Consider the following 48,371-nt stretch of genomic DNA (forward strand, 5'->3'; position numbering starts at 1 on the left):
AACTACGATAACTTTTTAGAAGCCAGCATGCTGGCTTCTTTTTTTATGCCATATTGACAAATCTCAGGTTACATATTTTTATCGGACAACAATGTATAAATATAAATACTTTCTTTTATTAATTTTTCTAATTCTTGTTTGGTATTTGTTTTAAAGATTAAAAACTCTTGTTTTAATATTCCATTAATTCTTTCAGCTAATGCATTTTGATAGCAATCGTACCCATCTGTCATAGAAGGGGTAATATTATTTTTATTTAATAGGAGTTGATAATATTCAGAACAGAACAATTGGTATTCTTGCTTTATTTATATATAAATATAAGGATAATAAAATCTCTTTAAAAACAAGGTGTTCTGTATTGAACTGTGGCTTAATTGTAGTACCATAAGCCTATTTAAAGAGATAATAAGTTTTATCGGACACTAATTGATCATAATACTATATTTTGTATATTTGTAATACAATAGTAGTAGTTATCTTATATAAAACCATTTAAATACCATTATAATGTTATTTATATCATTATCAAAAATACAAATTAAAATAGTTGAAAGCATCCGCGATCGACGATTACAAATGGAACTGACTCAAGAAGGTTTGTCGGTAAGAGCTGGAGTAGCGTTATCAACTTTGAGAAAATTTGAACAAAAGGGGGTAATTTCTTTAGATTCATTTTTAAAAATACTGTCGGTTGTCGGCGGATTAGAAGAAATAGTTGATGCTTTGAAACCTAAGGAGCAAGATTTTAAATCTATTGACGAAGTATTAAAAACGGAGCAAAAATCAACAAGAAAACGAGGAAGTAGAAAATGAAACTAGCTGTTAAAGAAATAAAAGTAGGATTGAATTTTGGTTTTGGAATTCAACCCGTTGGACGTTTAGCAATTCGTAATAGCATTATCTATTTTGAGTATGATGAAGCTTTTTTGCTTAACAATTTAGAAATTTCTCCCATAAAGCTTCCTTTGCAAGGTGGTGTTATACAACTGCCTAAAAGTCCTTTTGAAGGTCTAGCTGGAGTTTTCAACGATAGTTTACCCGATGGTTGGGGAAGGTTACTTTTTGATCGTTTACTTCGTTCAAAAGGTATTTCTGCCTCAGATATATCTCCCCTTGATCGTTTAGCGTATGTTGGATTAAATGGTTTGGGGGCTTTAGTTTTTGAACCTGATCAAAGCCTTATTACAAACGATGAAATAATTGATTTGGATGTTTTAGCTACACAAACCAAAGAGGTTTTGGAAGGTGAATCAGAAGAAGTGATTAGAGAATTATTAGCTTTAAATGGATCTTCTGCTGGAGCAAGACCAAAAGCATTGATTGGTGTTGATTCTGAAAGAAAAAGCATAATACATGGAACTGATCAGTTAAGCGATGATTTTGAACACTGGATGGTGAAATTTCCAAATTCGCAAGATGGAATTGATGCTGGCGCAATAGAATATATCTATGCATTAATGGCTTTGGATGCTGGAATTGAAATGCCAGCTATTCATTTGTTTACTTCTCAAAAAGGTAGTGGTTATTTTGGTGTAAAACGTTTTGATAGAAATGGCAACAAATCTTTACACATGCATACAGTTAGTGGTTTGATTCATAATAATTTTAGATTTCCATCTCTTGATTATGAAGATTTATTATCATTGACAGGTGTATTAACAAAAGATATTCGTGAAGTAGAAAAGATGTTTCGACTAGCAGTTTTTAATGTCATGGCACACAATCGAGACGATCACTCAAAAAATTTTACATTTCTGATGAATGAATTTGGCCAATGGAAATTATCACCTGCTTATGATCTTACTTTTTCTAGCGGTCCAGGAGGAGAACAAAGTACAATGGTTATGGGAGAAGGACGAAATATAAGTATCAAACATCTTACTAAATTAGGTTTAGAAGCGAAGTTATCAAAAGAATTTGTAGGAAATGTTATTGAACAAACTCGTTCTGCACTTGATAAATGGATGAGTTTGTCAAAAGATTTTGGAGTTAGTAAGTCTAACATAGGGCTAATTCAAAAGGCGATTTCACAATTATAAGCAATGATACAATTGTAAAGAAGTTATATAGGATTTACTGATGCTTTAAGAATATTTGTTCATAGCTACTGGGTTTAATAATGATTTATACGTTTAATAATCCTATTAATTTAGTAGACCCTGATGGAAGATGGCCTAAACTTCCGTCTTGGAAAGAAACTAAAGCAGGATTGAAACGAGATGCACAAGGTATGTATGTTAATTCAGGAATTAAACACGCTGTGGATTGGTTTCAAGGTAAACATAAGTATAAGAGTATACCAAAATATTCAATAGAAGTGGTAGAGCCTCAATTTAATGGCTACTTACCTGACAGAGGAACATCAATATTTACTTTAAGTAGAGGTACAGGTAATGCCGATATTTCCAAGCTACAAGATAATGTAATTGAAGCTTTTAAATATGATTTACCTGAAGGGTTACAGAATACTGGAGATGCACTCTCATATGCTAGATATGCTTTAACTGCTACAGGTATTGGAGCAGAAATAGGGATTCCAGCAGCAGCAGTTGGTAGTGCTATGTCGACTATAGGGAGGGGGATTGAAGCAGGTGTTAATATAAACGACAATAAAGTAGAAAAAGCTGGTCAAAGTGCAGTATTTATGGTTGCAGGAGAGTTACTTAACACTGGTTTAAACAAAGTAATACCTGGTCCTAAAAATGATTTAGGAAAAGAAATTATTAAACAAGGAGCTGGACTTAAATTGAAAATAATCGAGAATGAGGTTAAGAAAACAAATAATCAAACAAAAGAAAATAACTGATGGGATTAATTTATTCATTATTATGTATATTAGGAGGTAGCATTTATATAATTTATTTATTAAAAAGGAAAAAGCAAGATTCTAACTCTTGGGATATATCAATGAATTTACGAGGATTTGCTGGAGGAATAATAATTGTTATTATTGGCATTGTTTTGTTTTTTAAAAATATTTAATCCCCCCAGCTGGCGCGAGCATCCTGCTCGTGCTATAATAAATAAAAAATCCCAGCCGTAAGGGAGGGCACTGAAAAAGTCCTAATATAGTATCAGAGGCTGTCCAAAAAGGTCTTAAAAAAATAAACCCAGTCTAAATAGGCGGGGTTTTTGGGTTGTTTGTCCTCAAAGAAAGTATCTTTGAGGTGCAACCAAACAAATCCAAAGGGCAAATATAATGTTCAAAACTGAAAGTTTAAAATCTCCAATCTTTATTATTTGAGACAAACTTACTATCTTACATTAGGTTATGAAATATGTCGTTGCTCGATACATTTTAATACATAAAACTAAGAGCAATATAAGTAGTATTTTGATGTATTTTTGAGATTTGGAAGCAGTTGAAATTGAAACAAGAGTTTTAACCCAATACTACTTAGAGTTAAATTTTATTATATTGATAATCATTGTTGTTTGGTAAAAATATGTAACCTGAGATTTGTCAATATCTCATAAAAAAAGAAGCCAGCATGCTGGCTTCTTTTTTTATGAGATATTTTTATCGGACAACAATGAATAAATAATAAAAAAACAGGATGTTTTAAAAACAAGTTAACTTTTTTTGAATCCTCTTTTACATTTGATTTTTATAGTGATATAAATACAAATATTTATTGTATATTATTATTTTCAATATTAGTTATAGATGAATTTAATACCCAGTCTTCTACTTAATTCAATTAATTTATCAAAACAAACACAATGGCAGAATTTAATGTCATAAAATCAAGTAAAAAAAGATGAATAGTAGCTTTTTTAATAGTTATAATTTTATTCCTATGTTGTGGAAAAGAATTAACTAATGAAAATAACCCAGAACAAATAATACCAATATTCCTTTCTACATTAGTAATGGGATTTATTTTATATTTTGGAAAAGATAGTTATCAAGGAATAAGTATAGGTAAATGACTATGGGAATTATAGTACGTGATGAAGAAGATATCTATAAAGCTCATGACTATGAATTAAAAGTAATCTTTAAAGATTCTACTCTAACACTGAAAAGAACTAAGACTAGATATCTTACAGATACTATAGCTATAGTACACGCAAGATTACAGCTTAGTAATCAGTCTGCATTAATAAACAATGAAGAACCTCAAGTACGCAACAACTTATTTATATTCGTTACTCAGCGTATCAACGATAGTTGGTATTGTATAGCGGCACAAAATGCGGAAGTCCAAAACGGTCAAGAAACCTTCATCAAAAAAGAAGATGGTGCTTATGAAGCTGTTAATTACAGTTCATTTAAAAAGAAGTAAAAACAATACTTAAGAATGCCTTTCTTTAATTTCACTAATATACTCAGAAGGCAGTACACCAGTAACCTTTTTAAAATTAATAGTAAAACGTGAATGGGAAGAGAAACCACTCTTATCTGCTAGGTGACTGATCTTATATTTTCTATAATTAGAGTTCTTCTCTATGGATTTGACTATATACCCTATGCGTAACTCATTAATATAATTAGCAAAGTCCTTTTCTTTATTCTTATTGATATAATAAGACAAATATCTAGAGTTGACACCTAACCTAGCTGACAATGAACTCAATGACATCTCTTTGTTTAGAAACATCTTACTACTCTCAAATTCTTGAATACTTTTATCTAAATAGGTAATCATTTCTTTAGATAGATATTCACTTTCGATAGCTACTTTACTTTCTATTTTACTTATCAATTCATTGATTCTACATAAACATAATCTAGAAGTAGTTACATTATTACACAGAAGAGAAAAGTAATCCTTCATTAAATACAAAAAAGTATAAACCATAATGCTATAGAATAAACTATATCTCATAAGGTTATTAGATGAGTCCCACTTTATAAAATCAAAACGACTATACAGCACACTAAGTTTAGACTCAATATTATTATCCTGCATTATAGCATAGAAGTCACTTCTGATAAACAATAAGAAAGAAGGGTGTAAAAAAGAGGATAACAATATCGACAAGCACAATATTTCTATCAGTATCCATAGAATAATAATCAAAGTAAATAAGGTATTCATATTTTTAGTTTTAATCAGTAGAGCTACAACTATAAAAATTAAGCAACTCTACTATAATGGTGGTGGGGTACAATTTGATTGTGAGTATAAAAATAGAACCTGAATTACAGAATGTAAAAATATAGAGGTGGACAATGAGGTGGACAAAACACAAAAAAACAAATAATAACCTTAAAATCAATACAATAAAAAAGAGGATATCCCAATATAGGGCATCCTCTTTCTTATTTATAAAACTATCTCAATATTATTTACTACATATTATTTATCTATATTAATTTTTCCAATAGTACCAATACTTCCATCTGCTAGATCTTTAACTTCAAGACCTTTAGTTACTTTAGCAGTTGCCAAATCTAATGTATACACAAATGATTTAGACTCTGCTGTAACAGGTAAGTACACATCTGATCCATCTACAAATGGAGCTTGAGCTACTTTTATATTTTCAGCACTTGGCAATCCTTCAACCCATTTAAACTCCCCTGTTGTACCATCAAATATGGCTAGTTTATTATATGGCGTACTTAATGAATTCCAAGCAATAGCAATATCTGCATTCATATTTAATAAGAACTTATTGTTGGCAAGCGCATATACTTTATGAACTTTATGTCCTCCTGATAACGATTCAATATCATATTGATAGTTCTTATCAAACTCTAAAGTTTTAGTATTAAACCTTAAAACAGAAGAAGGAATTGGAGAAAAAGAAGGTTTATCTTTACCTAACATAGCATTAGGAGAGAACACATAAACAAATCCATCACTTCCAGATGCAATAGTCGATATACGACTAGAACGATAACGAGCTACTGCAAAACTCATTCTATCATCTTTCACTACTTTTTCTAACTGCACTCTTTTGTTTACGTCAGTTTCGTTCTCATTAAATTTAAATACAGCTAACCACACTCTACTGCGATAAGTAGAAGTATTATCTTCCTTATCATCTTTAGTGATTTTAAAAGGTTCAATAGCCATCACAAAACGGTTGTTTCCGATATTCTCAAGACCAGCAAAGTTAGCATACTCACCCTTCTCCGCTATATTCTCAACATTAATATAAGAGGTAAAGTTTATTCCACCTGTATTTCCATCTACAAAATTAAATGCTTGTGCACGCTCTCCAGAAGTTAACTTCACTCCACCTGTAGTAGCTATCATATATTTTCCAAAGTTGGTAATAAACTCTTCTCTTGTAGGAAGATCTACAGTAGTTTGTTTATTAAGATTACCATCAGGTCTTAATAACCAACTCTGCATACCTGAAGGGTCCCCTTGACGATATTCAAATACATAAGCACGATTACCTCCATATGTAAATATTGTAGTACCTAATGCTGCTAATCCATTTCCCTTAGCTGAAATATCTCCACTTTTAAGATCATTTGTAGTTAGTAATAAATTCGTTTTAGATGCACTAGCTCCAATGATATATTTCCACTCTACTTTATTCGTTCCTTTATCTTCACCTCCGTTGTCAGTTCCTTTATCATCACTAGAACAACTAGTCATAGTGAATGCTCCAAACAACATTGCTAATGCAAATGTTGAAAAAACTCTTTTTCTCATTGTAATTGTATTTATTATAGATTAGTAATTTTAATATGTATATCTTATTTTGAACATAAAGTTTCTCCCTGGTTTCTGGAAACTATAATTGTCATAAGCTAGCTTGTCAAATAAGTTATTTGCTTCTACTGTAAGATGTATTTTGTTGTTAAACAAGCTATATGAAGCACTGATATCATGTACTGCTTGTGAAGGTATCCAGATAGGATCTGCACCTATACCTTGAAAATCATAACTGTAATGATCTATATAGCGAAGGTTATATCCTAAGTTTAGATTATTATTCTTTTTACCTAAGTCTTTAATAATTACTCCTGCATCTGCAGAACCAAAGAAATAAGGTTCATTAGGAATTCTCTCATTATAGTAAGGATTCTCCACCCCATAATCCCCTATAGTATATCTCTGTTTACTTCTAATATTCTGAGACGTTAAACTTCCTCCTACATAAAATAGGTTATTATATGTATATCTCGCTTCTACATTAATACCATAACTCTCCACTCCACCTATATTAACACTACTTGCCTTACCTCCTGAATTATAAGGATTACTGCGGATATAATCTTTAGTATCTCTGTACACAAAACCTGCATCAACAAATACAGAATGTACTTCATTTACAATACCTGAGTAACTTAGGTTTAGATTAAAGTTCTTTCCTTGTTCTGGCTTTAATCCTGTGTTTCCCCATACTAAGTCACCATCTCCAAACAATTCTGAATCAGTAGGTAGTCTGAATGTATTCTCATAAGATGCTTTTACTTGGAACTTTTTCCACAGATAAGTCGCTGCTAATCCATATCCTGTCTTATCTACCTTAGTAGTTTCACTTTGATAAGTATGTTTTATGCTATAATGCTTACCAAATAGTGATATATTAAAGTTCTCCAGAATATTATAACGATAAGACAATGCCATTATATTTTTAAAGCTATTACGCTTGATTTCACTGTTCTTTTCAGATTGAGTTTCTTTTACTGCTAGAGGATCTTCAGTCTTTCTATTGAAATAATACATTACATCATTAAAACTAAAAGAGTGTTTATCATTTAATTTATAATTCACGTTAAATGTTGTAGATCCATTGTGATCATAAAACTTCATCATAGATGGACCTCCTCCAGATTCTCCCTGTTTTAACGTCTTAATACGTTCACCAGCCCAATTATACTTATACGATGATGTATCTGTATTTTGATTATACCCTCCGTTATAATTAGAGGTTATGCTTAAGTCTAGTCTTTGTAAGAATAGGTTCTTCTTACTGTACTCAAATGAAGGCATCATAGTTACTGAACGACGCTTCTTATCTCCAAAAACTTTATCCATTATAGTTCCAGTCTGTACACCACGTTTTCCCTCTCCATACGTAAATCCAAGCATCAAGCGATCTGCATACAATTTATCTACCACTCCTACTTTAGCAACAACAGTAGCTGATTGGAATCTATCATTAAAACGTTTAACCCACTGTTTCTCTTTAGAGTAGACACCAGTATTTAAGTCAACAATAGGTACGAGTACTTTATAATTATTATCTGAGTAATTTTGAAAAGCATTTAACTGAGCTACAATACCATTGTCAAATGATTTACTAACATTTAAGTGACTTTTATATGTATTGAATGAACCTGTAGTAAAAGAAGCGTCTAGTTTGGTCTCTTTTGATTTATTAGTAATTATATTGACAACACCTCCTAAGGCATCAGATCCAAATTCTACAGGTACTACTCCTTTATACACTTCGATACGGTCTACCATTGTTATAGGTAGATTATTAATTTTAAACTCACTACCAAAGCCTTCCATAGGCACACCATCTATAAAGAAACGGATGTGTTTACCACTGAATCCATTCATTGAGAAATTATAATCAGAACCTTCACCACCGTCCTTTCTAACTTTAACTCCTGATACTCTATCTAAAGCACCAGCTACATCAAGTGAGGTATTATATAATGGTTTGGCATCAATAGCAATAACATTGTACGCTGTCTCTCTAACTTTCTCAATTGGTTGTTTTACCTTTAAGACAACATTGTCTAAGAATGAATTATCTGTTTCTAGTACAAAATTGTGCACTGCAGTATCTCCTTCATTTAATTCGATTGAATATTCTTTTGCTTCGAAACTAATATGTTGAACTAGTAGTTTATACTTCCCAGCCTTATTTGTCTTAATCTTATATACTCCTTGCTCATTAGTTAACTCGCTGTGTTGAGTATTCAATAAACTTACTGTTGCGTAGTCAATAGGTTTGCCTTTTGCATCTTTTACCACTCCAGAAATAATGATTGGTTTTTCATGACCAAAGGCATTAAACATAAAGACGTTAAAAAACACAAAGAATAATAGTAATTGTTTTTTCATTGTTCAAAGAACTTAAGTTGTGTTATTATTTAATTATTTAGACCGATTATAAATACATTGCAAATATATTCAGTTAATAATCAAACAAACAAATAACTTAGAATCATTTTAAACAACGAGTAACATAAAGACAATATATGTCATAAGAATATCCTAATTATTACACAATAATACAATCCTAATACAACCATAACATCACTATAATTATCACTTTATATATTAAAACAAAAAAAGTCAGAACTACTCATAATTCTGACTTTATACCAAAAAAACTACACTTTATATACAATCTATCTAAATAACGATATTTAAAAAGAGCATTTAGTACTAAAAAAGTTTACTAATTCCTTATTAAACTAAAACATTCTAGACTATAAGTTAAGATAAGAGCAAAAAAAAAGAGCTATCACTAGCTCTCTCTTCTTCTATTTCTCAATCTTTCGTTCTTAACTTCTTTAGGTTTATTAACGCTATTATTTCGTTCTCTGTCAAAGTTTTTCTTAGGTCTTCTATCATCTCTAGATGTTTGACCACGTCTCCCATCTCGTCCACTATCTCTACCAAAAGTCATTCTACGACGAATACTTTGTTGGCTCTCTTCATTACTATTTAAACTAGCTTCTTCAGTCATAACAGATGGCTCTATTAAGCGATTAAGCTCGTCTAATTCAGCTTTAGTCAAATCTCTATATTTACCTACAGGTACATCTAGCGAAATATTAATAATACGGATACGTTTAAGTGCAACTACATCATAATCAAAATATTCACACATACGACGAATCTGCCTATTCAATCCTTGAGTCAAGAATATCCTAAATACAGTCTTACTAATTTGTTCTATTCTACACTTTTTAGTTACAGTATCTAAGATAGGTACTCCAGCTCCCATACGTTGAATAAAACGCTCAGTAATGGGTTTATTTACAGTAACGATGTATTCCTTCTCATGGTTATTCTTCTGGCGTAAAATCTTATTAACGATATCACCATCATTAGTCATAAGAATTAACCCTTCACTGTCTTTATCTAATCTACCTACAGGAAAAATACGAGTCGGGTAATTGATATAATCCACGATATTATCACGTACAGTTGTATTAGTAGTACATTCAATGCCTACTGGTTTATAGAAAGCTAGATATACATTCTCTTCTTCTTTATTTACGATTAACTCACCATTAACGCGTATTTCATCATCCTCAGTAACTTTAGTACCCATTTCTGGAACAGCACCATTCACAGTTACTCTTCCTTCATCTATTAATCTATCAGCTTCTCTACGTGAACAGTAACCTACTTCTGACAAATATTTATTTAAACGTGTTTGTGTTTTTTCCATAATACAAAATTAGCTAATTTATTAGCTACAAAACAATGCTTTACTTCTACTTCTCCTTAAAATAATTCAATACCTTTTGAAAGACAATTGGATCTTGCATAGAATGACCTAAATCATCTGTATAGAATACTTCTATTCCCTTTTCTTTAGCGATGTTATGAAATGTTATACATTCTTTTAATTCCACTATTACATCACTTCTATCATGTATAATCAAAACATCATTAGAAACTTTCTGTATAAATTGATTACTGACATAATCACTTAAACTCATATGAATTAATGATTCTAAAAACGCATTAAGGCTTTTTACTAAAGTAGTACGATAGCCTAACATTCCAACATAATTATCAATAACTACCTGAAAACGGTCTAAACATCCCATTAATACAACTTTCTCTATAAAAGGATAACTACGTTGAGCCAATTGATATAGTAAGGCAAAAGAACTTAAAGAATGTGATACTACATAATTAGGTTGATATGTAGATAAACAATAGTCAATTAAACGTGAATAATCTATTACACTTAAATTCTTTCCATCACTCAAGCCTAATCCCATAGAATCAACACAGATATATTGATACCCATCACCTAAGTAATCAATCATTTGTTCCCAACGATTAGCATTACTCTCCCAACCGTGAAACAACATTACAAGTGGAAGATCAGTACGCTCACTATTCCATTGATAACATTGTATTTCTAAATCATTAAAAACAAAACTACTGCGCTTAGACTGTGATAAAAAAAGAGGTACCTGATTCTTCTTTATTTTCCCAGTACGAGGTGTAGAAAAAAGTTTATATGCAATATCCCTCGCCTTCGTCAGTGAAAACAGCGACAACACATTAATTAATAAACCAATTCCTTTAATCATACTACATAAAAAAAGCCTCTCTGTGAGAGGCTTTTTGATATTATAATTTAGCTATGATAGCTTCAATTTTTTCTCTTTCTTCTTCTGCTAATGCACTATCAACTAAGATACGTCCACTGTGCTCATCCGTAATAATTTTCTTACGAGCAGCAATCTCTACCTGAGTTTGTGGTGGAATAGTGAAGTATGAACCTCCTGAAGCACCACGCTCAATAGAAACAACAGCTAAACCATTGCGAACACCATTTCTAATTCTAGTATAAGCTACTAATAAACGATCTTCGATATCTTGTTTAAACTCATCTGATTTTTCTAACAATATTTTCTCTTCACGTTCAGTTTCAGACATAATACTGTTTAATTCAGCTTCTTTATGTCCTAAGTGTTCTTTTCTTGAAGCTAACTTACTCTCAGTCTCAGCAATTGAAGTTTTCTTATGCTCGATACTTGCTTTCATCTCTTTGATTTGTTTCTCAGCAAGTTCGATTTCTAAGTTTTGGAATTCAATTTCTTTCTCTAAAGAGTTGTATTCTCTATTATTTTTAACTTCATTTTGTTGCTCAGTATATTTTGTGATAGCAACCTTGAATTCTTCAATAGAAGACTTCTTGTCTTTGATACCAGCTTCGATATTACTTAAGTCTATGTTTAATTTCTCTAAACGCTTGTTCAGTCCAGCAACCTCATCTTGTAGATCTTCAACTTCAAGAGGCAATTCCCCTCTCATATTTCTGATTTCGTCAATTCTTGAGTCAATCAATTGCAGGTCATAAAGTGCTCTTAACTTCTCTTCAACGGTTAATTCTTTTTTCTTTGTCATCATTATAAGTAGTTAACTGGATTCGTATTTACTGTTGATAAAATAACTGCAAAAGTAGTTATTTTTTTTGAAAGAAACTCAGTTATATAATTTTTTGTATACCTTTCACTTTCAAAATGTCCTATATCAGCTAAAACAATTTGATTTTCAGCCTGATAAAACTCGTGATATTTCAAGTCTGATGTAATATAAGCATCAGCTTTTTGAGCTAAAGCAGCACCTATTGCAAAACTCCCAGAACCTCCTAATACCGCTACACGCTTTATTTCTTTTCCTAACAAAGCACTGTGTCTAATCCCTCCAGTCCCTGTTTTTGCTTTCACCATTTGTAAAAAGTCTATCTCGTCCATTGCTTCCTCCAGTTCTCCTATCATTCCCATTCCTACATTCTGAAGTTTGTTTTCTAAGTTATAGATTTCATAAGCCTTCTCCTCATAATAATCTAGAGCAAACAAAGCTTTAAGTATCTTCCCTTGTAAGTGTTTCTCAAAAATTACCTCAACCTTAACCTCTTCTACTTCTTCATAATTTAAAGCTGTTCCTATTACAGGATTACTACTCTCATTTCCTCTAAAACTACCTGTTCCTTCTGAAGTAAAGCTACATAAGTCATAGTTACCTATCGCTCCTGCTCCGGCGTTAAACAAAGCTTGTCTCACATCATTCGCTTTATTCTTTGGTGCATAAGTAACTAACTTCTGAATATAACTCTCTTTTGGTATTAATATACGAGTATTAGTCAATCCTAAAGTATTACAGAAAATCTTATTCACTCCCTCTTGATGATTGTCTAATGCTGTATGTATAGCATAGATAGCTATATCATTTTTAATTGCTTTAATTACAGCTCGCTCTACATAATTCTTCCCCGTAATCCTTTTCATTCCAGAAAATATAATAGGATGAAAACACACCACCATATTACACTTCTTCTCTATTGCCTCATCTATTACAGCCTCTAAAGCATCGTGACACACTAAAATACCTGTAATATCTAAATCGTAATCTCCTACTAATAAACCAACATTATCAAATCCTTCTGCATAAGATAATGGTGTCATTTCTTCTAAAATAGGGATAACTTCTTTTAACTTCATTTCTAATAATTTTGAACAGTAATGTATATATTTTCTCAAAGATAAAAAAATTGGTAATTTCGTATTATGGATTTACTGCGAAAATTACTTTTCCCTTTTGCTATCTTATACGGTGGCATTACTTCAGTGCGAAACTACCTTTATTTTATAAATGTATTTAAACGTACTTCTTTTACTACACCTACTATAGTAGTAGGTAATCTTAGTGTAGGTGGCACAGGCAAGACTCCTATGGTAGAATATATCATACGCCTTCTTAAAGATCAATATAAAATAGCCACTCTTAGTAGAGGATACAAACGTAAAAGTGAAGGTTTCTTCTTAGCTGATGCTGATACAACAATGGAACAGATAGGTGACGAACCATTTCAATATCATCATAAATTTAACAATATAAGCGTTGCTGTAGATGCTAAGAGAGTGAATGGTATTGAGAACATTCTTAAACTTAGAAAAGATACTCAAGCTATAGTTTTAGATGACGCATACCAGCATCTAGCTGTCAAAGGAGGTTTTAATATATTACTGACTACCTATGATGAGCCTTATTATTCTGACTATATGCTCCCTACTGGTAACTTAAGAGAGAGCCGCAAAGGAGCCAAAAGAGCAGATATAATAATTGTAACTAAGTGCCCGAAAGACTTATCTACTGATAATCAAAGCACTATTGTTAAAAAATTAAATTTAAAACCGGGACAATTGTCTTTTTTTACGTATATTGAATTCAGTAAACTTGCATATACAAATTGCGATTCTATCTCAGTAGAAGAATTAAAAAAAGAAGAATATATATTGGTTGCTGGTATTGCTAAACCACAAAGTTTTTTTGATCACCTAAAAAGTGAGAAAACAACTTGTTTAACATTTCCTGACCATCATCATTTTTCAACTGCTGATATTGAATTAATTTTGAATAAGGCAAAAGAGAATAAGATCATTACAACAGAGAAAGATTATGTCCGCTTAAATGGACTAATTCCCTCGAACAAATTATATTATTTACCAATTCAAACCTCCTTCTTAAATAACAGTGAGGAGTTTGACAAAACAATTTTAGACTATGTGGGATCAAGTACAAGAAACGGTTAAGTATTTAATTGAGAAAACACAATTCAAACCTGAAATAGGTATTGTTTTAGGTTCAGGACTAGGAAACCTTACTGCTGATATTACTATCGAGCACGAAATTCCTTACTCAGACATTCCTAACTTCCCTGTATCAACAGTACAAGGACATAAAGGAGCCTTAATCTTCGGAACTATTGGTAATAAAAAGATCGTTGCAATGCAAGGTCGTTTCCATTACTACGAAGGATATGAAATGGCTAAAACAGTATTCCCTATTCGCGTAATGAAATACTTAGGAGTAGAAACTCTTATTGTATCTAACGCTTCAGGAGGTGTTAACCCTTCTTTTAAAGTAGGAGATATCATGATTATCACTGACCATATCAACGCATTCCCTGATCATCCTTTAAGAGGACATAATGATGAGCGTTTCGGACCTCGTTTCGTAAACATGAATGACGCTTACACTGGTTCTATAATCAAAAAAGCACAAGAAATAGCTAAAGCTAAAAACTTTGATATCAAACAAGGAGTTTACTACGGACTACAAGGTCCTACTTTCGAAACTCTTGCTGAGTATAAGATGGTACGTATCGTAGGAGCTGACTGTGTAGGTATGTCTACTGTACCAGAAGTAATCGTGGCTCGCCACATGGATATGAAAGTATTCGGTATCTCTGTTATCTCTGATATGGGTAACGAAGAAGGTATCGTAGAAGCTCACCACGAAGATGTACTTAAAGCTGTAGGTGCTGCAGAGCCTATCGCTCGTGAGCTTATTAATGAGTTAATTAAGACTATGTAATTAGTTTTTCTTATAATGTAATTTTTAGAGATACTTCAATAAAGAAGTATCTCTTTTTTTATGTCCTATACTACTATTAATCAAATAGCTTTGAGCATAAAAAAAGAGTCACTCTCGTGACTCTTCGTTTATTATATCGTAAATATAGATTAATCTATAATCTCCATTTTTCTCATAATGAATGTAGCATTCTTATTCTGACACACACCATCTCTTATCTTATAGTCAAAGTGTAAATCATCTTCTTTAATCTCTACTTCAAAACATTTATTGATCAGTATATCTGGGAATTTATTAGTAGTCTCACATACCTCTAAATCATGAGTAGCAATCACACCATACGTATTCTCTCTAATTAATTTATGTATCACTCCTATTGTTCCACTTTGTTTATCATCAGAGTTCGTTCCTCTTAATATCTCATCTAGTAATACAAAACAAGACTCTTCTCTGACCTGTTCTATAATCATTTTAAGCCTCTTTACCTCTGCGTAGAAGTAAGACTCACTATCTTCTAATGAATCCGTTAAACGCATCGAAACAAACAAAGGCAATGGAAAGAAACTAGCTTTAGTCGCACAGATAGGAGCTCCTATACCTGCTAATACGAGATTAACACCAATCGTACGTAAGAAAGTACTCTTACCCGACATATTAGATCCTGTAAGGATTACAAAACGTTGGTTGCTAAAGTCAATATCATTACACACCCTTTTCTTTTCATTCAGTAGAGGATGTCCCAAGTTTGTAAAACTCATATTTCCTTCTTCACTTATTACTGGAAAAGTATAATATCTATTGTTATAAGAGAAATTCGCCAATGAATTTAGCGCTTCTACTTCTCCAATAATCTCTATAGACTTAGGCACTAGATGTCCTTTTTCTTTCTTCCAATCTAGGAATTTGTACAAAGCATGTACGTGATATTGTATAAATCCATTGAATACTACCATCACAAAGATATTCGCTACTGTCTCTAATTGTTCGAATAGCCTAGATAATTCTTTTAGTTCCTTGCTTGCCTGAAACGAGTCTTTATTTAATTCACTGATATAAGACTTCATCTTTTCTGTTGCGAAACTCTCCTTCTCTATACGTTTTATAATAGCACTACAACTCTCTATAGTCTCATGTATTTTATCTGCTCCCCCTAACTCTCTCTGTATATACTTAATATGAGATAGTGTCATAATTAGGTTTATTGAGAATAATGAAGAAATTACATACCCCATCGCTTCGATATCTAATAAGAAATAAAGTACAATAGCAACACCTAATAGTATCGGAAGGATATAACTTAATAATCTAGTAAACTTACTAATAGTCAATACCTCTGTCTCACTCCACTTCTTTAAGCGCTGATAAGATTTATCATCTAGATTAGCCAGCTTACTATAAGCATTAATCTCATGTCTCCACTCTATCTTTTGTGATAATTCCTTTACAGCCTCTTGATTCTCTAATATTTCCTTAGCAGATAACTTTCCTTTTAATAGATCAGCTAATTTCTGTTTTCCTATAAATGTAGCTGTTCTATTCAGATATTGATAAAGTGATTTATAACCAAAAATATCTAAATCAAAAGCATAGGGATGTTCTGTAGTTTTAAATTCACTACCATCTTCAAATGGTCTCTCATCTTTCTCTAAAAAAGAAAGTTCATCTCTATTAACATCCTTAAGAGCTTGCACATAACGCATTCTCCATGAATAGCCTACATGTATTCTCAGTAATATCAAGAACGCGATTACTGCCCCTCCAACAATGTATAAATAAAAAGTATCAGCATTAGCTAAGGCCAAATAGAAAAAATATATAATAGCAAGGAAAACTAATAATCGTATCGCTCCTACTAATTTATACTTACTACGTATCGCATTATATTGAGTATTAAACAGTAACTGTCTTTTTTGATATATTTCCATTAGTTGTTAATTGTTTTGAGTATTCTCAAAAAGGTGATTCCAACAAATATACATTAATATAAATATCTTATTTCCCTATTTGAGTTATAATATTGAAAAGAGATTGTGAAAAATGGAGAGATTGTATTGACGTAAAAAAAGAATATCTATTATCAACACTACATTATTATCTTAGTACAATATTCTAAACCTAGCAGCATGCAAAATGACTTCGAATTAAACAGCTATCTATATATACCTAACTTTTTTACAGAAGAAGAACTAAAACAGATAGAACCTATATTAGAAAAGTTTCACCAACAATGGTTAAACGAATTTAACCAATACTTTAAAGAAGGACTTATTAATAGCCATAGCCTTACCAGTAGTACTTACTTAACGAAAGAAGAACGCTTTCAGTTATTTCAATTTATTACAGCCAAAAAGCTAATTGATATCGTTACTACAATCTTTCCTAATAAAGCTAAATTCTTAAACACTCAACTATTCTTTGATCCATATAATAAAGAACAAAAGAACTATTGGCATAGAGATATTCAATATACAGGTTTAAGCATAGAAGATCAGAAAGAAAGTATTAAAACTCAAAATGTAGTACACTTCAGAATTCCACTCAAAAAAGAAGAGGGAATAGAATTAATTCCAGGTACACATCGTCAATGGGATCTACCAATAGAAGAAGAAACAAGACTATCTATTAATGATAGAAAGCCAAGTGATGCACTTAAACGAGGAAAAACAATTAGCCTAAACAGAGGTGACTTATTACTATTCTCTGCTAATAGTATACATAGAGGGTTATACGGATATGAACGCTTCTCATTTGACATTATCTATTGTGATGATATACCAGAATTTAATGCCTTTATCGACCCCAAAAATCAACCTAATAAACAAGAGTTAACACTATTAGATAATAGAGTATTCTAATTAACCTACTCACTTAATTACACCTTTTTTGAAGATATAATTAAGTGAGTACATTTACGCTTTTACTCAGCAGTTACTTTATTCTCTACTTTCTTGTCTTTGCTAACCATTAATAGCCAGGTGCGAACACTAAACTGATCCCAACCTGTTTTACCTAAGTCACGACAACGTTTTGTCCCTTTTCCAAAAAGGAAAACATGTAGTCCACTAAATACTATAAGAAATAAGATAGCAAAGAAGACACCACTTAATCTTGAGAAGATAAACAAGACTAGAAACAATAGAACAAAGTAAGTAATTAAACTTACGATATATGCTCTTCTATTAATCGTTCCTTTATAAGATAATGCTTCTTTAATCACCACTTTACAATTTATTTTTAAGAGTCAAATTTAATCAAAATCTTCTGTACAAAAACAGAAAATTATTTCAACAATTATAAAATAGAAAAGGCTGTGAATTGATCACAGCCTTTTCTATTTTTATTTCGTAATAACTACTATTCCAAAAGCTCCTCCTCTGGAGCCATACATAACATCTGTCTGTTTCGACTTCTCATAGCGTATCTCTTTTACATCTTCAATCTTCAGTGTTGCTAAATCTTTTGACTTAATAAAAGTATTACCATCACCTCCAGCTTTCTTATCTACTAATAACACACTATAGTCTCCTGATTCTACTAGAGGCATTGCCCCTTTATGATAAAGCTTACATGTATTGATATACAAATCTTCTACATACTGCTGTAACGTCACTTTATTATTAGGATTTATATCCGAAATATTTTGAAATGCAGTTGGTAAACTATCTTTAACAACTGTATTTTTTTCTTGTGGATCTTGTGCAAAACTAATAGCACTAATACCTAGTGCTACTACTATATATCGTAATTTATTCATTGGTTGAGAGAGTGAAATTATAAACCTCTAATTTACTCCTTCTAATCTTAAAATAAAGATAAATGTAAGCCTCTAAATGCTAATAAATAAAACACAAAAACTAATTATAAAATTATCAGAATAGCTTTACAACTCTATTTCACAATACGATCTACCACACTAATACCTTCTCCTCATTCTTCCATATTAATAAACGGAAGTCTTCATAAATGTTAGCCGTCCCGATAGTATGTGTATCTCTTACTGCTTTATTTAAGGTAAGTTTATGTAATATTCCTGCATGAGTACCTACATATAGTGTTTGCTCATCACCAGATAATACCATTCCACTAATCGTAGACCCTAAGAAGTGTTGCCACAACTCTCTTCCCTCTTTATGTATAGCTCTAATATAGCCATAAGCATCTCCTAAAATGTAATAATCGTTAAGCGACACTCCCGCATACACACGCATTCCTTCATCCAAGTAAGTAATATCCTTATGCTCTTCCCATCCTGGAATATTAGCACCCTGTAATTTATCTGTATCTACTCCTATCGATATTCCATTGTAAAAGTGGCATGAATTAGTCAACAACTGTTTATCATCCTTGCTAAACAAACAATAATGTGGATATGAAGACTGCGGACCTACTTCTCCTATTTTATGTCCATTCGCATCAAATATCAGGTAATCACTACCCTGATCTCCTACTACAATATATTCATTATCATAAGATAGTGTTGCGTTCTCCATATCTATTTGTGTACCATAATCATCATCGTCTTCCTCCTCTGGTTCTGGATGTAACAATTGCACTTGATTTGGATATAACAAATAAATACCTTCTGAAGAAATAAACAATACTTTCTGTCCATCATTAAATGGAATAAGCCTTGTAATTCCCGTATTTACTAAATTCTCTAAATGAAACTCTCCAATCACTTCTCCATCCCATCCTCTTCGAGTTACTATTTTGTCAGCATAAGCTATTGCATATACCTTACTCTGCATAGACTGTCCTATACTTCTAATTTCTTTATCTAAAGCAGTAAGTACTGTTCCTTCTGCTACATACGCCTGTCTACTCTCATAATAAGTACCTTGCATAAAAGCGATTACATCTTCAGATATATAACACAAATCTCCAATATATCCACCCTGTTCATCCAGCATAGACACTATAGGAGCATGCGCAGGTGGAAACTCCTTTCTAAACTGTTCTACTGCTCCATTAGCATTAGCTTCCCTTAATAACTCGATTACCTCCTTTGCTATTTTACCTCTTTTATCTTCTGCTTCCTCTCCTTCCCATTTATCCCATCCATGTTCAGTTCCGAAGGCAACCATCTCATTAATAGCCTTTGCATACTTTTCTCCTTTTTTATACCACTTATGTTGTAACTCTTCTCTTGTTTTCATACTTGTTGTTTTATTTCTGTAGCTAAAATAACTACTTATTTCATCTCCAATCAATAGCTTTATTCAGCTACTTTTCGCTCTCCTAAATTCTCTATCAAACGCAATAGATAACCATCAGGATCTTGTACCAAGAACTGCTTTTGTCCAAACTCCACATCATCTGCTCTATACCAACGTTCTTCTACATCAATAAACAGTTTATACCTTACTTCTTTTAATCGCTTTAAAATAGGTTCTACAGCCTCTACCTCTATCTGAAAATTAATACCACGTCCATAAGGCTTTTCCATAACACCTGTCTCCCATTCTCTATCGTGGGAGTTATACTGTTCTAGCATTACCTGAGCTTCTCCTAATCCTAGATAAGCAAAGTAATCTTCTTTTCTATCATACATTACTTTAAAACCTATGTACTCACACCAAAATCTTAAACTCTCTTCTATATTAGACACTACAAACTCTGGAACCAAAGCTGCCCACTTTATATCTTCACTTCTCATATTATTTTCTTTCTGCTAAAAATACAACTTATTAAACACAAAAAAAGCTACCCTATCAGGTAGCTTAACTCTATATTTTACTTACACATATATTGTAGATTTACAATCCGTGCTGTACTTTCAACATAAAAACAAAAAGCAAAAACACAAAATAACTTCTGCTTACACCTGCTTCCCTTTCATCATCTTATTCCAATATAAATAAGGCAATAAATACTTCTTTAGTACCCATAAACGCCAATGCTCTTGATCGCTATCTGACACCAACATCTGTTTTAGTTTAGGATCTGGAGTAAACTCATTCTTATAATTAAACTCTGCCAATACTAACTTACCATATCCTGTAATCAGTGGACAAGAAGAATAACCTAAATAATCTTTATTAGTCACTTCTCCATTCGCTACCAACTTACAGATGTTATCTACCACTACAGGAACTTGTTTGCGAATAGCAGCACCTGTCTTGGCAGTAGGTAATCCTGCCACATCACCTAATCCAAATACATTACTATACTTATTGTGCTGTAAACTGTTGTGATCAACATCTAACCACCCCGCAGCATTTACTAAATCTGATGCTTTAATAAACTGTGGAGCAGTCTGTGGTGGTGCCAAATGCAAGAAGTCAAACGACATCTCTACAATACTGTCATCAGTAGTAGTACTGCCATCTGAGATCACCACACACTTATTATCAACCATATTAGTCTGTTTAAAATACACCTTTCTCGCATCAGCATCTATCTTAATTGGATTGTGAAATGGTCTAAAGTCAATACCATATCTATCCACTACCTTCATTAAAGTATCAGCAATAGGCTTTACCCCAAAGATTACACTACCAGGCATTGGAAAGTGTACTTTAGTATTCTTATCTACCCCTTTCTTGCGAAAATAATCACAAGCCATATACATTATCTTTTGAGGAGCACCACCACACTTAATCGGAGTATTAGGTTGTGTAAAAATAGCTGTACCTCCTTTAAACTCCTGTAAGAGCTTCCACGTATATTCAGGATCAATATAATTACTACACACTACTCCCTTCTCTACTGCGTCAGCTAAGCCCTCTATAAGAGATAAATCATTAACTAATCCAGGACATACGACTAAGTAATCATATGTAAATTGTCTTCCGTTTTTAGTACTCACACTATTTTGTTCTGCACTTATAGAAGTCACCCAATCTCTAATCCATTCCACACCTTTAGGTATAAGATCTTTTGTAGGTTTAATTGTCTTCTTCTTATCATATGCACCACCTCCTACTAAGGTAAAGGCTGGTTGATAATAATGTAACTCAGAAGCATCGACAATGCCAATCTCTAGATTGTGATCTCTCTTCTTTAATTGAGCAGCAGTCATTATACCAGCTGTCCCTGCCCCTATAATGAGAATTTGATAGTGAGTTTTCATGATTTACAATATTGTTTGTGTTAATATACCAAAATATTAATCATCTCTAACCTATTGTGTAACATTTGTTACAATAGTACATTATAATCAAAAAGCTATTCTCTACTTCAACGCTATAAACACCATTCCAAACAGCCCTCCTCTAGAGCCATATAGAACTGAAATATCTGGTCCATTCTGATATTGAATCGATTTTACCTCTTCCTTCTTTATATTTACTAAATCTTTGGTGTAAGTAGGCGTCTCACTCCTCTTACCATTTTTATCTATAAACACCACCATATACTCTCCAGATGCTATAGTAGGCAAAGCTCCATCATTATACCATGCACTACTTATTTTATATAGCTTCTCTACATACTCCTGTAGATTTACTTTATTCTCTTCTTTTATTTCAGTCTCACTCTCTATTAGAAGAGGAACACTATTCCTTAATATATGAGACGGTCTCACACTTTCACTTTTAGAAGGTTCTTTAAGGCCAACACCTACTTGAGCATTTGCACTAAAAACAAACATACTCCCCAGAACAATTAATACATTTCTCAACATAACTAATTACTATATCTAAACTTTAATAATCATCTTCCTCATCAAAAGAGAACTCACTCCATACCAACTCCCAAAAAGGATTACTTCTATCAAAGCGAGCATTAAACAAAGGTTCTATCACTTCTCTTGTCTCCTCTAAATCCACGAGGTAATTCATGTATTGAATACATTCTTCAAACTCTTGAAGCGTGTTTGCTGCTAGTAGAGGCTCCCATCTTCCAGCTCCATGCTCCCCAAAGTAAACAGGAAAGCCCTTACCCTCTTCTGTGATATCTATCCAAAACGGATCTTGTGCATAACCACCACAGATTACATACCAATTAGGGTGAAAGTCACCTTCATCCACGCCTGTAATATCTTCACCTGTATTACTATTATACTTATATCCATCTTGAAAACTTACTATATCGCCTGCTTTAGGGTAAAACTGAGGCATAAAGTAATGGTTACACTCTATCTCTTTTGCTACAAAATCTGTAATTACTTTCGGAAACTCCATATTCTATTTTTAAAACATAAATGTAACTTATTCCCACCAATAAAATACATTAAACAAAAAAAGAGAGATGATCTCTCATCTCTCTTCATATATAGAATAATCTTATTTCTTATTCTCCTTTTTTAGCTCTTCTTGAGCGAGCTAATAAAGTGTTCTTTAATAACATTGCGATAGTCATCGGACCTACACCACCAGGTACTGGAGTGATAAAAGCAGCTTTTTTGCTAACCTCATCGAAGTCCACATCACCAGCGATAACGTATCCTTTAGGATTAGTAGCATCTGGTACACGAGTGATACCTACGTCCACTACAGTAACACCTTCTTTTACCATATCTCCTTTTAAGAAGTAAGGTACTCCTAAAGCAGAGATAATAATATCAGCCTCTCTAGTGATTTCAGCAATATTCTTAGTACGACTGTGTGTAAGTGTCACAGTAGCATCACCAGGATATCCTTTGCGGCTCAATAGAATACTCATAGGACGACCTACGATATGAGAACGACCGATAACTACTACGTTTTTACCAGCAGTCTCTACCTTATAACGCTCTAATAACTCCATGATACCATAAGGAGTAGCAGGTAAGAATGTTTCCATCTCTAACGCCATACGACCAAAGTTAGTTGGGTGGAACCCATCTACATCTTTATCCGCATCGATAGCTAATAAGATCTTTTGTTCGTCAATGTGTTTTGGCAACGGTAATTGAACGATATATCCATCAATAGCTGGATCAGCGTTCAACTCTTTTACTTTTGCTAAAAGTTCTTCTTCTGTAGTATCTTCTGGCAAAGAAACTAATGTAGACTCAAAACCTACTTTCTCACAAGACTTAACTTTACTTCCTACGTAAGTTAAACTTGCTCCATTTGTTCCCACAATAACTGCTGCTAAGTGAGGTACTTTTTCTCCACGAGATTTCATCTGTTGAACCTCAACAGCAATCTCATTCTTGATATCTTCCGATACCTTTTTTCCGTCTAGTAGTTGCATCAAAAATTCTAATAAGTGTGTGTTGTTATATAAATAAAGAAGGTTTAAACCTCATAACGAACCTTAAACCTTCTCTTATTTTATCTTTGCATTCCTTTCATTTGACTCATCATTCTCATTAAGTTCTTCCCTTTAGCCCCTTGCATCATCTTCATCATTTTGCTCATTTGGTCGAACTGCTTAAGCAATTGATTAACCTGTTGAATATCTGTCCCCGAACCTTTAGCGATACGCGTCTTGCGTTTCACGTCGATTATAGAAGGTTTAGAACGTTCAGCAGGAGTCATTGAGTAGATAATAGCTTCGATATGCTTAAACGCATCATCTTCTATTTCTACATCTTTCATCGCTTTTCCTACTCCTGGTATCATTCCCATCAAGTCTTTCATGCTACCCATGTTTTTTACTTGTTGGATTTGAGTTAAGAAGTCGTCAAAACCGAACTCATTCTTAGCGATTTTCTTTTGGATCTTACGAGCTTCTTCTTCGTCATATTGAGCTTGTGCACGCTCTACTAACGAGATAACGTCTCCCATCCCTAAGATACGGTCAGCCATACGATCTGGATAGAACACATCGATAGCATCCATCTTCTCACCAGTACCAATAAACTTAATTGGCTTATTTACTACTGATTTAATCGAAATAGCAGCCCCTCCACGAGTATCACCATCTAATTTAGTAAGGATAACCCCGTCGAAGTTAAGTCTATCGTTAAAAGCTTTTGCTGTATTTACAGCATCTTGTCCTGTCATAGAATCCACTACGAATAGTGTCTCATGTGGAGTAATCGCTTTGTGGATATTAGCGATCTCAGTCATCATCTCCTCATCTACTGCTAGACGACCAGCAGTATCGACGATCACTACGTTAAACCCATTTGCTTTCGCATGTTTTATTGCGTTCTCCGCTATTTGTACAGGATTGTTATTTCCTTCTTCTGAATATACTTCTATACCTAATTGATCACCTACTACATGTAACTGATTAATAGCCGCAGGACGATATACGTCACACGCTACCAATAAAGGTTTCTTATTTTTCTTTGTCTTTAAGAAGTTTGCTAATTTACCTGAGAAAGTTGTTTTCCCTGATCCTTGCAAACCTGACATTAAAATAACTGAAGGATTACCAGATAAGTTAATACCTGCAGCCTCACCTCCCATTAATTGAGTCAACTCGTCTTTAACGATTTTGATCATCAATTGTCCTGGTTGTAAAGTTGTAAGTACCTCTTGTCCTAGGGCTTTTTCTTTTACTATATTAGTAAAATCTTTAGCAATCTTAAAGTTAACGTCGGCATCTAATAGAGCTCTACGAACCTCTTTTAGAGTATCTGCTACATTGACTTCTGTAATCTTGCCGTGTCCCTTAAGGATATGAAAGGCTTTATCTAATTTATCACTTAAATTATCAAACATATCGGTATTATTTTAATACTTTGAGTCGCCAAAGATACTATTTAACTCGTTAAGTCACAAAAAGCAAAAGCAACAAAACAAACTTTTTTTGAATATTATTCGTATTTCTTTTGTTTAGGCTTATTTAATAGGAGTTTACAAGTCATAATCATCTCAAATAACACACTATTTACTCCCTCTTAGATAAGTTTAAATCTAAAAAATAGAATAGTTTAGATACTTCGTTTTTCCATATACATAATACCAGTACCTAGACGTAGATTGATAATAATTCCATTTATAAAACAGTCTTTCACTTGCAACTTCTTTCATCACTTCTATGTTTTCATCCATTCGCAACCCCTCTTTTGACATTAACTCCATTATGTAAATCTCAAAATCAATTAAGTTTCCACTCTCTAAATGTCTTCTATTCTCTGATGAATAAAAATCATAAGGTTCAACACTATCTTCCCAACCTGCTTTATCCATTAAACCATTAAGCGCATTTACTTTACGCTCATACACCTTATCACTCAACAGAAACTCCCTTCTTTCTATACTAGGAGCATCTTCTGGAGAAGAGCAGCTCATTAATGTAGCTCCAGCCAATAAACTAACAACAAACAAAACTCTCTTCATAGCTATAATTTAAAATTGGACAACAATATAGTCTCCACAAAAAGTAGTCCATAAATATCATATAGCCATTAATAATCAGCTTCATAACCATGTCCATTATTTCCATAAAATATTAGCCATTTAGCCACAGCGTACAATATATGCAAACGTGCTTCTATTGACTCTTCATCTACTTCAGGTATTTCGCGTTGACTTTTTAGATATTCTAAATTATTCTCTTTAGCTATTTGATCCGCAGCCTCCATTAATCTATTTCCATAATCTAATGTAGCATCAGCTTTCTTTGTTTCCCATGCTTCGTGAACTAAATCTTCTCCAATCAAAGGAATACAATCATTTAAAAACTGTCCTCTCAATACATTCTCATCCTGACCATAAGAACAATATAATGGTACACCATCTAACTCTTTTGCTAAGCCTATCACATAATAATCAGCATGTTCCTTCATAAAATCCTCAAATGTAGAAGGCTTCTCTTCAATACCGTCATACAGACTTTTCAACCATTCATTTGCTTCTTTATCCCTTCCTACTTTAGGAGCTTTAATTGTCTCATAAGTAGGTATAAGATTAGCAAACCATTCTGCTAGAAGATCTTCTCTTGTTGGTGTTTTTTTACCTCTTAATTTATCCCAAAAACTTGGTTGTGGATACTCATCATTATTAATCATATCCATAATTTCATAATACCTCTTTTCAAAACCAGGTTTTGCCTTACCCATAGGTCTCATATCTAATCCCATAACTTTATTTTTTTTTACTAATATACTTAAATACAAACACTTTAAATCAAAACAAATTACAGAAACTCTTTTCTATCTTTAATATTCTTACTTTAGTTTCTTTAATAAAAACTTCATATTATGAAACAATTATTTATACTTACTTCCCTATTTACATTACTATGGAGTAGTAGTACATATAGTCAGGATCTACATACTAAAATAGACAGCATACGCAATCTATACAATGTGCCAGAAGTAACTTATGCAATTATCACGAAAGACCAAATCATCAAACAAGGTGCTTCAGGTCATCACAAGTTCAACGAAAAGAACAACACCTCTAATGCATCCATACAAGATTACTTTCACTTAGGGTCAAACACCAAAGCAATCACTGGATTTATAGCTGCAAAGCTTGTGGAACAAGGGAAAATAACCTGGGAAACGACCTTCTTTGACCTGTTCCCAGAAACTAAAAAAGGCGCAAATCCTATTTACTACAATGCTACACTTAAAGACTACTTCTCACATAGAGCTAAAGTACACGCTTTCACAAGTGGAACAGAGCGTTTGTCTTTACCAGTTTTTGAAGGAAACAAACAACAACAGAGACAAGCATTTGCAAAACACGTATTAACTCTTGCTCCAATAGAATCACCTGATGGATATACTTACTCAAACGCAGGATACAGTATAGCTGCAACGATGTTAGAAAAAGTATCTAACAAATCATGGGAAGAACTAACTAAAGAATTTCTGACTAAAGATTTAGGTATAGAATTTGTCATCGGTTGGCCAAACCGCAATTTAGACAACCAGCCTTGGGGGCACGCCTTACAGTATGATGTATTAGAGTCTGTACCTCCTACTTATAACTACCAACTAAGCCTTATCGAGCCAGCTGGTGATCTAAGTATGAATATAGAAAACTACATCAAATATATCCAACTCAACCTAAAGGGATTGTCAGGTCAGAGCAATACTCTATCTGCAAAAACCTATGATTTCCTTTTTAATAGTAGAGAGAAATATGCTATCGGATGGGGTAACCTTACTACAAAAGAAATGAAACTATATGATCACGCAGGTTCAGACGGTACATTCTTTAGCTATACACAGATAGATGGGCTAACGAATACAGCTTATATCATCCTAGCTAATAGTGGTACTACTAATGCTCAACAGACCGTAATGAAAATAGTACAGGAAATGAAAGATTCTATGAAGTAATACTCTTCACAAGAAATAGCGTTAATCTATCTCCTAAAATTAGCGCTATTTCTTTCCTATTTATCTTTTATCCTTAATTTTGCGGTCTAAATAATACAATAAATGTCTCAGCCTAAAGCTATCTTTAGAACGTTTACTAGTGATGTGCAGTCTATCGAACTGCCGACTAAGTTTACCTTTCCTTTTTACTACGAACCACATCCACTGACTATACTTGCTGCAGAGGAGTTACAGCAAGAGTTAAGTGCACACCCTCTTATAGCACCGCTATTTGATCAAGACAGTCCTGAATGCTTGCCTACAGGTAAGATGTTTGGCGTACTAGTAGTAAAGAATGAAGAAGGGCAATTAGGCTACTTAGCAGGATTCTCTGGTAAATTGGGAAGTTATACAGACTTAGAAGGATATGTACCTCTAATATTTGACCTGTGGAATGAGGAAGGCTTTTTTGCAAAAGAAGAAGTAGAGGTAAAAGCTATCAATACTATCAACGCTAAAATAGAGAAGCTAGAAGCTGACCATGTCTATATCAACGCAAAAGCACTGCTAAAACAACAACTAGCAGACGAAAAAACAGCGATAGAACAGCGAAAAGCTGAACTAAAAATATTAAAGAACGAACGCAAGGCTATCCGTAAAGAACAAGAGAGTATCTTGTCTGCAGAAGAGTTTCAAGCCCTAAACGACGACCTAGTTAGACAGAGTTTAAGAGATAAATATGAGTTGCGCGTATTGACAGAGTATTGGCAAGAACAAATCAATACCTCTAGAGATATTACAACGAGTATAGAAGAAGAACTAAACTTCTTAAAAGAAGAACGCAAGAACAAATCAAATGGCTTACAACAAAAGTTGTTTGCCTCTTATAAGTTCCTAAATTATAAAGGTGAAGAACAGAGTTTATTAGACATCTTTGCCAAAACTGTATTACAGACACCTCCAGCAGCAGCAGGGGATTGTGCTGCTCCTAAACTGATACAGTACGCATATGAGCATAACTATACTCCTATTGCACTTGGTGAATTTTGGTGGGGAGAGTCTCCGAAGTCTGAGATACGCAAACATCAACACTTCTACCCTTCTTGTCGTGGAAAGTGTGAGCCTATCTTAGGACATATGTTAGAAGGATTAGATGTAGATGACAACCCTCTATTAGTAAACCCAGCTCTAAACAGACCTATTGATGTAGTCTATGAAGATGAGTACTTCGCTATCGTAAACAAACCTGAAGACTTCTTATCTGTACCTGGTATTTATATACTAGACTCAGTATATGAGCGTATGAAACTTCGCTACCCTAATGCTACAGGTCCACTTATCGTACATCGATTAGACATGCCTACTTCAGGTATCTTAATCATCGCTAAAGACAAGGACTCTCATAAGGCATTACAAAGTCAGTTTATCAAAAAGAGCTTAGAGAAGAGATATGTAGCTGTACTAGACGGTATCATCGAAGGTGAAGAAGGTATTATTGAACTTCCATTGAGAATAGACTTTGACGATAGACCGAGACAGATGGTCTGCTATGAATACGGAAAGTATGCTAAGACTAGATGGGAAGTAATCGAGCGCAAAGATGGTAAGACGAAAGTATATTTCTACCCTATCACAGGACGCACACATCAACTGCGTATGCACGCCTCACATCCCGATGGGCTAAACACTCCTATAGTAGGTGATGACCTATATGGTACTAAAGCAGATAGATTGTACTTACACGCTGAAAGTATCACCTTCAGACACCCTAAAACATTCGAATTAATGACATTCACTAAAAAAGAGAGTTTTTAAACTCTCTTTTTTCATTATTTTAGTACTGCTAAAAGAAGAAATAATGACTGATAAGAAAAAGCAATTACAGAAACACAAGCGAATAGCAACTGGTTTATTCCTATTGATGGCAATAGTCTATATCATTATGGTATATGCTATCAGACATTCACCTGCCTCGTGGATGGGATATGTCAAGGCATTCTCAGAAGCAGCTATGGTAGGAGCTTTAGCAGACTGGTTTGCTGTCACTGCACTCTTCAGACATCCGATGGGAATGCCTATCCCGCATACTAACCTTATCGTAAATAGCAAAAATAAAATAGGTGATAATTTAGGAGACTTCGTCACAGATAACTTCTTGACAGCAGATAATATCAGACCCTATGTAGAGAAAGTAGATCTAGCTAATATGATTTCTACTTGGTTAAACAAACCTAGTAATCAAGCTATACTAGAAAGCGAAATAACCTCTCTGACCAAAAGGATACTAACAGATCTAAATGACGATAACATTATTCATCTAATGACAGCGAAAGCGAAGGAAGGTATCGCTGCTATCAACATACAAGGCTTTGTGTCTAAAGGGCTGATGTATGCTATAGAAAAGAATGAACACAATAGACTACTAGATATCATACTACCTAAAGCACAGATGTATGTAGAAGAGCACCGCCAAGAAATATATGATAACGTAGTAGAAAAAAAGCCTATCTTAGGACTTATAGGGGGTAAAGCTGTCACCAACCAACTAATCAGTGGTATCAACACTTTCTTAGGAGATATTGAACGTGACCCTCATCACAAGATCAGAAAAGAGATTACACTTCGATTAGAAATGTTAGCTGTAGACATAGAAGCTTCTCCTATTTGGAAAGCTAAATTTGACGAAATCATTAGTCAGTTTATCACAGACAAGACTATCGATACCTATATGCGTGACTTATGGGCATCTACTAAAGAGAGCTTACTTCACCAACTAGAAGACAAGAACTCCACACTGCGCAGTTATATCTCATCTAGCTTATCTAAAATAGCTATAGACCTAGAGAATAATACTGAGAACAAGGCTAAAATAAACAAGTGGATACAGTATACTATCTATAGAGTAGCACTTAAGAATACTAAAGAAGTAGGGCAACTCATTCGCAATACTGTGGAGAGTTGGGACGGTCAGGAGTTAAGTGATAAACTAGAACTAGAGGTAGGTAAAGACTTACAGTATATCCGCATCAATGGTACACTCGTAGGAGGACTAGTAGGTCTACTTATTTATATTATCACATCCATGCTATAACCTAGAGTAATCATTAACTCAATATCTTGTAGTGTCTCACTTTTACTTCTTCTACAATCAACATTTATTATATAAACAGTTGCTGTTTTGCATCTATCCCACATTAATTGGCTATCGAATGACTCCGCTGTGACTCCGCTATAAGTCCGTTGTGACCCTGCTATTTTAATGAAATTAACGGAGTCAATACAGAATTATCACTCAGTCAAAACTGATTCAAATAATACTGAACAAAACTGCCATTAATACTGTACAGATACTTTAAAAAAATTGATATACAAAAAAGGCTGTAATCTATAGATCACAGCCTTCTTTGTATCTGATATATTGATTTAATTATCTGATTTGCCTACTAGTGTAGTTTCCTTCTCTGCACTATCTTTTATAGTGATAGATACTTGATTTGGCACATTAGATTCTAGGTCATCCATCAATATAGTGATAGTCCCTTTCGTTCTTTTGTCTAAAAAGTATAATACTCTACTTCTTATTGTACCTTGTATATCTTCAGTCCCTTCTAATATAGCATCAGGAGCTTCTGCCATAGTCTTACCCGCAGTCCATTGTGTTAAACGCATTACTTGTGCATTCTTTCTATCTATTCTCCAGATATCATCCCCTACTTTTATCACTGCATAAGGTTCGAAGTATTTTCTAACACTTTTGTGAAGATTCTTTTTATCTGCATTTATTAGAGATTCTCTTATTTTTTTCTCTGCTTCAGTTTGATCATACACTTTTGTAATATTTCCTTCTTCATTTATCCACATACGCCCAAGGTCAAACATAATTCCTCTCCATCCCATATCTGTATATTCTTCGATAACAGAATGTGAAATTTTCGCTGAAAACTCAGGAGAAAACAACTGTTCAAATTTGCTTACAAATTCAAACTCTGTAGTAATATCAGGTAGTGGGTAATCACGTTTTAAAGGATATACCACTCGCTTAGCGATACCATCTCTATTCTCATTTTCAAACAAGTCAATCAGAGAGGTAACTTTTTCTACAGCTGTTGCAGAGAGAGCACTCTCTTGACTAAATCCACTAACTCCCATTAGCAGGAATACAATAGCTAATAATCTTTTCATATTTACTCTTTAGTTTTCAATTCTACTAAGCGATTACGCATATGCTCTGAGAGCATCTTTTGTACCTCGCCATCTTGTTCTGTAGCTTTTAAATAATCAAAATAAGCTAATAACTCATCTCTTCTTTCCTTGCTCAATTCAATTCTAGCTGTACTTAAAAAGGTATCGAAAGAAATGTGTGCTGCACATAGGTAGTCATATAAATAGTAAGTTCCTCCGCGTTCTAACAAAGTCTCAGCTAATAAATGAAACTTATTATATACCGAAAAATTAAGTTTAGTGACCATTCCCAAGTTTATAAATAAATCTCTTAATAGCTGTAAATCTACTGTCTCTAACTGCTCGCATACTAGCTCTGCTATCTGGATTCTAAAAAAATAGTTCTCGTCTTTAAACTTACCACCATACTTTCCATTCCACTCCAAAGCTAGCCATTCGCTATCTGACTCACTATAATTATCTATAAAACACTGAAAACCACCACTACTCACTTCCATTTCTCCTTACTTATTTAATTCTACTACAGATGATAAAAATACAATTAAAAATAAAAAAGCGAACAATTACTTTTCGACTATTTAAAAAGGAATTGTTCGCTCCATATTATGAAGGAATTGTGGGGTATTTATTACTCTAGTATTTTTATCATTTCTATATTTTCTTGTGTTCTCGCGTGGTCTAAAGCAGTAAATCCTCTACTATCTTTAAGTGCCTTATCCGCTCCTGCTAATAATAGCTCCTTCACTATCTCTACATTGCCAAAAGTAACAGCGAAAATTAAAGGACTTGCTCCATTAGTATTGCTTTTATTTACCTCAGCTCCCTTATCTAGTAATAACTTAACTAATGATACATTCTTCTTAAATACTGCTCCTATTAAAGCAGTATTCCCCATAGCATCTTGAGTTTCTAATTCTACTCCTTGTTCTAATAACAACTTTACTACATCCTGGCTATTATTATATACTGCGATAATCAAAGGGGTAAACGAACGTTCATTGACTTGATTAAGATCTACTTTCTGTTCGATTAATTGCTGAATAGCAATAGTGTTATTCTCTCTGGCTGATGTAAATATATCTTGTCCAAAACTCAACTGTGTCATTAATAGAAACAAACTGAATACAATATATCTTTTCATATTACATTTTTAAAAAATAAATCCAACACAAATACATCTTCTCAAAACAATACTAGGTATAAAATGGAGGTAGAAAGTAAATAATATAAAATATAAGCTTATACCCAAGAATAATGTTTTGTAATCTCAATACAACTTGTTGATTAGAAATACTGAGAAATAGATATATCCATGTTGAATCTTAATGAGTTATTTATCTATTTTTGTTCAAAGTAAGGTTTGATATCTTCTAACTTCACATTAGTAGCTTTTAATAAACGAGTCCCATAGTCTTTATCGGCTTGATAGAAATAAGCAACCATTTTATATACTATAACTTTGTTCTTAATAGAGTTAAAAGCACCGCTTAAATTCTTGATTAGATTATCTTGATCTTTCTTAGAGAACGAACGATATAATTCACCAGCTTGTTTAAAGTTATTTTCTTTATCTATCACATGTTGAGTTGTACTAACTGGTGTGAAGAACTCTGATTTAGAATACTTAAATTTCGCATCGTCTACTACTTCAGGTTTAGTAGTCGAAGGTTGATAGTTAACATCACCTGACTGTGGTCTTAATGACATATAACCATTTTGATTATACGTATTAACTTGATTCTTAGCAGCATTTACAGGTATTTGTTGAAAATTACCTGTTAGGCGGTGACGTTGTGTATCTGCATAAGAGAACATACGTCCCTGTAGTAACTTATCTTCTGATGGCTCTATACCAGGCACTAAAGTACTTGGCGCAAAGGCTGCTTGTTCTACTTGTTGGAAATAGTTAGTAGGATTAGCATTTAAAGTCATCGTACCTACTTTCACAGATTTAGCTACTGCCTCTGGCCATATCTTCGTTACATCTACAGGATTAAAATCTAATGCATCAAAATCCTCTCTCTTTAACATCTGTACATATAAGTCCCAAACTGGGTACTCTTTTCTATCGATAGCGTGATATAAATCTAGAGTAGCGTGCTCTACAGAAGTAGCTTGGATAGCATTAGCCTCTTCTTGTGTCAAGTTTTTAACTTCTTGGCGAGGTACCCATTTATATTTCACATAGGTTACTTCTCCTTTTGCATTCACCCATTTATATGCGTGTACACCATTACCCTCCATCTGTCTAAAGTTAGCTGGGATACCATAGTCTGAGAATAACCATGTAAACATATGCGTTGACTCTGGTAGATTAGAAAAGAAATCAAATACTCTATTAGGATCTGAAGCTCCGTTAGTCAATGGTGATGGTTTAAATGCATGTACCATATCTGGGAACTTAATCGCATCGCGGATAAAGAATACAGGTAAGTTATTTCCTACTAAATCATAGTTACCCTGTTCTGTATAAAACTTAACTGCAAATCCTCTAGGGTCTCTATATGTCTCAGGTGAACCCTGCTGATGTGTCACTGTAGAGAAGCGTACTAATAATGGAGTGACCTTACCTGCCTGAGATAAGAAGTCTGCCATAGTCTCGTCTGAAAAATCTGCAGCAGCTACAAATTCTCCAAAAGCACCTGCTCCACGAGCGTGTACTACTCTCTCAGGAATACGCTCACGATCAAAGGCTGCTAACTTCTCTATTAAGTGAACGTCTTCTAATAACACTTGTCCGTTATTACCTATTGTTTTTGAATGTTGATTACTCCCTACAGGACTTCCTGTATTAGTCGTTAATACTTGAGCTTGGATAAAAGATGTAGCTAGTAAAGCTGACATCATCACACTTCTTTTGAGCATAATAATTTGTGTTTATTAATTTGTTTTATTGTTTACTTTCACAAATGTATTATGTCAAGACAGGGTATTTCTGTACTTCCAAACGATAGATTTTATTCTATGATAAATTCTATTTATCATAAATATTATCTATTGTTATAATAAAAATGAGGGGACCTATACTAGTCTATTCCACTACTATATTTAGATAAAATAAGACGTATAAATGAGATATATCTAATCTCTTCGATGGGGCAAATAAAAAAAGGAGAGTAATAGCTTATGACAACTACTACTCTCCAGCGCTTAATTCAATATATTTAAGTGATGTGTGTTCTATTTACTTCTAATCCATCTCTAGATTTATGACAGTTCGTCTAGGCTGAGAGGTCGAAAACTCTTTATGACACTTCCACTTACTACCTGCTACTAGTCCTTCTATGGTATGTCCATCTTCTATGACATCTCCTGCTTCCATCAGATAATATGCATAATCCCATAGGCGATTAGCTATATCATTAACCAAAGTATCATCGTCAAAAAAGAATTGAAAATCTGATACACCTAATGCGTGTAACCCTATCGTATCCATCAACAGATTCTTATACTCAGGTTGGTTAATATTGTATAAACGAACATTGACCATAAGGTCTAATGCAACATAATTAGGGTCTAAACAATCCTGCATAAACACTGCTGGATCTATTAACTTCTCTGCGTGCTCTGATACAATTACTGCCGGTTGACTAACCTTAGCCATAGCAAAAAGCATCTGCTGCATTAACACGATACGTATACGAGGTTCAAGACTTCTACTCAAAAAGTCTGTGACTAATACTTCGTGTTTACACTTCTCTAATGCTTCGGTTCCTTCTTCCCAATGCCAGTTCTGCTCTTTATACTTATCTCCAATATTCTTAACACTATCGTCCTCTGCGTGCATTACTACACACTGCGCTGGTACAATCCCCTCTTCGAACTCTACTTCACAGTCTGGAAAAGTAAATACATTGGCTTTCTTTTCAAATGTCACATTGGGAAATACTTTGTGTAATTCTCCTAAAACTGCGTTTAAATCTATTGTCGGTTTATCCTCAAATAATAATCTAAACATCATCATCTTTGGATTGTTGCCTAATTTTTTACTTCCCATATCTATTTTACTCTTCCTATTAACAATGACCTAAAATTACTAAATTCTAACAATCTAAAACTGAGTTATATCAGTTATTGGATAAAAGGTTTGTTTTTTATTTTTGTTGTTTGTCTTTTTGTTCTTTTGTGTTGTTGTAACAGGAAATGGTAGGAGTGTGCCCATACTACGCGAAGTCTCCTTACTCCGTACATTATATATAACACCTTTCCTTATTAGATTATCTCTACATTGATGTCGTTTGTGTGATACAACTGACATACATTCTTAATTAAGCTTTTTTTGGTAATAGCTTTTGTATATCGTATCCTTCTCTAACCAATAAAGCTAGACCATCTAATTCTAATGAACCTTCTATTGGGTTCCATCCTTGTTCTAATCCATAGTCTAAAGCCATACGAACAAACAAGGGTCTATTTAAATTCACTCTTACTTCTTTTCTTAGGAGATCATTATACAACGATACACCACTGTTTAAGGGGTTACCAATACAATAATCATCTAATACACAAAAAAATACTAGTAAAGCATATTTACTATACTTGTCTTTAAAGATTCGTATCACAAAAATACTTTTATCTCCTCCCTCTACTGCCTTAGATATATAACCTGTTCCTATCCCCTCTGTACTATACAGATACTCATCAGAACCTACCTTCAATGTTCTTAATCTTTTCTTCATACACTAAAAAGCTTTTTTTGGTAATAGTTTTTGTATATCATACCCTTCTCTAACCAATAAAGCTAAGCCATCAAGTTCTAATGAACCTTCTATTGGATTCCACCCTTGTTCTAATCCATAGTCTAAAGCCATACGAACAAACAAGGGACGGTTTAGGTTAACTACAATTTCCTTCTCTAATTTATGGTTATATAAAAGCACACTGTGATTTAAAGGGTTTCCTACATAATAGTTGTCTAATACTCTATAATGTACTAGTAAGCCATACTTACTGTACTTATCTATAAATAAGCGTATAGTAAAAATACTCTCTTCTGTTTCAGCTATGTAAGTTACGCGAGTACTATATAGATATCCTATTGTATCTACTTTTAAGGTTCTTAATTTCTTCTTCATAGGCATAAAAAAAGGTATGTGTAAGTAAACACATACCTTTTATATATCAAAGTCTTTAAATCTTTATTTTAACTTAGCGATTAGCTCTTCTAATGATAACACTTGTTGTTCTCCTGAAGCTAATTCTTTAAGTGTGTACTTCTGATCAGCCATTTCTTGTGATCCTACTAATACAGCATAAGGAATACCTTTCTTATCTGCGAACTGGAATTGCTTACCTACTTTCGCTTTATCAGGATATACTTCTGTACGGATACCAGCATCTCTTAATTTCATTACTGCTTGTACTCCATAGCTCATTTCTTCTTCTCCCATGTTTAGGAACATTACTTTAGAAGAAGTACTCACTGTCTCTGGGAATAAATTAAGCTCTTCCATTACTAGATAGATACGATCTAATCCGAATGAAATACCAACTCCACTCATATCTTTTAATCCGAAGATACCTGTAAGGTCATCATAACGACCACCTCCACCTATAGACCCCATCTGTACAGTGTCTGGTGCTCCAATCTCGAAGATAGCTCCTGTATAGTAGTTTAACCCTCTAGCTAAAGTAACATCAAGGTTTAATTTAGCAGTCTGTAGTCCGATAAGTTCTATTTCTTTTCCTACAAACGCTAATTCTTCTACTCCTTTAAGTCCTTCTTCTGAAGAAGCTAACATTACACGTAATTTTCCTAACTTCTCTTCGAATGTACCTGTGAAGTTAAATAAAGCTTGAACTTTAGCGATAGACTCTGCAGCGATACCTTTTTCGATCATCTCTGCTTTTACTCCGTCTTCCCCGATTTTATCCAGTTTATCTAGAGCTACTGTAAAGTCAATCAACTTATCACTAGCATCAATCACCTCAGCAATACCTGCTAATATCTTTCTATTGTTTAATTTAATCGTTACTCCGTGTACTCCTAATGCAGTAAATACTCTGTCATATAGGGTAACAAACTCTACTTCTTGCCATAGCGACTTAGAACCGATAACGTCAGCATCACATTGGTAAAACTCTCTAAATCTACCTTTCTGTGGACGGTCTGCACGCCATACTGGTTGCATTTGGTAACGCTTAAATGGGAAGTCTAACTCATTCTGGTGCATTACTACGTAACGAGCAAAAGGAACAGTTAAGTCATAACGAAGTGCCTTCTCTGAGATTTGGTTAGTTAGTTTTAAACTATTTTTGCTCTCTAATGCAGCATCGTCAACTTTGCTTAAATAATCACCTGAGTTTAATATTTTAAAAATTAAACGGTCCCCCTCTTCACCATACTTACCAAGTAGAGTATCAAGGTTTTCGAAAGAAGGAGTCTCGATGGGATGGAATCCAAATTTCTCAAATCCATGACGGATAGTCTGCATGATATATTGTCTTCTTGCTACTTCTGTTGGAGAAAAGTCTCTTGTACCTTTTGGAATTCCAGGTTTCTTTGCCATCTCTAGTTAATTTTTATGTATTATTATTAGACAAAACTACTACTTTTTTTAAAATCCTCCTATTGTAAGTATAGGCTAAATGGTGGTATTTAGCAGTTATTTTAAGAATTGTAGATAACTAGAGTGGTTTAAGTTTTTTGTTTATTTTTACTATTGAGAACTTTACCCACTTTCTATTCCACATTATGTTTAAACTGAGTATCGAAAATATGAGAATTGCATTGTCTAGTATCAGAAGTCAACTTCTGCGTACTTGTATCACTGTATTCATCATAGCTATCGGTATATGGGCATTAGTAGGAATATTAGCAGTGGTTTCTGCTCTTCGCAATACCATATTAGATGACTTTGCTTCTATGGGGGCTAATACATTCACTATTTCTCAATACGACGTAGCTGATCGTATGGCTAAGAATAAGTCAGTACAAAAGATCAATGCTGTAATTACTTATGCACAAGCGAAAGAGTTCAAAAAAGAGTACTTGTTCCCTTTCTCTACGGTGTCCATTTCATTTAATGCAGCAACTAATATAGAAGTCAAAAATGATCTAATGAAGACTGATCCTGAGGTATCTATCATTGGTTGTGATGAGAATTATTTGCCAAATAGTGGATTACAAGTCACTCAAGGGAGAAACTTTAGCTATACTGATGTAGCTAATGACCACTTCGTATGTGTAGTAGGGTCTGATTTCTCTAAAAAGATGTTTAAAGACTACAGTCCTGTAGGCCAAACCATCTCTGTGCGTGGGTATAAATTCAAGATTATAGGCATGCTAAAAGAGCAAGGAAGTACGTTTGGAAAGAATGAGGATCAACGCGTCTTTATTCCTATCCAAATCGCTCGTTCTATATTTAATGCTGCTAATGTAAATTACGATATCAAAATAGGGTTATTACAAGATAACTTATTAGACCAAGCAGTAGATCAGGCTATACTGGACTTCAGAAATATCCGAAGATTAACACCTGCTCATACAGCTAACTTTGGTATAGAACGCAGTGATGATCTTATTCGCTCTATGATGACACAGGTAAATATGCTGAATGTCGCAGCTTGGGTAATCGGACTGATTACTATACTTGGTTCATCAATCGCTTTGATGAATATCATGCTAGTATCAGTAACAGAACGCACTCGAGAAATAGGTATCCGTAAATCACTAGGAGCAAAAAAGAAAACTATCGCTACTCAGTTCTTTACTGAGACGATTATCATTGGTCAATTAGGTGGATTAATCGGTACTCTGTTAGGAATCTTTACTGCGTATGGTTTAGCACAAGTAATGCACTTTAACTTTACTATTCCTTGGAATGCTATTATAGCAGCATTTGCTACGACCTTTATTGTAGCTATAATCTCAGGTCTCTACCCTGCTATGAAAGCTGCAAAACTAGACCCTGTAGAGGCTCTTAGGTATGAGTAGTTGGTTGACAGTTTTTAGATAACAGTGTACTTGCCTTCGGCATTACAGTCTCTTTATTTTTTAATCTTAACACTTTGAGAAATATTGCACGAAGTCAGGAGACTTCGCTCAGCTTGGAACTTCACGCAATTTTAGAGTACGCAATCTATATCCACAATAGTATGGGCGTAATAGTCCTTCCTTCTCCTAGCCCATCATTCATAATGTCCACTGAACATTCTTCTTTCTGTCCTGCCCAACAAAACATCTCCTATTAATCTTCAAATCATTTAATCCTAATTCAGACCACCACGTATTCTGAGTACCTTATGCCGTAGGCAAAAAAACAGTGAACAGTAAACCGATAACTGTTAACCTAATAATACTGCTCTAGGTCAAACCCTAACACAGCGTTATACTTTCGGTACTCCTCATCAATAGTAGCTCTAAGTTCTATAAGCTCTTTAGTGACTGGGTGTGTAAACTTAAGTTCTAAAGCATGTAATAACATTGCTCCTAATCCGTGTCTATCAAACCACAGTTTGTTCTGTTTATTACATCCATGAGGACGACTCCCAAGGATAGGGTGAAAGATATGTTTAAAGTGCTTGCGAAGTTGGTGTTGTCTTCCAGTCTCTGGATAAGCTTCTACCAAAGAATAACGAGAAGTAGAGTGGTTACCAAAAGGCATATCTACTTCTACTCTTTGCAAAGTTTTATAAGCAGTCTTAGCATCCTGCAACTGCCCATTATCATTAGTCAATGCGTAATCAATAGTCTCCTCATCTATCGTATATCCACGTACAATAGCAATATATTTCTTCTCTACACTACGTGTTGCAAAGTCATCATTAAGTTGCTTTAAAATCTCTTTATCAAGAGCAAATAACAATACTCCAGAAGTCTTTCTATCTAATCGATGTACAGGATATACATACTGCCCTATTTGATCTCTTAGTATCTGTATTGCGTACTCTTGGATATCACTTGCTATAAATGATTTGTGTACTAATAAATCACGAGGTTTATTAATAGCTACTATATATTCGTCTTGGTAAAGAATCTCTAACATAGGGCAAAGATAAAAAAGCTATAAACATCATTACTAAAAATAAACCAAATGCTCTCCAAACCCAACAATACCTAACTATTATCCAAAATAACAGAGCACTCATAAATAATTTTGTTAAAATATAATATTTTTATACATATATTTACTTTAAATATAAAACCTATGATAGAAGAAGAAAAAGAAAAAAGCACTAGTACAGAACAAAATACGACTAGCACAAGAACACATCTACAGACTAACACGGAAAACTTAGAAAGGTTTAAACCATCGTCTATTTATACCTCTGTATCTTGGTTAGCACTAGGTATTGGTATCGTGAGTTATTGTATTGGTTTATGGAATGCTGAGATATTATTAAGTGAAAAAGGATTCTACTTTACACTTATCTTATTTGGGCTATTTGCAGTAGTTGCCTTACAGAAGAGTGTACGCGATAAACTAGAAGGCATTCCTGTAACTCCTCTATTCTACACCATCGGGTGGGTAGGTACTATGGCAAGTATCATACTACTTACTATTGGTCTAGTAAATGCTGAAATGACACTAAGTGAAAAAGGATTCTACGGTATCTCGTACTTACTATCTCTATTCGCTGCAATTAGCGTTCAGAAGAACGTTAGGGATTTAGAAAACATCAACAAATAGAAATAAACACCTAATCTATTTAAAAAGGCAAAGCCTCTAAATACTGATGTATTAGAGGCTTTTTATATTCTTTAGAAGTTAAAACGAACAGATACTAAGAACTGTGATGGTCTTAACTTAAAGTTAGTAGTTGATGTTTGTATACTGTTGATCACTACTTGTTCATATTCTTTGGTATTTAATATATTACTCCATTCGAAGTCAAAGTCTATTTTCTTCTTCTCCCATTTCAGTCGATACATTACATCCATAAATCGGTTAGTGAATTTCTGTTGATTAAAGATATTCTCTCTGTAATCCAGTTTCCAGATAAAACTATGTGCTTTAAATGGGATGATATCAATACGTACATTGTGTGAGTTACCATAAGAATAGGTTGATTGTTTCATATCCTTTCTCTGTGTCTCATTGTAATTGAAATCATAGGTAAAGTTTAACCAATCAAAGTAATTATTAGTCAACTGCAATCCATAAACATAGTTATAAGTATTAACATCTCTTAATGACTCATTTACTAATATCTCACTCTTATTCTTATTTACAGAGAAACTCCCTTTAATATTAGAACTGTACTCACTAAAAAACTTACCGAGGTTAACATTAGCACTTTGTGTATTTGCAATATTCTTTCGATCTAGAGCTTCTATAATTGTTTGTCCATTCTCATCAATCGTCTGAGCTAACATAATCTTCTTCTCTTGGTAATTACTATTCAAAGAACCATTCATAAATAATCCATTAAAAGGATTCTTGAACTCAAAGCGCAACCAAGAGTTAATACTCTGTGTATCTTCTATTTTTCCTTTATATGCTGTAAAGTTCAAACCGCTGAATATATAATGATCATACAATTGGCTAAGTGGAGTATAACTAGTATTGTAGCTACTACCTCCTCTTAATGTCCACATATTATTTATCTTATAAGATAAATAAACAGACGGAGAAAAGTCTACAGCATTCTTTGTATTCTTAGTATCTATTGTCTTATCATCTAGCTTCATCGCTGACCAAATAATAGGAAGTGTAAATGTCATATCCCACGATGTTCCTTTATAGCTTGCTGTAGAATTTAATCTATTGACAAACCTATTATAGGTCAAATCATTCTGATAATTACTTCCTAGCCAAACACGTTCATTATTTTGACCATATAAATCAGTCTCAAAACGCTTGTTCTCAAACAATAAACTGTACTCTTCTGTGAAAGTCCACTTCTTGTATTTCCATGATAGAGATATAGCATTCTGAGTATAAAAACTGTTATCTAAGAATGATTGATTTAACAAACCATACTTCTTTAAATCCTCATCAGGAAAGTTTACATTCCCATTAGCTACTACATCATAATCTTGTTTATCTCTAGTAAAGTCAACTATCGACTTAAAGTTAGCAAACTTGTTATTTCCTACTGGTATAAGAGTACTCAAGGAATTCTGTAAGGTAAAAGAAGGAGATAACACACTCTGATTAATAGGATCATTATTCTGAAGCATCAGTCCTCTTTCTTTATTTCTACTTACATTAATTGTAATATAATCCTTTAAGTAATTATCTTTTGCATTCTTCGTTATTGTAAACTTAGAATTAAACACTTCCTTAAAGTATCTGTTCTCATCCTTTCTATTGTACTTAATTACCTCGCTGACATTGCCATTCGCATCAAGGTTCCTAATCTCAGTAGATTGTGCTCCAGACTGTTTTACCTCATCATTCGTATAAAAAGCATTTGTATTCATCTCTAATTTATCTGTAAACTTCACTAGAAAGTTAGCAGATGCAAAGTGAGATCTGTTGTCTAAATAACGCGACTTGTCAACGCCAGGTGTAGAGGTAGCACTCATCGATAATGTCTGCCCTGTATCCTTAGTATATCTATATGTATCAAAAGAACCAAAAGAACCAAATGCTCTAAACTTATTATTAAGATCTTCACCCGAGTTATTTGTATCATAACTGACCAAGTACTGCAAACCTTTACTAAAGAACATAGGTGACACAGTGCTGTTCCACAAGAAAGGATCTCCTCCTACTCCTATCTTAGCACTTCCACTAAGACTTATCTTATTTTTTAATCTAATATTAATAGCAGGGCTCTCAGAAGGAACTACACCTTCTAACATCTTTATAGGTTGGTGATTTTCTATCACTTCTAATTTACTCACATGAAGGTTAGGTAGCGCTTTAGTAATCGATCCATACCTTCCCTGCATCAAGTCTTTTCCTTCTACATAGAATTTATTCAATGCTTTACCTTGATACTTAATTTCACCATCACCACTCACTTCCATACCTGGCATTTTCTTAATCACGTCTTCTAATACTCTATCATTCTTTCCTGCAAAAGCATTTAGGTCAAACACTAGTGTATCATTGTGTTGAGTAATAGGAGATGCTTTCACAAATATCTCTTCTAATTGAGTAAACTCATCAACTAATTGTATCTGAATATCTTGAGACTTATTCTCTACTACCTTTTCGAATACACTATAATTGACTGTTGAAGCCTTAATCTTTAGTGTACTTAAAGTTGACTTAACAGGTATCTGAAAAGCTCCTTTGCTATCTGACATTTCGTAAGCCATTACCGCATTAGTTTCTGGGTTTAGAATAGAAACTATAACATTAGATAAAGGTACTTTATTCTCATCATTTACTTTCCCTTTTATAACAACCTGTGCCTGCAAAGACACAGTCATAAAAAAGAATATATATACTAAATATTTCATCGTTAATAAGGGAATTAATTATTTAATAGAACTCTATAGGATTAGGTTCTTTTCCAAACTTCTTAGTCATAAATTCACTAGGTTCTTTAGAGTCATTCAGAAGTTTCCCACCTGTTTCTTGAATGATCTGCATATAACTTTTGTTAGCATTTAAATTCTTTAATCTCTTTAATTGTTTATCTGTTACTTCTTTAAAAAAATCAAGTTCACTTAATTCAAACCAGTAATTATTTACTTTCTTACTCTCTATGAACTCAAATACATAATCCTGATCAGCATCTTTCGCCTTTACAACAAAACCTGGTAGATTCTTAAACTTATAAGGTCCTTCTATCAATGGTATTTCTGTTGTGAACCACACTGTCCAGGTACGACCACTCAGTTCACCTATCGCTTTTTGTACTCTCATATTATGAAAATTTTCTGTCTCATTTGAAATAGTCCATTTAATAGTATTAACTGGCTGTTTTACTTTATAAGCATCTAACATATTAATCATTTCATATAAAACAGTATCTCCAGCATCTCGACTCAAAAACCAAGGAATCTTAGACTCAATTGTTCCCGATTCTTCTTCCTTCAGGTCAGCAACAAATTCTAAATAAGTACCCTCACTAATAAACAAAGATCTACTACCATCCACATCTAAGTAAAACTTCTCTATTAAAGGTTCTGCATTAGGAGTTATTTTCTTATCAAAAGGTTTATAGGTCAACATATACTCATAACGCATAAAATCTTTTACTTGTTGAGCCATAAGAGTACTAGGCATTACTAACACTAAACACAATACAATAAAACAACAATATTTCTTCATAACTTTATTTCGTAAGCCATTCCATATAATTAGTGTTATCTCCTATTTTCTTACTCATTGATTGTTGATTTTCAACAGTATCTTCTAGGTAAATCTGTATTCCTTTTTCTGCAAAGTCTTGTTTTAAACTTTTATTAGCTCTTAACTCTCTTGCTCTAATAAGGTCTTTCTCTTTAGTTATAGCAGCTTTCTCATATTCATAAAAATGTAAGGGAACTTGTACCTTCTCACTCTTTCTAAACTCGAAGAGATAATCTTGTTTATCATCTACTGCTTTTACTACAAAACCTGGTAAGTTCTTAAACTTATATGGTCCTTCTATAAGAGGTATTTCTGTAGTAAACCAAACTGTCCAAGTACGACCATTCAATTCACCTACTGCTTTTTGTACAGTCATACCTTCATACTTTTCAGTCGCGCTATCTATAATCCACTTGACAATATTTACTGGATATTCTATCTTTAATAATGCAGATATGCGCTCTACGTAATATTGTTTATCAATTTCTTTAACTACAATTTCTTTAAAAAATGTGGTTTCACCTGACATATCAAAGTTTACCCCTAAAAAAGCTAATTGCCCAGTTTTAGTTAAACGCTCAGTACGTTTAGCATAACCTTCAGAATAGAAGCGAGAAGAAGAATCCCATACATCTAAATACACTGTTTCAGTCTTTACCTCATCAGAAACAACACTTGGTTTAAAAGTAACTCCGTACTCATAACGCATCACATCTATTTTCTCTTGAGCCATTGATACTACAGTTATTCCTAATGCACAGATAGTACTCATAACTAATCTCTTCATACTCTTATCGTTTTTTAGATTTACATATTTATTTTAATAAAACTCAATAGGTTTATCCTCTTTACCTACTTTTCTAGAGAGTTCCTCTAACACTTTTGGGTCTCGTATTTGACTAATATTAATCTTAGTACCTCTTTCTTCTAACATTTGAGCAAGGTTCTTATTTGCTATAGAATTTCTAATCTTATTCCATTGCGTTTTATTAACCTTAATTGCATCTGAATAATTTTTTGGTAACCAATAAGAGGAAACAGCCTTTTCACTCTTAAGTAATTCGAACTTATAATCTCCTGTACTATCCTCTGCCTTCACCACAAAACCAGGTAAATTCTTAAATTTATAAGGTCCCTCTATCAATGGAATATCTTGTGTAAACCATACTGTCCAAGTACGTCCACTCAATTCTCCTACAGCCTTTTGTACCTTCATCCCATTATAATCTTCTACATCTGTTGATATTGTCCAATTTATCTGATTAGGTATTTCCTCTACATTATACCTATCTAATCCAGTACTTAGATAGGTATTAAGCTTTACTTGTGTATTATACACAGACCATCTTACTGCTGTTTGAGATTCTCCTAAATCAGTTGCTTTGCCTACATTTCTCCCCATTTTTATCAAATTCTCATTTGACTGATCAGAACCAGCACTTATACATCTGGATTCATTATTATAAATATCTAGATAGACAACCTCTACCTTTCCCATCACTGACTTTTCTGTTCCTATAGTCCAAGCAGGAAAGGTTAGTTGATACTCATAACGCATCACATCTATTTTCTCTTGAGCCACTGCCACTAACGTTATCGTAAATGTGCAGATAGTACTTATAATTAGTTTTTTCATATTCTAATTTTTATTTTATGATACTTATAAATGTGATGCCTCAGATTAATAAAACTCTATAGGTTTATCCTCTTTACCCATTTTCTTTTTAGTCAACTCATCAGTTACATCCTTCCCCTTATCATCTACCATTTTAAAAGTAGCTGTACCACCTCTTTCATTCATTATTTGAGAGAAACTTTTATTTGCATTCACATTTCTGATCTTATCCCACTGTTTTTTATCGATCTTCATCGCTTTCTCTTGTCTAGGAGATAACCAATAAGTAGCTGCTGCTTTTTCACTTTTTAGCAATTCGAACTTATAATCTCCAGTACTATCCTCAGCCTTTACTACAAAACCAGGTAAATTCTTAAACTTATAAGGCCCATCTATCAATGGAATATCTTGTGTAAACCAAACTGTCCAAGTACGACCACTTAATTCACCTGTCGCTTTTTGAACTTTCATCCCCTCATACTCCTCTACGTCTGGTAATATGTCCCACTTCACTAAACTTACAGACTCCCCTACATTATACGTTTCTACACCAGAAGTACCATACGTATTCAGGTCTGAACCATTCTTATATATAGACCATTTCACTTTACTTCTAAACGAGCTAAGTGCTGCCATACGCGTTGCTATATCAGCATCCTTCTTTGCTCCAGTAGAAAACTCTATTAATGTCTCTTCTCTCTTTACATTCCCTTCACTCACACATCTAGATTCATTATTTAAAATGTCTAAATAAACGATTTCTGTCCCTCCTTGAGAAGCAGCTTCATCACCTGTTTCTTTTGTACTAGGCATAGTCATCTGATACTCATAGCGCATTACTTCTATTTTCTCTTGTGCATTAGCTAATAAAGCAGTACATACTAGTGCTGCAGATATACACATTACTTTAATCATAATTATAGTTGTTTTGAGTTATCTGTTTAGCTTCCGTTAATCATATTTAAAGAAGTTGGTTTTGCCTTAACCATCTTAACAATTGTGTTATGAAAAATTGTTTCCTTAAATACGGATCTATTTAATCTATATACGAACTCATTAAAATAAGCTTGGATATATTTCTTATTGATATGTGAAGGTACTGTCCTAATCCACGACTTAAGTTGGTGAATTATTACATGTAATTCTTTAAAATTAGCTCCTTTATCACTTTCTTTTTGAGTAATATTATATTTCTTTTTCAAAGGATTGTACCCTCTCCATTTATCTGTAACTACATTAGCATCTTGTGAAATATGTTGTTCGAATATAGT

Annotated in this window: 46 protein-coding genes and 1 pseudogene; 12 read left to right on the plus strand and 35 right to left on the minus strand. The window is 33.5% G+C overall.

From position 1 onward, the window contains the following. Window positions 1-86: 86 nt before the first annotated feature. Window positions 87-287, minus strand: a pseudogene (locus tag BMX53_RS16820) (integrase core domain-containing protein); the annotation flags it as partial. A gap of 223 nt (window positions 288-510) precedes the next feature. On the opposite strand from BMX53_RS16820, the gene BMX53_RS16825 reads away from it, so the two are divergent. The 4 genes from BMX53_RS16825 to BMX53_RS16840 all read left to right on the plus strand — a co-directional run bounded on the left by BMX53_RS16825 (window position 511) and on the right by BMX53_RS16840 (window position 4,292). Continuing rightward, window positions 511-816, plus strand: coding sequence for a helix-turn-helix domain-containing protein (locus BMX53_RS16825; protein WP_074747863.1), 306 nt, complete (start codon window positions 511-513; stop codon window positions 814-816). After that, complete coding sequence (locus tag BMX53_RS16830) at window positions 813-2,042, plus strand: type II toxin-antitoxin system HipA family toxin (protein WP_074747866.1); 1,230 nt, start codon at window positions 813-815, stop codon at window positions 2,040-2,042. Before BMX53_RS16825 ends, BMX53_RS16830 begins: the two co-directional genes overlap by 4 nt. An 80-nt stretch (window positions 2,043-2,122) precedes the next feature. After that, window positions 2,123-2,809, plus strand: coding sequence for a hypothetical protein (locus BMX53_RS16835; protein WP_074747869.1), 687 nt, complete (start codon window positions 2,123-2,125; stop codon window positions 2,807-2,809). Between the two features lie 1,129 nt (window positions 2,810-3,938). After that, complete coding sequence (locus BMX53_RS16840; RefSeq protein WP_244154536.1) at window positions 3,939-4,292, plus strand: DUF4440 domain-containing protein; 354 nt, start codon at window positions 3,939-3,941, stop codon at window positions 4,290-4,292. Window positions 4,293-4,301: 9 nt separating this feature from the next. Here the strand turns inward: BMX53_RS16840 and BMX53_RS16845 are convergent, their stop codons facing one another. From BMX53_RS16845 to BMX53_RS16875, 7 genes are all read right to left on the minus strand, one after another. After that, window positions 4,302-5,048, minus strand: a complete 747-nt coding sequence (locus BMX53_RS16845; protein ID WP_244154537.1) for a helix-turn-helix domain-containing protein — start codon at window positions 5,046-5,048, stop codon at window positions 4,302-4,304. A 261-nt stretch (window positions 5,049-5,309) separates the two neighbouring features. Further along, on the minus strand, window positions 5,310-6,623 hold the full coding sequence (locus BMX53_RS16850; protein WP_074747871.1) for a DUF4374 domain-containing protein: 1,314 nt from the start codon (window positions 6,621-6,623) through the stop codon (window positions 5,310-5,312). Window positions 6,624-6,653: 30 nt separating this feature from the next. Beyond that, on the minus strand, window positions 6,654-8,996 hold the full coding sequence (locus BMX53_RS16855) for a TonB-dependent receptor (RefSeq protein WP_074747873.1): 2,343 nt from the start codon (window positions 8,994-8,996) through the stop codon (window positions 6,654-6,656). A 409-nt stretch (window positions 8,997-9,405) separates the two neighbouring features. After that, window positions 9,406-10,338, minus strand: a complete 933-nt coding sequence (gene rluF / locus BMX53_RS16860) for a 23S rRNA pseudouridine(2604) synthase RluF (RefSeq protein ID WP_074747876.1) — start codon at window positions 10,336-10,338, stop codon at window positions 9,406-9,408. A 46-nt stretch (window positions 10,339-10,384) separates the two neighbouring features. Beyond that, the gene (locus BMX53_RS16865) at window positions 10,385-11,218 is read right to left on the minus strand and encodes an alpha/beta hydrolase family protein (protein ID WP_074747879.1); all 834 of its coding nucleotides are present in this window, start codon (window positions 11,216-11,218) and stop codon (window positions 10,385-10,387) included. Between the two features lie 40 nt (window positions 11,219-11,258). Beyond that, window positions 11,259-12,038, minus strand: a complete 780-nt coding sequence (locus tag BMX53_RS16870) for a zinc ribbon domain-containing protein (protein ID WP_038987100.1) — start codon at window positions 12,036-12,038, stop codon at window positions 11,259-11,261. Window positions 12,039-12,040: 2 nt separating this feature from the next. Further along, entirely contained in the window at window positions 12,041-13,135 is a 1,095-nt protein-coding gene (locus tag BMX53_RS16875; RefSeq protein WP_074747882.1) for a Nif3-like dinuclear metal center hexameric protein, read from the minus strand. A 66-nt stretch (window positions 13,136-13,201) separates the two neighbouring features. On the opposite strand from BMX53_RS16875, the gene lpxK reads away from it, so the two are divergent. Continuing rightward, on the plus strand, window positions 13,202-14,227 hold the full coding sequence (lpxK, locus tag BMX53_RS16880) for a tetraacyldisaccharide 4'-kinase (protein ID WP_074747885.1): 1,026 nt from the start codon (window positions 13,202-13,204) through the stop codon (window positions 14,225-14,227). Continuing rightward, complete coding sequence (locus BMX53_RS16885; RefSeq protein ID WP_038987085.1) at window positions 14,199-15,011, plus strand: purine-nucleoside phosphorylase; 813 nt, start codon at window positions 14,199-14,201, stop codon at window positions 15,009-15,011. Before lpxK ends, BMX53_RS16885 begins: the two co-directional genes overlap by 29 nt. Window positions 15,012-15,160: 149 nt before the next feature. Here BMX53_RS16885 and BMX53_RS16890 read toward each other — a convergent pair whose 3' ends face one another. Beyond that, a complete protein-coding gene (locus BMX53_RS16890; protein ID WP_074747888.1) occupies window positions 15,161-16,936 on the minus strand; it encodes a MutS-related protein in 1,776 nt (591 codons plus the stop codon). A gap of 198 nt (window positions 16,937-17,134) precedes the next feature. On the opposite strand from BMX53_RS16890, the gene BMX53_RS16895 reads away from it, so the two are divergent. Next, window positions 17,135-17,866 carry a phytanoyl-CoA dioxygenase family protein gene (locus tag BMX53_RS16895; protein ID WP_074747892.1) on the plus strand — a complete coding sequence of 244 codons (732 nt, stop codon included), beginning with the start codon at window positions 17,135-17,137 and terminating at the stop codon, window positions 17,864-17,866. Window positions 17,867-17,928: 62 nt separating this feature from the next. Here BMX53_RS16895 and BMX53_RS16900 read toward each other — a convergent pair whose 3' ends face one another. From BMX53_RS16900 to BMX53_RS16950, 11 genes are all read right to left on the minus strand, one after another. Beyond that, window positions 17,929-18,231, minus strand: a complete 303-nt coding sequence (locus BMX53_RS16900) for a DUF805 domain-containing protein (RefSeq protein ID WP_244154538.1) — start codon at window positions 18,229-18,231, stop codon at window positions 17,929-17,931. A 117-nt stretch (window positions 18,232-18,348) separates the two neighbouring features. Continuing rightward, a complete protein-coding gene (locus BMX53_RS16905) occupies window positions 18,349-18,765 on the minus strand; it encodes a hypothetical protein (protein WP_038987090.1) in 417 nt (138 codons plus the stop codon). A 151-nt stretch (window positions 18,766-18,916) separates the two neighbouring features. After that, window positions 18,917-20,167 carry a YncE family protein gene (locus BMX53_RS16910; protein ID WP_074747895.1) on the minus strand — a complete coding sequence of 417 codons (1,251 nt, stop codon included), beginning with the start codon at window positions 20,165-20,167 and terminating at the stop codon, window positions 18,917-18,919. 59 nt (window positions 20,168-20,226) lie between these two features. Continuing rightward, entirely contained in the window at window positions 20,227-20,667 is a 441-nt protein-coding gene (locus BMX53_RS16915; protein ID WP_074747898.1) for a bleomycin resistance protein, read from the minus strand. Between the two features lie 162 nt (window positions 20,668-20,829). After that, on the minus strand, window positions 20,830-22,083 hold the full coding sequence (locus BMX53_RS16920; protein ID WP_074747901.1) for an NAD(P)/FAD-dependent oxidoreductase: 1,254 nt from the start codon (window positions 22,081-22,083) through the stop codon (window positions 20,830-20,832). 102 nt (window positions 22,084-22,185) lie between these two features. Further along, window positions 22,186-22,635: a hypothetical protein gene (locus BMX53_RS16925; protein WP_143061444.1), complete on the minus strand. Its 450-nt coding sequence runs from the start codon at window positions 22,633-22,635 to the stop codon at window positions 22,186-22,188. Window positions 22,636-22,657: 22 nt separating this feature from the next. Continuing rightward, window positions 22,658-23,134 (minus strand): SMI1/KNR4 family protein, encoded by a 477-nt coding sequence (locus BMX53_RS16930; protein ID WP_074747907.1) that lies wholly within the window; start codon window positions 23,132-23,134, stop codon window positions 22,658-22,660. Window positions 23,135-23,243: 109 nt separating this feature from the next. Further along, window positions 23,244-24,131: a bifunctional 5,10-methylenetetrahydrofolate dehydrogenase/5,10-methenyltetrahydrofolate cyclohydrolase gene (locus BMX53_RS16935; protein WP_063176498.1), complete on the minus strand. Its 888-nt coding sequence runs from the start codon at window positions 24,129-24,131 to the stop codon at window positions 23,244-23,246. An 80-nt stretch (window positions 24,132-24,211) separates the two neighbouring features. Continuing rightward, window positions 24,212-25,552: a signal recognition particle protein gene (ffh, locus tag BMX53_RS16940; protein WP_074747910.1), complete on the minus strand. Its 1,341-nt coding sequence runs from the start codon at window positions 25,550-25,552 to the stop codon at window positions 24,212-24,214. Window positions 25,553-25,747: 195 nt separating this feature from the next. Next, window positions 25,748-26,173 (minus strand): hypothetical protein, encoded by a 426-nt coding sequence (locus BMX53_RS16945; RefSeq protein WP_074747913.1) that lies wholly within the window; start codon window positions 26,171-26,173, stop codon window positions 25,748-25,750. Between the two features lie 68 nt (window positions 26,174-26,241). Continuing rightward, window positions 26,242-26,916 carry a hypothetical protein gene (locus BMX53_RS16950; protein ID WP_074747916.1) on the minus strand — a complete coding sequence of 225 codons (675 nt, stop codon included), beginning with the start codon at window positions 26,914-26,916 and terminating at the stop codon, window positions 26,242-26,244. Window positions 26,917-27,036: 120 nt separating this feature from the next. On the opposite strand from BMX53_RS16950, the gene BMX53_RS16955 reads away from it, so the two are divergent. From BMX53_RS16955 to BMX53_RS16965, 3 genes are all read left to right on the plus strand, one after another. After that, a complete protein-coding gene (locus tag BMX53_RS16955; RefSeq protein WP_074747919.1) occupies window positions 27,037-28,128 on the plus strand; it encodes a serine hydrolase domain-containing protein in 1,092 nt (363 codons plus the stop codon). Between the two features lie 102 nt (window positions 28,129-28,230). Next, window positions 28,231-29,922: an RluA family pseudouridine synthase gene (locus BMX53_RS16960; RefSeq protein ID WP_074747922.1), complete on the plus strand. Its 1,692-nt coding sequence runs from the start codon at window positions 28,231-28,233 to the stop codon at window positions 29,920-29,922. Between the two features lie 43 nt (window positions 29,923-29,965). Further along, on the plus strand, window positions 29,966-31,198 hold the full coding sequence (locus tag BMX53_RS16965) for a DUF445 domain-containing protein (RefSeq protein WP_074747925.1): 1,233 nt from the start codon (window positions 29,966-29,968) through the stop codon (window positions 31,196-31,198). Window positions 31,199-31,530: 332 nt separating this feature from the next. On the opposite strand, the gene BMX53_RS16970 is transcribed toward BMX53_RS16965, so the two are convergent. The 8 genes from BMX53_RS16970 to hisS form a co-directional block, all read right to left on the minus strand. Beyond that, on the minus strand, window positions 31,531-32,289 hold the full coding sequence (locus tag BMX53_RS16970) for a hypothetical protein (RefSeq protein ID WP_074747928.1): 759 nt from the start codon (window positions 32,287-32,289) through the stop codon (window positions 31,531-31,533). A gap of 2 nt (window positions 32,290-32,291) precedes the next feature. Then, the gene (locus BMX53_RS16975) at window positions 32,292-32,786 is read right to left on the minus strand and encodes a hypothetical protein (RefSeq protein ID WP_074747930.1); all 495 of its coding nucleotides are present in this window, start codon (window positions 32,784-32,786) and stop codon (window positions 32,292-32,294) included. A gap of 131 nt (window positions 32,787-32,917) precedes the next feature. Next, window positions 32,918-33,430: an ankyrin repeat domain-containing protein gene (locus BMX53_RS16980; protein ID WP_240485494.1), complete on the minus strand. Its 513-nt coding sequence runs from the start codon at window positions 33,428-33,430 to the stop codon at window positions 32,918-32,920. A gap of 197 nt (window positions 33,431-33,627) precedes the next feature. Further along, window positions 33,628-35,154, minus strand: coding sequence for a catalase (locus BMX53_RS16985; RefSeq protein ID WP_074747932.1), 1,527 nt, complete (start codon window positions 35,152-35,154; stop codon window positions 33,628-33,630). A gap of 325 nt (window positions 35,155-35,479) precedes the next feature. Then, on the minus strand, window positions 35,480-36,286 hold the full coding sequence (locus BMX53_RS16990; RefSeq protein WP_074747934.1) for a DUF4261 domain-containing protein: 807 nt from the start codon (window positions 36,284-36,286) through the stop codon (window positions 35,480-35,482). 271 nt (window positions 36,287-36,557) lie between these two features. After that, a complete protein-coding gene (locus tag BMX53_RS16995; RefSeq protein WP_038987757.1) occupies window positions 36,558-36,968 on the minus strand; it encodes a hypothetical protein in 411 nt (136 codons plus the stop codon). Window positions 36,969-36,971: 3 nt separating this feature from the next. Further along, window positions 36,972-37,364, minus strand: a complete 393-nt coding sequence (locus BMX53_RS17000) for a hypothetical protein (protein WP_240485493.1) — start codon at window positions 37,362-37,364, stop codon at window positions 36,972-36,974. Window positions 37,365-37,427: 63 nt separating this feature from the next. Further along, on the minus strand, window positions 37,428-38,798 hold the full coding sequence (gene hisS, locus BMX53_RS17005) for a histidine--tRNA ligase (RefSeq protein ID WP_038987759.1): 1,371 nt from the start codon (window positions 38,796-38,798) through the stop codon (window positions 37,428-37,430). Window positions 38,799-38,983: 185 nt separating this feature from the next. Between hisS and BMX53_RS17010 the strand changes: the two genes are divergently transcribed. Continuing rightward, entirely contained in the window at window positions 38,984-40,225 is a 1,242-nt protein-coding gene (locus tag BMX53_RS17010; RefSeq protein ID WP_074747937.1) for an ABC transporter permease, read from the plus strand. Window positions 40,226-40,580: 355 nt separating this feature from the next. On the opposite strand, the gene BMX53_RS17015 is transcribed toward BMX53_RS17010, so the two are convergent. Next, window positions 40,581-41,276 (minus strand): pseudouridine synthase, encoded by a 696-nt coding sequence (locus BMX53_RS17015; RefSeq protein ID WP_038987761.1) that lies wholly within the window; start codon window positions 41,274-41,276, stop codon window positions 40,581-40,583. Window positions 41,277-41,438: 162 nt separating this feature from the next. Between BMX53_RS17015 and yiaA the strand changes: the two genes are divergently transcribed. Next, the gene (yiaA, locus tag BMX53_RS17020; protein ID WP_038987763.1) at window positions 41,439-41,921 is read left to right on the plus strand and encodes an inner membrane protein YiaA; all 483 of its coding nucleotides are present in this window, start codon (window positions 41,439-41,441) and stop codon (window positions 41,919-41,921) included. A 71-nt stretch (window positions 41,922-41,992) separates the two neighbouring features. Here the strand turns inward: yiaA and BMX53_RS17025 are convergent, their stop codons facing one another. The 6 genes from BMX53_RS17025 to BMX53_RS17050 form a co-directional block, all read right to left on the minus strand. Then, complete coding sequence (locus tag BMX53_RS17025; RefSeq protein WP_074747940.1) at window positions 41,993-44,647, minus strand: carboxypeptidase-like regulatory domain-containing protein; 2,655 nt, start codon at window positions 44,645-44,647, stop codon at window positions 41,993-41,995. Between the two features lie 22 nt (window positions 44,648-44,669). Then, window positions 44,670-45,464 carry a GLPGLI family protein gene (locus tag BMX53_RS17030; protein WP_074747942.1) on the minus strand — a complete coding sequence of 265 codons (795 nt, stop codon included), beginning with the start codon at window positions 45,462-45,464 and terminating at the stop codon, window positions 44,670-44,672. Between the two features lie 4 nt (window positions 45,465-45,468). After that, window positions 45,469-46,272, minus strand: a complete 804-nt coding sequence (locus BMX53_RS17035) for a GLPGLI family protein (protein WP_074747944.1) — start codon at window positions 46,270-46,272, stop codon at window positions 45,469-45,471. Between the two features lie 33 nt (window positions 46,273-46,305). Next, on the minus strand, window positions 46,306-47,121 hold the full coding sequence (locus tag BMX53_RS17040; RefSeq protein ID WP_074747947.1) for a GLPGLI family protein: 816 nt from the start codon (window positions 47,119-47,121) through the stop codon (window positions 46,306-46,308). Between the two features lie 45 nt (window positions 47,122-47,166). Next, on the minus strand, window positions 47,167-48,015 hold the full coding sequence (locus BMX53_RS17045; RefSeq protein WP_074747949.1) for a GLPGLI family protein: 849 nt from the start codon (window positions 48,013-48,015) through the stop codon (window positions 47,167-47,169). Between the two features lie 26 nt (window positions 48,016-48,041). Next, window positions 48,042-48,371: transposase (locus BMX53_RS17050; protein ID WP_143061417.1), on the minus strand; the 330-nt coding region annotated here is incomplete at its 5' end.

Source organism: Myroides marinus, assembly GCF_900109075.1.
Taxonomy (GTDB): Bacteria; Bacteroidota; Bacteroidia; order Flavobacteriales; family Flavobacteriaceae; genus Flavobacterium; species Flavobacterium marinum_A.

Bases quoted from the DNA above. Each gene is read 5' to 3' on its own strand.
- BMX53_RS16850 (WP_074747871.1), bottom strand. From the start codon at position 6,623: ATGAGAAAAAGAGTTTTTTCAACATTTGCATTAGCAATGTTGTTTGGA.
- BMX53_RS16985 (WP_074747932.1), bottom strand. From the start codon at position 35,154: ATGCTCAAAAGAAGTGTGATGATGTCAGCTTTACTAGCTACATCTTTT.
- ffh (WP_074747910.1), bottom strand. From the start codon at position 25,552: ATGTTTGATAATTTAAGTGATAAATTAGATAAAGCCTTTCATATCCTT.
- yiaA (WP_038987763.1), top strand. From the start codon at position 41,439: ATGATAGAAGAAGAAAAAGAAAAAAGCACTAGTACAGAACAAAATACG.
- BMX53_RS16875 (WP_074747882.1), bottom strand. From the start codon at position 13,135: ATGAAGTTAAAAGAAGTTATCCCTATTTTAGAAGAAATGACACCATTA.
- BMX53_RS16885 (WP_038987085.1), top strand. From the start codon at position 14,199: ATGTGGGATCAAGTACAAGAAACGGTTAAGTATTTAATTGAGAAAACA.
- BMX53_RS16935 (WP_063176498.1), bottom strand. From the start codon at position 24,131: ATGCAACTACTAGACGGAAAAAAGGTATCGGAAGATATCAAGAATGAG.
- lpxK (WP_074747885.1), top strand. From the start codon at position 13,202: ATGGATTTACTGCGAAAATTACTTTTCCCTTTTGCTATCTTATACGGT.
- BMX53_RS16890 (WP_074747888.1), bottom strand. From the start codon at position 16,936: ATGGAAATATATCAAAAAAGACAGTTACTGTTTAATACTCAATATAAT.
- BMX53_RS17040 (WP_074747947.1), bottom strand. From the start codon at position 47,121: ATGAAAAAACTAATTATAAGTACTATCTGCACATTTACGATAACGTTA.
- BMX53_RS17000 (WP_240485493.1), bottom strand. From the start codon at position 37,364: ATGAAGAAGAAATTAAGAACCTTAAAAGTAGATACAATAGGATATCTA.
- BMX53_RS17025 (WP_074747940.1), bottom strand. From the start codon at position 44,647: ATGAAATATTTAGTATATATATTCTTTTTTATGACTGTGTCTTTGCAG.
- hisS (WP_038987759.1), bottom strand. From the start codon at position 38,798: ATGGCAAAGAAACCTGGAATTCCAAAAGGTACAAGAGACTTTTCTCCA.
- BMX53_RS16930 (WP_074747907.1), bottom strand. From the start codon at position 23,134: ATGGAGTTTCCGAAAGTAATTACAGATTTTGTAGCAAAAGAGATAGAG.
- BMX53_RS16945 (WP_074747913.1), bottom strand. From the start codon at position 26,173: ATGAAGAGAGTTTTGTTTGTTGTTAGTTTATTGGCTGGAGCTACATTA.
- BMX53_RS17015 (WP_038987761.1), bottom strand. From the start codon at position 41,276: ATGTTAGAGATTCTTTACCAAGACGAATATATAGTAGCTATTAATAAA.
- BMX53_RS16910 (WP_074747895.1), bottom strand. From the start codon at position 20,167: ATGAAAACAAGAGAAGAGTTACAACATAAGTGGTATAAAAAAGGAGAA.
- BMX53_RS16960 (WP_074747922.1), top strand. From the start codon at position 28,231: ATGTCTCAGCCTAAAGCTATCTTTAGAACGTTTACTAGTGATGTGCAG.
- BMX53_RS16925 (WP_143061444.1), bottom strand. From the start codon at position 22,635: ATGTTGAGAAATGTATTAATTGTTCTGGGGAGTATGTTTGTTTTTAGT.
- rluF (WP_074747876.1), bottom strand. From the start codon at position 10,338: ATGGAAAAAACACAAACACGTTTAAATAAATATTTGTCAGAAGTAGGT.
- BMX53_RS16955 (WP_074747919.1), top strand. From the start codon at position 27,037: ATGAAACAATTATTTATACTTACTTCCCTATTTACATTACTATGGAGT.
- BMX53_RS16950 (WP_074747916.1), bottom strand. From the start codon at position 26,916: ATGGGATTAGATATGAGACCTATGGGTAAGGCAAAACCTGGTTTTGAA.
- BMX53_RS16840 (WP_244154536.1), top strand. From the start codon at position 3,939: ATGGGAATTATAGTACGTGATGAAGAAGATATCTATAAAGCTCATGAC.
- BMX53_RS16870 (WP_038987100.1), bottom strand. From the start codon at position 12,038: ATGACAAAGAAAAAAGAATTAACCGTTGAAGAGAAGTTAAGAGCACTT.
- BMX53_RS16995 (WP_038987757.1), bottom strand. From the start codon at position 36,968: ATGAAGAAAAGATTAAGAACATTGAAGGTAGGTTCTGATGAGTATCTG.
- BMX53_RS16970 (WP_074747928.1), bottom strand. From the start codon at position 32,289: ATGAAAAGATTATTAGCTATTGTATTCCTGCTAATGGGAGTTAGTGGA.
- BMX53_RS16980 (WP_240485494.1), bottom strand. From the start codon at position 33,430: ATGAAAAGATATATTGTATTCAGTTTGTTTCTATTAATGACACAGTTG.
- BMX53_RS16865 (WP_074747879.1), bottom strand. From the start codon at position 11,218: ATGATTAAAGGAATTGGTTTATTAATTAATGTGTTGTCGCTGTTTTCA.
- BMX53_RS16830 (WP_074747866.1), top strand. From the start codon at position 813: ATGAAACTAGCTGTTAAAGAAATAAAAGTAGGATTGAATTTTGGTTTT.
- BMX53_RS16905 (WP_038987090.1), bottom strand. From the start codon at position 18,765: ATGAATAAATTACGATATATAGTAGTAGCACTAGGTATTAGTGCTATT.
- BMX53_RS16920 (WP_074747901.1), bottom strand. From the start codon at position 22,083: ATGAAAACTCACTATCAAATTCTCATTATAGGGGCAGGGACAGCTGGT.
- BMX53_RS16915 (WP_074747898.1), bottom strand. From the start codon at position 20,667: ATGAGAAGTGAAGATATAAAGTGGGCAGCTTTGGTTCCAGAGTTTGTA.
- BMX53_RS16895 (WP_074747892.1), top strand. From the start codon at position 17,135: ATGCAAAATGACTTCGAATTAAACAGCTATCTATATATACCTAACTTT.
- BMX53_RS17045 (WP_074747949.1), bottom strand. From the start codon at position 48,015: ATGATTAAAGTAATGTGTATATCTGCAGCACTAGTATGTACTGCTTTA.
- BMX53_RS17010 (WP_074747937.1), top strand. From the start codon at position 38,984: ATGTTTAAACTGAGTATCGAAAATATGAGAATTGCATTGTCTAGTATC.
- BMX53_RS16965 (WP_074747925.1), top strand. From the start codon at position 29,966: ATGACTGATAAGAAAAAGCAATTACAGAAACACAAGCGAATAGCAACT.
- BMX53_RS16855 (WP_074747873.1), bottom strand. From the start codon at position 8,996: ATGAAAAAACAATTACTATTATTCTTTGTGTTTTTTAACGTCTTTATG.
- BMX53_RS16990 (WP_074747934.1), bottom strand. From the start codon at position 36,286: ATGGGAAGTAAAAAATTAGGCAACAATCCAAAGATGATGATGTTTAGA.
- BMX53_RS16975 (WP_074747930.1), bottom strand. From the start codon at position 32,786: ATGGAAGTGAGTAGTGGTGGTTTTCAGTGTTTTATAGATAATTATAGT.
- BMX53_RS16835 (WP_074747869.1), top strand. From the start codon at position 2,123: ATGATTTATACGTTTAATAATCCTATTAATTTAGTAGACCCTGATGGA.
- BMX53_RS16845 (WP_244154537.1), bottom strand. From the start codon at position 5,048: ATGAATACCTTATTTACTTTGATTATTATTCTATGGATACTGATAGAA.
- BMX53_RS16825 (WP_074747863.1), top strand. From the start codon at position 511: ATGTTATTTATATCATTATCAAAAATACAAATTAAAATAGTTGAAAGC.
- BMX53_RS17035 (WP_074747944.1), bottom strand. From the start codon at position 46,272: ATGAAGAGATTAGTTATGAGTACTATCTGTGCATTAGGAATAACTGTA.
- BMX53_RS17030 (WP_074747942.1), bottom strand. From the start codon at position 45,464: ATGAAGAAATATTGTTGTTTTATTGTATTGTGTTTAGTGTTAGTAATG.